Source organism: Caulobacter sp. CCH9-E1, from assembly GCF_001556515.1.
Classification (GTDB): Bacteria; Pseudomonadota; Alphaproteobacteria; order Caulobacterales; family Caulobacteraceae; genus Caulobacter.
Window position 1 is genome coordinate 1 of record NZ_LSJA01000052.1, and the last position, 51,526, is coordinate 51,526.

At 68.8% G+C, this 51,526-nt stretch carries 52 protein-coding genes, 1 tRNA gene and 1 pseudogene; 16 read left to right on the top strand and 38 right to left on the bottom strand.

Features of this window, described 5'->3' with window-relative positions:
* The 6 genes from AX690_RS02575 to AX690_RS02600 form a co-directional block, all read right to left on the bottom strand.
* Window positions 1-834, bottom strand: an 834-nt coding sequence (locus AX690_RS02575) for an MCP four helix bundle domain-containing protein (protein ID WP_156449539.1), incomplete at its 3' end; no start/stop codon positions are given.
* A 17-nt stretch (window positions 835-851) separates the two neighbouring features.
* On the bottom strand, window positions 852-1,340 hold the full coding sequence (locus AX690_RS02580; protein ID WP_066684963.1) for a chemotaxis protein CheW: 489 nt from the start codon (window positions 1,338-1,340) through the stop codon (window positions 852-854).
* 13 nt (window positions 1,341-1,353) lie between these two features.
* Complete coding sequence (locus tag AX690_RS02585; RefSeq protein ID WP_066684965.1) at window positions 1,354-3,312, bottom strand: chemotaxis protein CheA; 1,959 nt, start codon at window positions 3,310-3,312, stop codon at window positions 1,354-1,356.
* Window positions 3,309-3,674 carry a response regulator gene (locus AX690_RS02590; protein ID WP_066684967.1) on the bottom strand — a complete coding sequence of 122 codons (366 nt, stop codon included), beginning with the start codon at window positions 3,672-3,674 and terminating at the stop codon, window positions 3,309-3,311. Before AX690_RS02590 ends, AX690_RS02585 begins: the two co-directional genes overlap by 4 nt.
* Window positions 3,671-3,994 (bottom strand): STAS domain-containing protein, encoded by a 324-nt coding sequence (locus AX690_RS02595; RefSeq protein ID WP_255357047.1) that lies wholly within the window; start codon window positions 3,992-3,994, stop codon window positions 3,671-3,673. The genes AX690_RS02590 and AX690_RS02595 overlap by 4 nt, the downstream gene beginning before the upstream one ends.
* 494 nt (window positions 3,995-4,488) lie before the next feature.
* Window positions 4,489-10,779, bottom strand: coding sequence for an autotransporter domain-containing protein (locus AX690_RS02600; RefSeq protein ID WP_066684971.1), 6,291 nt, complete (start codon window positions 10,777-10,779; stop codon window positions 4,489-4,491).
* Between the two features lie 360 nt (window positions 10,780-11,139).
* Here AX690_RS02600 and AX690_RS02605 point away from each other — a divergent pair, with 360 nt between their 5' ends.
* Window positions 11,140-11,763, top strand: coding sequence for a phage tail protein (locus AX690_RS02605; RefSeq protein ID WP_066684974.1), 624 nt, complete (start codon window positions 11,140-11,142; stop codon window positions 11,761-11,763).
* 26 nt (window positions 11,764-11,789) lie between these two features.
* On the opposite strand, the gene AX690_RS02610 is transcribed toward AX690_RS02605, so the two are convergent.
* On the bottom strand, window positions 11,790-12,080 hold the full coding sequence (locus tag AX690_RS02610) for a hypothetical protein (protein WP_066684976.1): 291 nt from the start codon (window positions 12,078-12,080) through the stop codon (window positions 11,790-11,792).
* A 27-nt stretch (window positions 12,081-12,107) separates the two neighbouring features.
* Between AX690_RS02610 and AX690_RS02615 the strand changes: the two genes are divergently transcribed.
* Window positions 12,108-12,746: a GNAT family N-acetyltransferase gene (locus tag AX690_RS02615; protein ID WP_082769460.1), complete on the top strand. Its 639-nt coding sequence runs from the start codon at window positions 12,108-12,110 to the stop codon at window positions 12,744-12,746.
* Window positions 12,747-12,915: 169 nt separating this feature from the next.
* Here AX690_RS02615 and AX690_RS02620 read toward each other — a convergent pair.
* Window positions 12,916-12,992: transfer RNA gene (locus tag AX690_RS02620), tRNA-Arg, on the bottom strand.
* Window positions 12,993-13,244: 252 nt separating this feature from the next.
* Between AX690_RS02620 and ggt the strand changes: the two genes are divergently transcribed.
* Window positions 13,245-14,987, top strand: coding sequence for a gamma-glutamyltransferase (gene ggt, locus AX690_RS02625; protein WP_066684982.1), 1,743 nt, complete (start codon window positions 13,245-13,247; stop codon window positions 14,985-14,987).
* Window positions 14,988-15,001: 14 nt separating this feature from the next.
* Here ggt and AX690_RS02630 read toward each other — a convergent pair whose 3' ends face one another.
* From AX690_RS02630 to AX690_RS02655, 6 genes are all read right to left on the bottom strand, one after another.
* Window positions 15,002-15,232, bottom strand: a complete 231-nt coding sequence (locus tag AX690_RS02630; protein WP_066685000.1) for a hypothetical protein — start codon at window positions 15,230-15,232, stop codon at window positions 15,002-15,004.
* A 71-nt stretch (window positions 15,233-15,303) separates the two neighbouring features.
* The gene (locus tag AX690_RS02635) at window positions 15,304-16,797 is read right to left on the bottom strand and encodes a HAMP domain-containing sensor histidine kinase (RefSeq protein WP_066685004.1); all 1,494 of its coding nucleotides are present in this window, start codon (window positions 16,795-16,797) and stop codon (window positions 15,304-15,306) included.
* Window positions 16,798-16,806: 9 nt separating this feature from the next.
* Window positions 16,807-17,544, bottom strand: coding sequence for a TVP38/TMEM64 family protein (locus AX690_RS02640; protein WP_066685006.1), 738 nt, complete (start codon window positions 17,542-17,544; stop codon window positions 16,807-16,809).
* Window positions 17,541-18,599 carry a quinone-dependent dihydroorotate dehydrogenase gene (locus AX690_RS02645; protein ID WP_066685010.1) on the bottom strand — a complete coding sequence of 353 codons (1,059 nt, stop codon included), beginning with the start codon at window positions 18,597-18,599 and terminating at the stop codon, window positions 17,541-17,543. The genes AX690_RS02640 and AX690_RS02645 overlap by 4 nt, the downstream gene beginning before the upstream one ends.
* The gene (locus AX690_RS02650; RefSeq protein WP_066685013.1) at window positions 18,596-18,940 is read right to left on the bottom strand and encodes a DUF952 domain-containing protein; all 345 of its coding nucleotides are present in this window, start codon (window positions 18,938-18,940) and stop codon (window positions 18,596-18,598) included. The genes AX690_RS02645 and AX690_RS02650 overlap by 4 nt, the downstream gene beginning before the upstream one ends.
* Window positions 18,937-19,452 carry a histidine phosphatase family protein gene (locus AX690_RS02655; protein ID WP_066685067.1) on the bottom strand — a complete coding sequence of 172 codons (516 nt, stop codon included), beginning with the start codon at window positions 19,450-19,452 and terminating at the stop codon, window positions 18,937-18,939. Before AX690_RS02655 ends, AX690_RS02650 begins: the two co-directional genes overlap by 4 nt.
* A 79-nt stretch (window positions 19,453-19,531) precedes the next feature.
* Here AX690_RS02655 and AX690_RS02660 point away from each other — a divergent pair, with 79 nt between their 5' ends.
* The 3 genes from AX690_RS02660 to AX690_RS02670 are packed head-to-tail and all read left to right on the top strand — an operon-like array spanning window position 19,532 to window position 22,127.
* Complete coding sequence (locus AX690_RS02660; RefSeq protein WP_066685017.1) at window positions 19,532-20,692, top strand: homoserine O-acetyltransferase; 1,161 nt, start codon at window positions 19,532-19,534, stop codon at window positions 20,690-20,692.
* Complete coding sequence (gene metW, locus AX690_RS02665; RefSeq protein ID WP_082769461.1) at window positions 20,689-21,351, top strand: methionine biosynthesis protein MetW; 663 nt, start codon at window positions 20,689-20,691, stop codon at window positions 21,349-21,351. Before AX690_RS02660 ends, metW begins: the two co-directional genes overlap by 4 nt.
* Entirely contained in the window at window positions 21,348-22,127 is a 780-nt protein-coding gene (locus AX690_RS02670; protein ID WP_066685019.1) for an endonuclease/exonuclease/phosphatase family protein, read from the top strand. The genes metW and AX690_RS02670 overlap by 4 nt, the downstream gene beginning before the upstream one ends.
* Here AX690_RS02670 and AX690_RS02675 read toward each other — a convergent pair.
* The 3 genes from AX690_RS02675 to AX690_RS02685 form a co-directional block, all read right to left on the bottom strand.
* The gene (locus AX690_RS02675; RefSeq protein ID WP_066685021.1) at window positions 22,084-23,595 is read right to left on the bottom strand and encodes a phospholipase D-like domain-containing protein; all 1,512 of its coding nucleotides are present in this window, start codon (window positions 23,593-23,595) and stop codon (window positions 22,084-22,086) included. The genes AX690_RS02670 and AX690_RS02675 overlap by 44 nt on opposite strands.
* Window positions 23,596-23,685: 90 nt before the next feature.
* On the bottom strand, window positions 23,686-24,030 hold the full coding sequence (locus AX690_RS02680) for a P-II family nitrogen regulator (RefSeq protein WP_010918409.1): 345 nt from the start codon (window positions 24,028-24,030) through the stop codon (window positions 23,686-23,688).
* Between the two features lie 78 nt (window positions 24,031-24,108).
* Window positions 24,109-24,894, bottom strand: coding sequence for a class I SAM-dependent methyltransferase (locus AX690_RS02685; protein ID WP_066685023.1), 786 nt, complete (start codon window positions 24,892-24,894; stop codon window positions 24,109-24,111).
* Between the two features lie 66 nt (window positions 24,895-24,960).
* On the opposite strand from AX690_RS02685, the gene gloB reads away from it, so the two are divergent.
* The 3 genes from gloB (at window position 24,961) to AX690_RS02700 (ending at window position 26,776) form a co-directional block, all read left to right on the top strand.
* Window positions 24,961-25,710 (top strand): hydroxyacylglutathione hydrolase, encoded by a 750-nt coding sequence (gene gloB, locus AX690_RS02690; RefSeq protein ID WP_066685025.1) that lies wholly within the window; start codon window positions 24,961-24,963, stop codon window positions 25,708-25,710.
* Complete coding sequence (locus tag AX690_RS02695) at window positions 25,707-26,189, top strand: cupin domain-containing protein (protein WP_066685028.1); 483 nt, start codon at window positions 25,707-25,709, stop codon at window positions 26,187-26,189. The genes gloB and AX690_RS02695 overlap by 4 nt, the downstream gene beginning before the upstream one ends.
* Window positions 26,190-26,335: 146 nt before the next feature.
* Window positions 26,336-26,776: a hypothetical protein gene (locus tag AX690_RS02700; protein ID WP_066685031.1), complete on the top strand. Its 441-nt coding sequence runs from the start codon at window positions 26,336-26,338 to the stop codon at window positions 26,774-26,776.
* A gap of 74 nt (window positions 26,777-26,850) precedes the next feature.
* Here the strand turns inward: AX690_RS02700 and AX690_RS02705 are convergent, their stop codons facing one another.
* From AX690_RS02705 to AX690_RS02720, 5 genes and pseudogenes are all read right to left on the bottom strand, one after another.
* The gene (locus tag AX690_RS02705; RefSeq protein ID WP_255357048.1) at window positions 26,851-27,741 is read right to left on the bottom strand and encodes a LacI family DNA-binding transcriptional regulator; all 891 of its coding nucleotides are present in this window, start codon (window positions 27,739-27,741) and stop codon (window positions 26,851-26,853) included.
* Window positions 27,715-27,885 (bottom strand): annotated as a pseudogene (locus tag AX690_RS23535) (LacI family DNA-binding transcriptional regulator); the annotation flags it as partial. The gene AX690_RS02705 and the pseudogene AX690_RS23535, both read right to left, overlap by 27 nt.
* Window positions 27,886-28,041: 156 nt before the next feature.
* Window positions 28,042-28,824 carry a DUF4908 domain-containing protein gene (locus AX690_RS02710; protein WP_066685037.1) on the bottom strand — a complete coding sequence of 261 codons (783 nt, stop codon included), beginning with the start codon at window positions 28,822-28,824 and terminating at the stop codon, window positions 28,042-28,044.
* Between the two features lie 139 nt (window positions 28,825-28,963).
* Entirely contained in the window at window positions 28,964-29,686 is a 723-nt protein-coding gene (locus tag AX690_RS02715; protein WP_066685038.1) for a beta-ketoacyl-ACP reductase, read from the bottom strand.
* Window positions 29,687-29,774: 88 nt separating this feature from the next.
* On the bottom strand, window positions 29,775-30,950 hold the full coding sequence (locus AX690_RS02720) for an acetyl-CoA C-acetyltransferase (RefSeq protein WP_066685040.1): 1,176 nt from the start codon (window positions 30,948-30,950) through the stop codon (window positions 29,775-29,777).
* A 217-nt stretch (window positions 30,951-31,167) separates the two neighbouring features.
* Between AX690_RS02720 and phaR the strand changes: the two genes are divergently transcribed.
* Together phaR and AX690_RS02730 are read left to right on the top strand one after the other, a co-directional pair.
* A complete protein-coding gene (gene phaR / locus AX690_RS02725; protein WP_066685042.1) occupies window positions 31,168-31,818 on the top strand; it encodes a polyhydroxyalkanoate synthesis repressor PhaR in 651 nt (216 codons plus the stop codon).
* A 49-nt stretch (window positions 31,819-31,867) separates the two neighbouring features.
* Window positions 31,868-32,194, top strand: a complete 327-nt coding sequence (locus tag AX690_RS02730; protein WP_066685045.1) for a hypothetical protein — start codon at window positions 31,868-31,870, stop codon at window positions 32,192-32,194.
* On the opposite strand, the gene AX690_RS02735 is transcribed toward AX690_RS02730, so the two are convergent.
* Both AX690_RS02735 and AX690_RS02740 read right to left on the bottom strand, forming a co-directional pair.
* The gene (locus AX690_RS02735) at window positions 32,191-32,493 is read right to left on the bottom strand and encodes a helix-turn-helix domain-containing protein (protein ID WP_066685047.1); all 303 of its coding nucleotides are present in this window, start codon (window positions 32,491-32,493) and stop codon (window positions 32,191-32,193) included. The two genes, AX690_RS02730 and AX690_RS02735, sit on opposite strands and share 4 nt — an antisense overlap.
* A gap of 273 nt (window positions 32,494-32,766) precedes the next feature.
* Window positions 32,767-34,050, bottom strand: coding sequence for an acetyl-CoA C-acyltransferase (locus AX690_RS02740; protein ID WP_066685050.1), 1,284 nt, complete (start codon window positions 34,048-34,050; stop codon window positions 32,767-32,769).
* Between the two features lie 126 nt (window positions 34,051-34,176).
* Here AX690_RS02740 and hemF point away from each other — a divergent pair, with 126 nt between their 5' ends.
* The gene (gene hemF / locus AX690_RS02745; protein ID WP_066685052.1) at window positions 34,177-35,064 is read left to right on the top strand and encodes an oxygen-dependent coproporphyrinogen oxidase; all 888 of its coding nucleotides are present in this window, start codon (window positions 34,177-34,179) and stop codon (window positions 35,062-35,064) included.
* Here the strand turns inward: hemF and AX690_RS02750 are convergent, their stop codons facing one another.
* The 6 genes from AX690_RS02750 to AX690_RS23175 all read right to left on the bottom strand — a co-directional run bounded on the left by AX690_RS02750 (window position 35,065) and on the right by AX690_RS23175 (window position 38,969).
* A complete protein-coding gene (locus AX690_RS02750) occupies window positions 35,065-35,772 on the bottom strand; it encodes a type 1 glutamine amidotransferase (RefSeq protein WP_156449541.1) in 708 nt (235 codons plus the stop codon).
* 20 nt (window positions 35,773-35,792) lie between these two features.
* Window positions 35,793-37,010: a CCA tRNA nucleotidyltransferase gene (locus AX690_RS02755; protein ID WP_066730236.1), complete on the bottom strand. Its 1,218-nt coding sequence runs from the start codon at window positions 37,008-37,010 to the stop codon at window positions 35,793-35,795.
* A gap of 46 nt (window positions 37,011-37,056) precedes the next feature.
* On the bottom strand, window positions 37,057-37,707 hold the full coding sequence (locus tag AX690_RS02760) for a CoA pyrophosphatase (RefSeq protein WP_066680548.1): 651 nt from the start codon (window positions 37,705-37,707) through the stop codon (window positions 37,057-37,059).
* Window positions 37,704-38,276, bottom strand: a complete 573-nt coding sequence (locus tag AX690_RS02765; RefSeq protein ID WP_066680550.1) for a DUF1285 domain-containing protein — start codon at window positions 38,274-38,276, stop codon at window positions 37,704-37,706. Before AX690_RS02765 ends, AX690_RS02760 begins: the two co-directional genes overlap by 4 nt.
* Window positions 38,277-38,315: 39 nt before the next feature.
* Window positions 38,316-38,861 carry a GNAT family N-acetyltransferase gene (locus tag AX690_RS02770; protein ID WP_066680552.1) on the bottom strand — a complete coding sequence of 182 codons (546 nt, stop codon included), beginning with the start codon at window positions 38,859-38,861 and terminating at the stop codon, window positions 38,316-38,318.
* Between the two features lie 63 nt (window positions 38,862-38,924).
* Window positions 38,925-38,969, bottom strand: coding sequence for a hypothetical protein (locus tag AX690_RS23175; RefSeq protein ID WP_197056745.1), 45 nt, complete (start codon window positions 38,967-38,969; stop codon window positions 38,925-38,927).
* Between the two features lie 136 nt (window positions 38,970-39,105).
* Here AX690_RS23175 and AX690_RS02775 point away from each other — a divergent pair, with 136 nt between their 5' ends.
* Entirely contained in the window at window positions 39,106-40,365 is a 1,260-nt protein-coding gene (locus tag AX690_RS02775; RefSeq protein WP_066680554.1) for an MFS transporter, read from the top strand.
* A 3-nt stretch (window positions 40,366-40,368) separates the two neighbouring features.
* Here AX690_RS02775 and AX690_RS02780 read toward each other — a convergent pair whose 3' ends face one another.
* On the bottom strand, window positions 40,369-40,848 hold the full coding sequence (locus AX690_RS02780) for a GNAT family N-acetyltransferase (RefSeq protein WP_066680556.1): 480 nt from the start codon (window positions 40,846-40,848) through the stop codon (window positions 40,369-40,371).
* On the opposite strand from AX690_RS02780, the gene AX690_RS02785 reads away from it, so the two are divergent.
* Complete coding sequence (locus tag AX690_RS02785) at window positions 40,790-41,200, top strand: TfoX/Sxy family protein (protein WP_197426765.1); 411 nt, start codon at window positions 40,790-40,792, stop codon at window positions 41,198-41,200. The two genes, AX690_RS02780 and AX690_RS02785, sit on opposite strands and share 59 nt — an antisense overlap.
* Before the next feature lie 100 nt (window positions 41,201-41,300).
* On the opposite strand, the gene AX690_RS02790 is transcribed toward AX690_RS02785, so the two are convergent.
* The 5 genes from AX690_RS02790 to AX690_RS02810 are packed head-to-tail and all read right to left on the bottom strand — an operon-like array spanning window position 41,301 to window position 45,536.
* On the bottom strand, window positions 41,301-42,158 hold the full coding sequence (locus tag AX690_RS02790) for an NAD(P)-dependent oxidoreductase (protein WP_066680557.1): 858 nt from the start codon (window positions 42,156-42,158) through the stop codon (window positions 41,301-41,303).
* Window positions 42,159-42,172: 14 nt separating this feature from the next.
* The gene (locus tag AX690_RS02795) at window positions 42,173-43,144 is read right to left on the bottom strand and encodes an SDR family NAD(P)-dependent oxidoreductase (RefSeq protein ID WP_066680558.1); all 972 of its coding nucleotides are present in this window, start codon (window positions 43,142-43,144) and stop codon (window positions 42,173-42,175) included.
* 36 nt (window positions 43,145-43,180) lie between these two features.
* Window positions 43,181-43,951, bottom strand: coding sequence for an enoyl-CoA hydratase (locus tag AX690_RS02800; protein ID WP_066680560.1), 771 nt, complete (start codon window positions 43,949-43,951; stop codon window positions 43,181-43,183).
* A gap of 1 nt (window position 43,952) precedes the next feature.
* Window positions 43,953-44,393 (bottom strand): MarR family winged helix-turn-helix transcriptional regulator, encoded by a 441-nt coding sequence (locus tag AX690_RS02805; RefSeq protein ID WP_066680561.1) that lies wholly within the window; start codon window positions 44,391-44,393, stop codon window positions 43,953-43,955.
* Between the two features lie 45 nt (window positions 44,394-44,438).
* On the bottom strand, window positions 44,439-45,536 hold the full coding sequence (locus tag AX690_RS02810) for an MBL fold metallo-hydrolase (protein WP_066680563.1): 1,098 nt from the start codon (window positions 45,534-45,536) through the stop codon (window positions 44,439-44,441).
* A 119-nt stretch (window positions 45,537-45,655) separates the two neighbouring features.
* Here AX690_RS02810 and AX690_RS02815 point away from each other — a divergent pair, with 119 nt between their 5' ends.
* A complete protein-coding gene (locus AX690_RS02815; RefSeq protein WP_082769464.1) occupies window positions 45,656-47,008 on the top strand; it encodes a hypothetical protein in 1,353 nt (450 codons plus the stop codon).
* 62 nt (window positions 47,009-47,070) lie between these two features.
* Here AX690_RS02815 and AX690_RS02820 read toward each other — a convergent pair whose 3' ends face one another.
* On the bottom strand, window positions 47,071-48,612 hold the full coding sequence (locus AX690_RS02820; protein ID WP_066680571.1) for an acetolactate synthase large subunit: 1,542 nt from the start codon (window positions 48,610-48,612) through the stop codon (window positions 47,071-47,073).
* A gap of 141 nt (window positions 48,613-48,753) precedes the next feature.
* Here AX690_RS02820 and AX690_RS02825 point away from each other — a divergent pair, with 141 nt between their 5' ends.
* On the top strand, window positions 48,754-49,437 hold the full coding sequence (locus AX690_RS02825; protein ID WP_066680567.1) for a lysoplasmalogenase: 684 nt from the start codon (window positions 48,754-48,756) through the stop codon (window positions 49,435-49,437).
* A 91-nt stretch (window positions 49,438-49,528) separates the two neighbouring features.
* Here AX690_RS02825 and AX690_RS02830 read toward each other — a convergent pair whose 3' ends face one another.
* Window positions 49,529-51,319, bottom strand: coding sequence for a feruloyl-CoA synthase (locus AX690_RS02830; RefSeq protein ID WP_066680569.1), 1,791 nt, complete (start codon window positions 51,317-51,319; stop codon window positions 49,529-49,531).
* Window positions 51,320-51,526 lie beyond the last annotated feature (207 nt).

The window sequence follows — 51,526 nt, forward strand, 5'->3', positions numbered from 1 at the left end:
CGCCGACAGCTCCTGGCTGCCCGACGAGACGTTGTCCGAGGCGGCGATGGCGTCGCCCACGATGCCGCGCAGGCGCTCGATCATCACGTTCACGTGGCCCAGCAGATCGCCGATCTCGTCGCGCGAGGTGACCTCGGCGGTCTTGGTCAGGTCGCCTTCGGCCACGGTGCGGACCGCTTCCGAAGCGCGGGCGAGACCCTTGCTGACCACGGTCGAGATGTAGACGGCGGCGGCGACGGCGATCAGCAGCGAGATCACCGAAACGCTGATCAGCAGGTTGCGCGCGCTCTTTGACGCCTTCTCGGCTTCATCGGTAGCCTGGTTCAACTGGTCGTTGGACAGCGTCACCAGCTCGTCGACCTTGGCGACGGCTTCGGTGATGGCCTTGCGGCTCTCGCCCATGGTCAGGGCCGTGGCTTCCGCGTCCTTGTGCTCGAGGGCGAGGGCGAAGACCCGCGCGTGGACCTCGGCCATCGTGTTGTAGGCGGCCTCCAGCGCCAGCCAGCGCGGCTTGCCCTCGGCCGAGGCGAGGCTCTTGGCCTTTTCGAGAAGGCCTTCGACGGTCGCCTTCTCCTTCTGGATCGAGGCCTCGAACTTGCGGACGTCGACGACATCCTCCGACAGGACCATGTTCTTTTCGGCCCGGACGATGTTCAGCAGGCGAATGTTGATTTCCTGGGCCAGCTCCATGCGCTTGACCGGCGCGGCCAGCACGCCTTCCAGGCTGTCCTGGGCTCTGTTCAGTTCGCGCATGGCGAACAGGTTTCCGCCCACGAGGAGGAGGATGAGAAGCCCGAAGGCGGCGGCGAGTTGCAGCTTGATTGTGAGACGCATGGGAACACTCCAGCCGCTCAGCGGGCTTGGCTCGTATGGAGAGGGGTGACCGAGGCCGTTTGGCCCCTAGCGGCGAAAATCTGGTCAAGGTCGGGGATCACGATCAGGTCCCCGTCGCGCCGGGCCAGCCGGCGGATGAAGTCGGTCCGCCAGCGCAGGCCGATACGCGGAACCTCTTCGGTGGTCTCTTCGGTGATCGTGGTGACCTCGTGCACCTTGTCGGCGCGCAGGCCGATCAGGGCGGGTTCGCCGTCCAGCGGGTGCTCGATCACGACGATCCGAGTGTCGATGGTGGGATCGTTGCGCTCCATGTCGAACGCGATGCGCAGATCGACCAGCGGAATAATCCGTCCACGGAAATTTATCACAGCCCCGACGAACGACGGCGCGCCCGGCACTTCGGTCTCGGGCAGCAGGTCCAGGACTTCACGGACAAGTCCGGCCTCCAGGGCGAAGGTCTCGCCTTGCAGATCAAAGGTCAGGGCCTCGATGGCGTGTTGGCTCATGTCGCGCTCCCCCCTAGCCCGCCACGCGCATCTGGGCGTCGTGGCGCTGGCCCAAATTGACCAAGACCGGAATGTCGAGGATCAGGGCCACCCCGCCGTCGCCCAGGATCGTCGCGCCCGAGAAGGCCCCGATGTCGGCGTGGAAGCTGGACAGCGGCTTGATGACCGTCTGGTGGTCGCCCAGGATCTGGTCGACGACGAGGCCGATGCGGTCCTGGCCCGTCGAGACGACGACGATCTTCTGGTGCGGATCGGGCGCGCTGCCCGTCTTGAATTGCTCACGCAGGCGGATGAACGGCACCAGCTCGTCGCGCAGGGTGATCAGGGTGCGGCCGGTCGAGCGCAGGTCCTGAGCCGGCGACAGCTCGACGCATTCCTCGACATTGGCCAGCGGGATCACGAAGCGGCTGGCGCCGACGCGGACCAGCAGCCCGTCGATGATCGCCAGGGTCAGCGGGATGCGCAGCGAGACCACCGAGCCCTCGCCCGGGTTGCTGGTGATGTCCAGCGAGCCGCGCAGGCCTTCGATGGTCTTCTTGACCACGTCCATGCCGACCCCGCGGCCGGACAGGTTGGTGATCGTCGCCGCCGTCGAGAAGCCGGGCGCGAAGATCAGGTTCAGCAGCTCGTTGTCGGTCAGGGCCTGACCTGGGGCGATCAGGCCGTTTTCCTCGGCCTTGGCCCGCACCCGGTCGCGGTCGACCCCGCGGCCGTCGTCGGTAATGGTGATCAGGACCTCGGCTCCGGACTGTCGAGCCGAGAGGCGGATCAGGCCCGCCTCGGGCTTGCCGGCGGCCAAGCGCTGCTCGGGCGTCTCCAGGCCATGGTCGGCGGCGTTGCGGACCAGGTGGACCAGCGGGTCGGCCAGGCGCTCGATCACCGTCTTGTCGAGTTCGGTGGTCTCGCCCTCGATCTGCAGCTCGATCTTCTTGCCGGTGTCGTTCTGCAGGTCGTGGATCAGGCGACGGAAACGGCCGAACAGCTGGATCACCGGCACCATGCGCACGACCATCATCGTGTCGCGCATCTCGGCGGCCAGGCGCTCGATCTCCTCGGCGACGGCGCGCAGGGCGGTGTCGAGGCTGGAGGACGCCAGCTGCTTCAGGCGGGACTGGGCGATGACCAGCTCGCCCACACGGTCCATCATCTCGTCCAGCCGCTCGGCGGGGACGCGGACGGTCTCGCCGCCCGTCTTCGCGGCGCGCGTGTCCTGGGCGGCGGCGGTCTCGGCGGGCTTCTCGGCCTGGACCGTAACAGCCGGCTCGTTCTCGCTCGTAACCGTCTCCGCGTCGGCCGGCGCGGTCAGTTCCTCGACCTCGAGGGTCATCTCGTCGATGACGAAGATGAAGACGTCGTCGATAGCGTCACGGCCATGCGGGGTGGTCAGCAACACTTCCCAGGCCAGATGGCACTCGGTGGGGACCAAGTCCTCCAGAAGCGGCACGTCGTCCGTGATCGCCCGGACCCGGCACTCGCCCAGTTCGCGCAGTTCGTCGAGCAGCGGCAGGGGACGGGCGCCGTTGACCAGGGCGTCGGCGGGCAGGCTGAAGCGGATCTTCCAGACGCGCGCGGCCGGCGCGGCCGAGGCGTCGGGCGCCTCTCCGCCCTCGACGGCGGCGTGCAGGTCGGCCAGCAGCGCCTCGCCGGCGCTGGGCTCCACGGCGCGTCCCTCGGCCAGGGCGCGCATGTGGTCCTGGGCGGCCAGGACGCAGGCGACCAAACGCGGCGTGGCCGGAACCTCGCCCTTGCGCACGCGGTCGAAGGCCGTCTCGCAGTGATGGGTGAAGGCGGCCAGGGCGTCGAAGCCGAACATGGCCCCCGAGCCCTTCAGAGTGTGTAGTCCGCGGAAGACCGCGTCGATCAGATCCCGATCCCCGGGACGATGCGCCAAGTCGAGCAGGCCCTGCTCGACCTGCTCAAGAAGCTCCTGGGCCTCCTGCCGGAACGTCTCGATGGGATCGAGGCCGCTCATTTGGCGAGGACCTTCTTGACGACCCGGACCAGCTGGTCGGGTTCGAACGGCTTGGTCAGCCAGCCGGTGGCGCCGGCCGCCTTGGCCTGGGCCTTCACGTCGGCGTCGGACTCGGTGGTGAGGAAGACGATCGGCACCCCGGCGCCCGCCGGTCGCCCGCGCAGTTCGCGGATCATGGTCAGGCCGTCCATCACCGGCATGTTGAGATCGGTGATGATCAAGTCGAAGCCGCCGGCGGAGGCCTTCTCAAGGCCCTCGGCGCCGTTGCCGGCTTCGCTCACGGCGTAGCCTTCGCTGCTGAGGGCGATCTTGATCGCCGCGCGGATGCTGATCGAGTCGTCGACGGTGAGAATAGCGCTCATGATTGTGTCTTTCCCCCAGACCAAAAGTTCAAGCGGTCGGAGTCGTCCGGCTCCAGGAAACCGCCGCGTTGCAGGACCTGGAGCAGGGCGCCCTCGGCGGGCTTCTCCAGACGGATCTCCTGGCCCCTGGCCGCCGCCGTGAGGCGCGCCGCTTCCAGAAGTTGAGCCAGGGTCAAGTCCGCGTCCTCGACCCCGTCGAGGTTCACGACAACCGGGTCGCCTTGCTCCATCCCCGCGACCAGGATCGCGTAGGCGTCAGAGATACTAGAAACCGTCACACTTCCCGAGAAGCTGACCAAATATTCAGAAATTCTGGACACAACACCCCCGCGCCCAAGAAAATATACCCGCGTTATGTACGGGCCCTAATTCTGGATATGAACTTGAGGGCTCCGACCTTAAATTGAGGTAAATTTATCAACCTAGGCGGCGGTGACATTCCGCCACGCGCGACGCGATGTCACAGCCCCCTGCGGCGATGGCTCCAGTCACCGAACGCCAAGCTGGTTTCGCCCCTGGCCTAGAAATCATAAAATCTCTAATTAATACAGGTGTTTACGTCCTTATCAAGCATCACCCTGAACGGGCGGAGCGGTTGGGGCGTTACGCGCCCGCTCGATACTCAAAATCGGTAACACGACGTCTTCCGCGTGCGCGGTCGCATGGCCGGCGCGACCTTGAGCCGTCGGAAGGCCTAAAGGAGAATGGCGCGCCAGAGAGCCGGGCGCGACTTGCTCCGTCGCGCCTGCAATCACCCGAGAGATCGCGACGGGCCGCGAAAACCGTCCGCTCCCGGACTAAATCCAATTCGCCCTTACAGCGGCTTGACGACGCGCAGGCGCAACTGGCCGACGCCCTCGCCCGCTGAGCCGCGATACCCGACCTCCATGTCCACCATCCAACGCGATGGCGTCACCAGGCGTCCGCCGAGCGACAGGTGGTACTGCTCGCGACGCCAGTCGATCGTCGAAATCCGATAGCTCGAGGCGCCTTCGATGTCGGCGTAGTCCAGCCCCTGGGCGCCGACGCCGCGGAACTCGTGCAGCCATTCAATCCCGAGACGCGGGGTGACGACGCCAAAGCGCAGATCGCGCTTGAACTCGAGCTTGGCCCCCAATGTCCCCGTCATGGACTGAACGTCGCGCGCGTCGAAGCGGAGCGCGTAACGATCGGCGCCGGTTTCGGCGTAGGCGTTCAGGTCGCCCTTCAGCCATTCGAAACGGCCGTAGCTCGACCAATGGATTCCCGCGTCGTTTCGATCGACGCCGAACGACAAGGCCCCGAAGGTCATGTCGCCCTTGCGCCGACCCAGCGCGGTCATGCCGTTGGCCTCGACGGCGCGGCGGGTGCGGTAGTCGAGCTTGCCGTGGCCGATGACGGCGTCGATGAAGGCGGTCTGAAGCGGCTGGAAGCTGCCATAGGCGGCCGCCACCTGAGTTTCGCTCCGCACCCGGGCGGCGCCCGAGTCGATGCGGCTGACATCTTCGCCGTATCCGCCGCCGACGCCGACGGTCGCCCATTCCGCGAGCTTGACGTCCGCGCCGACCGACAGGCCCGAGCTGGACAGGGTGATCTTGGCCCGTCCCTTGCGGCGATCCATGGTCCCGACCTCGATCGCGCCGCCGGTCCACAGCGCGACCTTGCCGACCGCGCGCGGACCGCCCTGCCCGTCGCCGTCCTCGGAGTCGTCGGACGTGGGGGCGGCTTGGTCGCCTCGTCCTAGCGGGGCGCCCCCACGGGGCGAGGCGAGACGCCCCGTCGCCACATCGCGCTCTTCGTCCTGGCCCGCCGCCCGATCGCTCGCGCCCGGTCCGCGCCGCCAATCCGCAAGTCCGAACTGATCGTCGCGGGCCGCCAGCAGGCCGTCGTGATGCGGGTCGGAAAGGTCGCGAGGGTTCAGCCGGATCGCCATGGCGTCGCCGCCTCCGCCGCCATGCAGCTGCTGGGCGCGGTCCATGAAGTTGGCGGTCTGGGAGCGCGCGAAGCGGCGAGCGGCCTCGACCTGCGTGTCGGACAGCGCGCGCACCGCGGGATCGAGCGACGGATCGGGTCGCGCGATGACGGTGACGGTCACCGTCGCCGGCGCCGACTCGCCGAAGGCGTTCAGCAAGCGATAGCCGACGACAACCTCGCCTGAGAAACGCGTCCGCGGCGTCACGTCCAGCCTGTAGGTTGGCGCATCGGCCGTTCCGCCCTTGACGATCTTCGCGCTGGCCGCGTTGGCCGGCGTGATCGCCACGATTTCCGCGCCCGTGAACGGACCGCCCGTCGCGCCGGCTAGAAGGTCGACGGAGACGGTCTGGCCGTCGGCGGCCTTGGCGGTCTTGGACTGGGCAACCGGCAGGCTCACCCCGACCAGAATCGTCACGGTCGCCGGTTCGGAACGGCCTCCAGGGCCGATGGCCACGAACTGGAAGCTGTCCTTGCCGATGAAGCCGGGCTTGGGAGAATAGACGGCGGTCCACCCGCCGCTGCTCTCGGTCGGCGCTGCGCGGCCGGCCCGCGGAGAGGCGATCGAGCCCCCCCCGGGACCGATCAGCGTCACCGTGCCGTTGCTCGGCGGCGTCGCGATTTCGAGCGTGTCGTAGACGCCCACGACCAGCGTGGAGAGATTGACGTCGACCGAGGAGCCGCCTTCGACAGAGGCGCCCGCCGCATTGACGTTGGTGGGCAGCGGTGTCGGCGGCGGAGGCGGAGCCAGGACCGTGATGCTGACGCCGGCGGCCGCCGACGTTCCGCCCGGACCGACCGCCGCGAAGCTGAAGCTGTCGGCGCCGACATAGCCGCTGGCGGGCGTGTAGATCGCCGTCGCGCCGCTGATCGTCACCGAGCCGTGGCTCGGCGCCGAGACCAGCACCACGCTCGTATAGACCCCCGAGACCGCCAGACCGATCGATTGGCCGGTATCGTTGGAGAACACTTCCGCGCTGCCGTTGCTGACGGTGGGCGCGCTGGGCGGCGCGATGGTCAACGACACGGTGGCCGGGGCGGAGACGCCGCCCGGACCGGTCGCCGTATAGGTAAAGCTGTCCGCGCCAAAATAGCCGGCCTCGGGGACATAGGTCGCGGTGTTCCCGCTGAGCGTGACGGCGCCATGGGCCGGCGCGGACTCAATCCCCACTGCCGTAAAGACGCCCGTCGCCTGCAGGCCGATCGCTTGGCCCGTCGAGTTGAAGACGACATCCACGCTGATGTTGGCGACGCTGGGCGCGGCGGGGTTTCCCACCGTCAGGCTCACGGTGGCCGGAGCGGACGCGCCGCCCGGACCGGTCGCGGTATAGGCGAAGCTGTCGGCGCCAAAATATCCGTTTGTCGGAACATAGGTGACGACGTCGCCCGCGATCGTCGTCGTCCCATGAGCGGGCGCGGTCGTGACGGCGATCGACGTATGCGCGCCGCCGGTGATGCTGGCGCTCAGATCGATGGCCAGACCTGTGCTGTTGAAGGGAACCACGACGCCAGACTTGGCGGCCGCGATCGGCGCGGCGGCCACGGCGATGGTCTGGGTCACGGTCGCGGCCGGATCATAATTGGCGTTCCCGGCCTGATCGGCGGCCACCACGCAGCTGCCCGCCGCGACAAAGCTGACCGTCGCGCCGCTGATCGTGCAGACGCTGCCGCCGCCCACGGTGATCGAATAGGCGGGCGTCAGGCTGGCGCTGGATGTCGCGGCGACCGTATAGGTCGCGCCGCCAACGCTGGCGTTCGTCGGCGCCGTCGAGGTGAAGCTCAGGGTCTGCGTCCCCTTGGCGATCGTTCCGGACACCGTCGTCCCGGCGACCGTTCCCGTCGGGCTGTTGGAGTCCGTCACCGAAACCGCATAGCTGAACGCCCCCGCGGTCGTCGGCGTGCCGCTGACGGCTCCGGTGCTCGCGTCAAGACTGACCCCCGCCGGCAGGGCGCCGGCGCTGACTGTAAAATGGTAAGGCGAGACGCCGCCGGTCGCCGTGTTCGCCTGGCTGAAGGCGACGCCGACCTTGGTCGTCCCGGCCGCCCCGGTCGACAGCGCCAGGGTGGCCGGCATCACCGTGAAACTGCGGCTGACAGTCGGCGCGGCGTTCCAGTTCGTGTCGCCGGCCTGGTTGGCGTCGATCGTGCAGGCTCCCTGCGCCACCAAGGTCACGGTGACCCCGGAAACGGTGCAGACGCTGGTCGTGGTGCTGGTGAAGGCCACGGCCAGGCTGGAGCCGGCGGTGGCGCTCAGGGTCACGGGCGAGGCCGAGATGGCGACATTGGACAAGGCGCCGAAGGTGATCGTCTGATCGCCCTTGGCGACGCTGAAGGATTGCTGAACCTGGGTCGCGGCGCCGTAGCTGCCGTTGCCGCCCTGGTTGGCGTTCACCACGCAGGTCCCGGCGCCCGTGAAGCTGACCACGCCGCCGGAGATCGCGCAGACCGCGCTGCTGCCGCCGTCGATGCTGAAGGTCACCGACAATCCCGACGTCGCCGTCGCGGCGGGCGTGTAGGTCGCCCCCGCCACCTTGGCGCCCGCGGGGGCCGTCGAGGTGAAGCTGATGGTCTGGGTTCCCGCGCCGACGGAGAACGATTGTTGCGCCTGCGGCGCGGCGCTATAGGCGCCACTGCCCGCCTGGTCGGCGTTGACCCGGCAGGTCCCCACGCCGGTGAAGCTGACGACGCCGCCGGAGATCGTACAGACCGCGCTGCTGCTGGCGTCGATCGTGAACGTGACGCTGAGCCCCGACGTCGCGGTCGCCGAGGGGGTATAGGTCGTTCCGCCCACGACCGCCGACGCTGGCGCCGAGGACTGGAAGCTGATGGTCTGGGCCGCGCTGGCGACCGTCAGGCTGAAGGTCTGGGAGGCCGTCTGCGACAGGGCGTCCGTGGCGGTGACCGTAAAGATCGTCGCCGACAGCGTCGTGGTGGGCGTGCCGGACAGTTGCCCGGTGGCGGCGCTGAACGACAGGCCGGTGGGCAGGGATCCGCCGCTCAACGCATAGGTGATCGGGGCCTGGCCGCCGCTGGTGGTCACCGGCTGGACCGTCGTCAGGGCGGCGTTGACCGTCGTCGATATCGAGGACACCGCCTGGGTCGCGGCCAGCGCCGCCACCGCCGTGAAGGTGTTCGTGGCGGAGTCGGACGACGTATTGCCGGCGGCGTCGGTCGCCCGCGCCTTCACCGTGTGAGAGGCGGCCGTCAGGGCCGTGAGCGTGTAGCTCCACGCGCCCGAGCCATCGGCCGTGGTCGTGCCGTCGGCGGAGCCGTCGAGATAGACCGTCACCGTGCTGTTGGCCTCGGCGGTCCCCGAGACGCCCTTCTGCGAAACCCCGCGCGTGGAGGCGTTGGCCGGCGATGTGACCGCGGGCGCGGCCGGCGCGGTCGTGTCCACGGTCCAGCTGTAGCTGGCGGCGCTGCTATAGACCCCCGAATTGACGGCCTTGACCTGGAAGGTGTGGCTGCCGTCCGCCAGGCCCGTATAGGACCTCGGGCTCGTGCAGGCCGAGAAGGCGCCGCCGTCGATCGCGCATTCCGCCGTCCCCGAGGCGAGACTGAACTGGAAGGTCGCGTTGCTGCTGTTGCTCAGCGACGCCGGCGAACTGGCGATCGTGGGCGTCGCCGGAGCGGCGACGTAGGTGAACTGGTCGGCGACGCTGGTCGCGCTGGTTCCGGAAGGCGTTTGCACCGTGACGTCCACGGCCCCCGCCGCGCCCGCCGGGGAGGTCGCGGTGATCTGGGTCGCGCTGTCGACCGTGAAGCCCGATGCGTCGGTAGCGCCGAAACGCACCACCGTCGCGCCGGTGAAATTGGTCCCGGTGATCACCACCGAGGTCCCGCCCGCCGTCGATCCGGAGGTCGGCGAGATCCCCGTCACCGTCGGCGGGGTGACCGCGGCGCTGTTGGTCAGGCTGAAGCTGGTCGACGCCGAACCGGCCGTCGCCGTCACCGAATAGCTGCCCGTCGTCGCGTTGGCGGTGAACGTCCCCGCCGATGCGACGCCCGAAGCGTCGGTGGTCACGGTGATGGTGTTGCTGGAATTGGAGAACGTCCCGCTGGCGCCGGAGCCCGGCGCCGCGAACGTGACGGAGGTGTTTGGGATCACCGCGTTCGAGCCGTCCCGCACCGTCACGCTGAGCGGCGTGGTGAAAGCCGTGCTCGCCGAGGCGGTCTGGTTGTTGCCGCCCGCGACCGTGACCGAGGCGGGGGTCTGGACCACGGATATTGTTGTCGGGTCGTTGGTGGTCGCGGAACTGCCCGAGTTGCCACCGGAGAGCGTCACGCTGGGCGTCAGGCTCGTCGCCGCGTTGGCGGCGACGTTCGCTCGCAAGGTCAGCGGATTGCCGCTGGCGCCGTTGGCGATCGTGTTCGAATAGATGCAGCGCGTGGACGTGCAGCTCCAGCCCGAACCGGAGCCGGAGTTGTAGCTCAGGCCCGAGGGCAGGCTGAACGTCAGGGTCAGGTTCGAACCGGTGGCGGCGCCGCTTGCGCTGGGCGTGATGGTGTAGTCGACCGTGCCGCCCTGTTGCGGCGTGCCGCTGTGCGACATCGAGACGCCGAGCGTGAGACCGGAATCCACATAGGGGGTGCAAGTCGCGGTGATGCTGGTGGTCGAGCTCTGGGTCGGGTGGTCAATCGACAGGCCGATGCCCGTCAGCCCCGAGGCGATGGTATAATAGCCAGTGTACGTGCCGACGCCGGGCGCGTCCGGGGTCACCCGCGCCCCGGCGGGAAGTCCGATAACGCTGTTATTGATGCGGAAGCGGATACGCACGCCGCCGGAGGAGCTGGAATACTGCGTGACGTTCGCCGTGAAATCGATTCGATCGCCGGTCGTGAACGGCAACACCCCGGGAACGAACGTGGTCGCGACGTTGTCGGTGTAACCCGCCGTCGCCTTGATCATCGAAAGGGCATACGCGGAGGACGTGGCGACAGAGGTCGTTTCCGGCTGTCGCGGGTCTCCACTGACGATTTTCGCCGTGAAATCGATCGCCCCGTCGTTGACGGCCATGCAACCTGCGCTTTGTGCAAGCGCTGCGGCCGGCGTCAGGCCGGCCGCCACCAGCATGACGGCGGCGGCCACGCCATGAACACGACGGATCGACTTCGCGCACGCCGCGCTAAGCCCGCGACCGATCTTCGCGAACATCACTTCCCCCAGCGGCGCGACACCGAGTAAAATCGTCGGCTGTCGCAAGAATTTTTGACTGGATACTGTCGGCGCGCACGCGCCTAACGCCGAGAACTAACGCGGAAACTCTCGCGGAGGCAATCGTGTCTGCCTAGGCGCGATTAGCTTACTTATTATGGCCGCGCCCTGGCCGTGATGTGCTTTTTATCACATACCGAAGCTGAAATTCGCCCCACGGTTGTAGCGAGGCTCGCACACAGGAGACCCCTGGACAAGTGCTGCGTAGCGTTTCGGCCCCCTCCAGACCTCCAGAGAGACGCCGTCAGGCGCGTCCCCATTTTGGGGATGCCCCTTTAGACAAACCACAGGGAGGTTTTGATGTCGGATCCATTCATCGGCCAGATCATGCAGGTCGGCTTCGCCTATGCGCCGGTCAACTGGCTGACCTGCAAGGGGCAGCAGTTGCAAGTCGGCCAGAACCAGGCGCTGTTCGCCCTTCTGGGCAACCGCTTTGGCGGAAACGGCACGTCAAATTTCTGCCTGCCTGACGCGCAGGGGCGGGCCTTCATCGGCACGGGAAACGGCGCGGGACTGACCCCTCGGCAGCCAGGCGACAAAGGTGGCGTTGAGCAGCAATCCCTGACCCAGGCGAACCTGCCGATCCACACGCATACGCCGACTGTGTTAGGCGGCGCCGTAACCGTGAACGGAGCCATGATGGCGATGACCGGCGTGAGCGCGGCGGACGAAACGCCCCAGCCCACGCCCGGGGCGCACCTGGGGACCGTCCTAGAACAAGACACCGCGCCGGTGCTTTATATTCCGGCCAATACCTCAGGCACGCCGGTTCCCCTTGGCGGCCTTCAGGTTAACGCCAGCTACACGCCGCCCACTATCGCGATCGGGACTGCGGGGGCCAACCAAGCCTTCTCGATCATGCAGCCCTATCTGGCCGTGACGACGATCATTGCGTCGGTCGGCATTTGGCCCGAGCAACCGTGATCTAATCCGCAGTCAAGCGCGCCGGGTCAGGTGAAGATCGCCTGATACCGGCGCGCATTGGGGGTTGGCGTGATCTGGCTGATGTGGATCGGGTGAGGACCGCCACGACCACAGTCGAACTCGTAGGTGGTGTCCAAGAGCAGGACGCTCGGATGGGCCTCGAAGGTCAGCCGGAAACGCTCGCGGACATCGAAGCCGATCAATCGCGGCATCCGCTCCACGCGGGCCAGCAGCACCTCGACCGGCTGTGGCAAGGTATTGATGCGCACCTGGCGTCCAAGCCAAGGCTCGAAATCATCAGGCGTCAGCAGTCGCAAGAAGCTTCCCCTTAAGCGAGAAAAGTGATGAAATCGTACTCTAACGTGCAAAATCATCACGTTGCGCCGGCTGGCGCAAGCCACGCCCCGTTCGCACGCTCCCCCCTTCCCGGCCTCCCTCCTTTTCCGAACGCCAAGTCGCGCGCGCTGAGTGTTGCGCCGGACATCGCGCTGCGTCCGGCGCGAGACCAGGACCTGCCGTTTCTGTTGAGGCTATACGGCGAGACGCGCATCGCGAACCTGAGCGCTTCGCCATGGTCGCAGGCGCAGAAGCAAGCTTTCATCGCGGACCAGTTCAGCCTGCAGCACCTGCACTACCTGCAGCGCAATCCCAACGCGGACTTCTGGCTGATCGAGCGGATCGGCGCCGACGGCGGCAAGGAGGCGATCGGTCGGCTTTACCTCGATCGCAGCCAGCCCGAATGGAGAGCGATAGACCTGAGCCTCCTGGTCAGGGCGCGGGGCGCGGGCGTCGGCGGCGCTCTGATCCGGTCGATCCAGGATGCGGCCATCCAGGCCGGCGCCGACGCCGTGACTCTCTATGTCGAGAAGACCAATCACGGCGCACGGGCTCTTTATGCGCGATCTGGGTTCGAGGAGGAGACCTCCGCCTTCCCCAGCCACAGCCTGATGCGCTGGAGAGCTTCGAAATCAGCCCCGTCGTGATCAGGGCCGCCGCCCCCGTGGCGGCGGCGTCGCGGATCGAATGGCGCGCCGGCGTAGGAACGGGCGCTGCAGCGTGGGCGCTGAAAGACCACTCCGTCCGGAGCGCCAGTCGCCGGAACGCGGTCCCGAGATATCGGACCGCAACGCCTTCAACGATGCCTGGAGAAAATGGCGCGCCCGGAACGATTCGAACGTCCGACCCTCAGATTCGTAGTCTGATGCTCTATCCAGCTGAGCTACGGGCGCGCACTGCCTTGCGGCGAGGCGGGGGAGATAGCCCAGCCCTTCCGGGGACGCAAGCCCGGTTTTCAGGATAATTTCGAAAAGTTGGCGCAACGGCGTTCGGTGTCTCGCACGGGCTGCCCCCGCGACGCTCAAAGCATGATCGATAAAGCCCCTCACAGCTTATCTGGGCGTGACAGAGCCGCATCCTTGGTGTCCATGGAGTCCTCCGGGACGGCGGGCAGGTCGTCCCTCGTCGTCTGCCTGAGGATCCGTATGCGTCGCTTCGCTTCCCTGCTCGCCCTTTCCGCCGCCCTACAGCTGACCTTCGCGCCGCTGGCCGCCAATGCGGAGTCCATCGCGCTGGGCATGCCCACGCCAAGGCCCGCGGTCACATCGCCCGTCTCGAAGGGCATGGTCGCCGCGGCCAATCCCCTGGCGGTCGAGGCGGGCCTCCGGGTCCTGCGCGACGGCGGGAGCGCGGTGGACGCGGCCGTGGCGATCCAGGCGGTCCTGGGTCTGGTCGAGCCGCAGAGCTCGGGCCTGGGGGGCGGCGCGTTCCTGGTCTTCTACGACGCCAAGACCGGCAAGGTGACCGCCTATGACGGCCGCGAAAAGGCCCCCGGCGGCGCCGGCCCCGAAATGTTCCTGGATACGGACGGCAAGCCGCTGCCGTTCGTGAAGGCCCTTCTGTCCGGCCGCTCGACCGGCGTGCCCGGCGCGGTGGCCATGCTGTCCATGGCCCAGAAGGAACACGGCAAGGTCGCCTGGAACACCCTGTTCAAGGACGCCGAGAAGCTGGCCGACGAGGGCTTCGTGGTCAGCCCGCGCCTGGCCGGCATGATCAGTAGCACCCGCGCCCCGCAGCCCTCGCAACCCGACGCGGTCAAGTACTTCACCAAGCCGGATGGGACCCGTTACCAGGCCGGCGACGTGCTGAAGAATCCGGCCTATGCCGCGACGGTCCGCAAGATCGCCGCCGAGGGCCCGGCCGCCCTGCTGGAAGGCCCGATCGCCCAGGCGATCGTCGACCGTCTGCGCGAGGGCGACCTGCCCAGCAGCATCACCCTGCAAGACCTCAAGACTTACAAGCCGCGCTCGGGACCGGCCCTTTGCCGCCCCTGGAAGGTCTACACCGTGTGCGTCCCCAACCCGCAATCCAGCGGCCTGGCCGTGATCCAGGCGCTGCGGATGCTGGAGCACACCGACATCGGCAAGCGCGGCCCGACCGATCCCGTCGCCTGGACCCTGCTGGCCCAGGCCGAGCGCGTGATGTACGCCGACCGCGACCGCTATGTCGGCGATCCGGACTTCGTGACGGTGCCGGTCGAGGGGTTGCTCGATCCCCAATACGTGGCCGAACGCGCCAAGCTGATCACCGACAAGGCCGGCGCCGCGCCGCCGTTCGGCAAGCCCAAGGGCGCGCCCAAGGTCGGGATCGACATGACCCACGAGCCGGGCGGCACCACTCACTTCGTCGTCGTGGATCCGCAGGGCAATGTCGTGTCGATGACCACCACGGTCGAGAGCCTGTTCGGCAACGGCCGGATGGTGGGCGGCTTCTTCCTCAACAACCAACTGACCGACTTCTCGTTCTCGCCGAAGGAGAAGGACGGCGCCCCGGCGGCCAACGCGATCGCGGGCGGCAAGCGGCCGCGCTCGTCGATGGCTCCGATCATCGTGCTGGACAAGAAGGGCAAGTTCCTGGCCGCCGTCGGCTCGCCGGGCGGCAACGCCATCCTGTCCTACAATCTGAAGGCCATGGTCGGCGTGTTCTACTGGGGCCTGAACATGCAGCAGGCCGTGTCGCTGCCTAACGTCGTGGCGCGGGGCGAGACCTATTCCGGCGACGCCGACCTGTTCGGGCCCGAGATGCTGGCGGCGCTGAACGCGCGGGGCGTCAACGTCAAGGTCGGCCAGATCGAGGGCTCGGGCCTGCAGGGCGTGATCGTCCGCACGGGCAATATGCTGGAAGGCGGCGCGGATCCGCGCCGTGAGGGGATCGCGAAAGGCCTCTAGGCCTCTCGCCCATCTCAGGTGCGGGCCTGGTGCTCCTCCAGGCCCGCCTCGACCTCGGCGCGCGAGAAGACCTCCTCTTGGCCGTCGATCAGCAGCTCGGCGTCGGCGGCTTCCTGCACAGCGACCATGGCCGCCACGCGGCGCAGGGCGGTCGGGGCGTCCGGCGCCTCGACGGTGATCTCGTGGATGGGCGCCAGCTCGGGCGAGGCGCCCAGCTTCACCGCGATGGTCCAGGTGGTCGTCATCGCATCCTCCCAGAGCGTCTCCCGACGACGTGAACGCCCGCTCGTCGTCAGAAACGCGTTAAGACAAGAACTCACTCCGCCGAGGCGTCGGCGCGGTCGTCGGGTTCTGGCAGCGGCTCGGGAACGCCGGCCAGAGTAAGATCGAACACCGAACCGCCGGGTCCGGTTTCCACCAGCACCAAATCGCCGCCGTGCCCCTGGGCCAGCTCGCGCGCGATGGCCAGGCCCAGGCCCGTGCCGCCGCGCCGGGCCGAACCCACGAACGGCTGGAAAAGGTTGGCGCGGGCGCGCTCCGGCACGCCAGGGCCGTCATCCGACAGACGCAGCACGCTGGCGCCGTCGGCGCGGCGCAGCTCGACGAACACCTTGCCCTTGCCGCCCCGGTCCGGCGCGCCCTCGATCGCCTCGCGGGCGTTGCGCAGCAGGTTGGTCAGGATGCGGTGGAGTTGGTCGGGGTCGGCCAGCACCTGCTCGCGCGGATCGATCACCGTCTCCAGCTTCACGCCCTTGGCCGTCAGCCCGGCGTCCTCCGCCGCCATGTCCAGCGCCGGGCGCAGCGGCGTCGGCCGCACCACCGGCGCCGGCTCCTTGGACTTGCCGTAGGCCATGACGTCGGAGGCCAGGGTGATGGCGCGGTCCAGGGCCCGCTCCAGGCGCGGCAGGGCTTGGGCCACCTTCGGATCGCCGAGCGCGGCCAGGCGGTCCGAGGCCATCTGGGCGCTGGTCAACATGTTGCGCAGGTCGTGATTGATCTTGGCCACCGCCTCGCCCAGCGCCGCGAGGCGCGCCTTGGAGGCCAGGGCCGCCAGCAGGTCGGCCTGCATCCGGTCCAGCTCCAGCTCGGCGCGGCCGATCTCGTCGCGGCGATTGGAGGGGACGAGTCGCGCCGCCGGATCGTCCGGATCGCTCCGGAAGGACTCCATCGCCCGGGTGATGCGTTGCATGGGCCGCACGAGGAAGATGTTCAGGAAGGCGTAGACGAGCAGGCCCGCCAGGCCCGCCACGAACACCGTCACGCCCGCGAGCTGCCAGAGATAACCCACCAGCTTGGCCTTCAGCGGGGCGTCGGGCAGCACGACCTCGACGAACTCGGCCTTGCGGTAACGCGGCTCGGCCATCACCCGCACCATGCTGCCCTTGGGGCTGGTCAGGGTGAAGAACGGCGCGGCCAGCCAGGAGCCAGGGTTCTGGCGGCGCAGGTCGACGAGATAGGGCGTCGTCTCGAACGGCTGCTTGGGCGGCAGCACCAGGCGCCGAGCGCCGTCGACCTGCACGGCGACGGTCACCGCGCCGGCCTGGTCGAACATCTGGTTGGCGACGGCGTCGCTGACCCGCAGTTCGGGATCGGACTCGGCGATGGTCGAGGCCAGTTCGCCAGCGCGCACGCGGTCCAGCAGCCACTGCTCTTCATAGGCCGCCAGGGCCGGCGGCAGGATCAGCAGGCCGCCAAACGCGACGACCACCGCCGTGAACAGCAGCAGGCGCGCCGACAGGCCGCCGGGCCACGGAAAACGTTTCCGGGGCGGGGCGGTCTCAGTCTCCGACGGCGAAACCGTTTCGACCATCCGGGGCGGCTACTTCTCGTCCAACAGCGCGATCCCGCGCCCTTTGCGCCAATGGCGCCACAACGGCGGCAGAAAGGCCAGCACGCCCATGCCGATGATCGGCAGATAGATGCGCGGCGAGAACAGGGTCTCCACCGTCGCCGCCCCGCCCTTGGCGAATATATGGCCCAACCCCGCGCCGATGCCGGCATAGACGAAAGAGCTCGGGATCATGCCGAGGATAGAGGCCAGGATGAAGATTCGCGCCCGGATGTTCATGACGCCCGCCGCCACATTGACCACCAGCAGGGGGAACGCGGGGATCAGGCGAAGGGTCAGCAGATAGTTGAAGGCGTCGCCCTTGAAGCCCGCCTCGACCTTGGCCAGGAACGCGGTCGGCCTCTTGCGCAGCATGTCGCCGAAGGCGGTGCGGAAGACGAGATAGGTGATGGTCGAGCCGCCCGTGGCGCCGGTCACGGCCGCGAAGCCGCCGCCAATGGGGCCGAACAGGAAGCCGCCGGTCAGCGACAGGACCAGCGCTCCAGGCAACGAGATCGCCACCGAGCTGATGTAGATCGCCAGATAGATCGCCGCGCAAAGCAGCGGCCTTTCATGGGCGAAGGCCTGCAGCGCCGAGCCGCGGGCGCGCAGCTCCTCCAGCGAAATGTGGTCGGCCAGACCGCTGGCGAAGGCCGCGACGAACAGGATGACGATCAGCGCCAAGGGCCCGAAACGGCGCAGCAGCGTCAGGGCCCGATCGCGCGTCATGCGGCGCCGACCGCGTCTTGCACGGCCGCGAAGCCGTCGGCCCGCAGGCGCGCGGCCAGCTCGCGCTTGATCCGCACGACCAGGCCCGGCCCGCCATAGACCAGCGCCGAATAGAGCTGCACGGCCTGCGCGCCGGCGCGGATCTTGGCGTAGGCGTCCGCGCCGCTGGCGACGCCGCCGGCGCCGATCAGGGCCACACGGCCGGCCGAGGCGGCGTGAAAGCGCTTCAGCACCGCCGTCGAGGGCTCAAGCAGGGCCGCGCCCGACAGGCCGCCGCTCTCGCCGGCCAGAGGCGATTTCAGGCTGTCGGGGCGCGCAATGGTGGTGTTGCTGACGATGATCGCATCGAGCTTCGCCCCCACGACAGTCTCGACGATCGCCTCGACCTCGCCGTCATCGAGATCCGGCGCGACCTTCAGGAAGATCGGATAGTCCCGGCCGGACCGAGCCTTCAGGCCCGCCCGCGCCTCGGCCAGGCGCCCCAGCAGTTCCTCCAGCGCCGCCTTGGTCTGCAGCGCGCGCAGGCCCGGCGTGTTGGGCGAGGAGATGTTGGCGGTGAAATAGTCCGACAGCCCCCACAGGCGCGTGAGGCCGGTGACATAGTCCTGGATGCGATCGGTCGCGTCCTTGTTGGCGCCGATGTTCGCGCCGACCACGCCGCCACGACTCTTGCGCGCGGACAGGCGCGCGGCGAACGGCTCAAGTCCGCCATTGTTGAAGCCCATGCGGTTGATCACCGCCTGATCCTCGGTCAGGCGGAACAAGCGCGGACGCGGATTGCCGGCTTGGGCCAGCGGCGTGACCGTGCCCGCCTCGACGAAGCCGAAGCCGGCGGCCAGCATGGCGTCGGGAACCTCGGCGTTCTTGTCGAAGCCGGCGGCCAGGCCGATGCAGTTAGGCAGCGACAGGCCCGCCAGTTGCACCGCCAGGATTGGATCGTCGGGGCCGGCGTCGCGCGGTCCAAGCCCCAGCTTCAGCCCCTTGATGGCCAGGCCGTGCGCGTCCTCGGGGTCAAGAGCGTGCAGGGCGCGGGCGACGACGTCGTGAAGGCTCATGCGGAAAGAACGCCCAGTTGCGGCACGCCGTCGGCGTCCAGAACAAGATCGCGCTGGCTGATCACCTCGCTGATCAGCAGCGGGCGGTAGAGGTGTGGGAACAGCGCCCCGCCGCGCGAGGCTTCCCACTTCAGGGCGTCGCCCAGCCCTTCGGTCTCGACGCCCAGCAGGACGAGGTCGGCCTGGCCGTGGAACCACTTGGCGGCGGTGTCCTGGGCCTGGTCGGCGGCCGACAAATGGATGAAGCCGTCGGCGAGGTCGACGGCCGAGCCGTCGAAACGGCCAGCAGCCTGGGCGGCCGCCCACTCGGCGCGCGACAGGATCTTGTAGACCAGGGTCATTCGCCGCCGGCTCCGCCGTGTTCATGGGCGTAGAAGAGATGCTCCAGCGTCGGCGCGTTCTGGCCATTCCAGGCGAAGACGACGACCGTGGCGGTCGGGAAGCGGCCGCGCAGCTTGTTGGTCTGGATCGGCGAGGCGCCGCCCTGCACGGCCATCCGCAGCGCCAGTTCGTGCAGGCCGGGATTGTGGCCGACCACCATCACCGTCCCAGCGCCTTCGCCGTGATCTTCCAGCGCCTGCAGGATGTCTTCCGGCTCAGCGTGATAGAGGTCGCGCAGATGCTCGACCCGCGCCTTCTGGCCGTGGGCCGTCAGCACCTGCTCGGCGGTTTCGCGCGTGCGCCGCGCCGAGGAGACCAGCAGCAGGGCGGGCGCGACTCCCGCATCGGCCAGGATACGGCCCATGACGGCGGCGTCGGCGCGGCCGCTGTCGACCAGCGCGCGCTCGAAGTCGCCCCCGCTTTGGGCGTGCCGCTCGGCCTTGCCGTGGCGCATCAGGATCAGTCGGTCCATGGCGTCCTCCATAGCCGCACCTTGGCCTGGCAGGAAGCGGGCGGTTGACACCTTCTTCGCCAAGCGCTCCAAGGCGGGCATGGCTGCGCTCGATCCGATCACGCCCGCCGCCCCGCCTGCTGGTGGGGGAACCTGGCGGTTTCCCGCCAACGAGCCCCTGTGGCTCGACTCCGGCGCCGTGCTGGAAGGGCTGGAGATCGGCTACCAGACCTATGGTCAGCTGAATGCGGACAAGTCCAACGCCATCCTGATCTGCCACGCCCTGACCGGCGACCAGTTCGTGGCCTCGCCGCACCCGACGACGGGCAAGCCCGGCTGGTGGCTGCGGATGATCGGGCCCGGCAAGCCGCTGGACCCGAACAAGCACTTCATCATCTGCTCGAACGTGATCGGCGGCTGCATGGGCTCGACCGGCCCCGCCTCGATCAATCCGGCCACCGGCAAGGCCTACGGCCTGACGTTCCCCGTCATCACCATCGCCGACATGGTGCGCGCCCAGGCCATGCTGGTGAAGGCGCTGGGCGTCGAGACCCTGTTCGCCGTGATCGGCGGATCGATGGGCGGCATGCAGGCCCAGCAGTGGGCGGTCGACTATCCCGAGCGGGTGTTCAGCGTCGTGGTCCTGGCCTCGGCCTCGCGCCACTCGGCCCAGAACATCGCCTTCCACGAGGTGGGACGCCAGGCGATCATGGCCGACCCGGACTGGCGCGGCGGCGCCTATGCCGAGCACGGCGTCCAGCCCAGCAAGGGCCTGGCCGTCGCGCGGATGGCCGCGCACATCACCTATCTGTCGGAACCGGCCCTGCAGCGGAAGTTCGGCCGCGAGCTGAAGCGCGACGGCCTGTCCTGGGGCTTCGACGCCGACTTCCAGGTCGAGAGCTACCTGCGCCACCAGGGCGCCAGCTTCGTCGATCGCTTCGACGCCAACAGCTATCTCTACATCACGCGGGCCACCGACTATTTCGACATCGCCGCCGCCCATGGCGGGGTGCTGGCCAAGGCTTTCACGGCTGCGCGGAACGTGCGATTCTGCGTGCTGAGCTTCACCAGCGACTGGCTGTACCCCACGGCCGAGAGCCGCCACCTGGTGCGCGCCCTGACCGCCGCCGGCGCCAAGGCCGCCTTCGTCGAGATCGAGAGCGACAAGGGCCACGACGCCTTCCTGCTGGACGAGCCGGTGATGGACGCGGCCCTGGCCGGCTTCATCAGTTCGGCCGAACGCGATCGGGGGCTGGCGTGACGATCATCCGCGAGGACTTCCGCGAGATCCTGCGCCTGGTGCGCCCCGGCTCGCGCGTGCTGGACGTCGGCTGCGGCGAAGGCGCGCTGCTGGACCTCCTGGCGCATGAAAAGCAGATCGACGGCCGTGGCCTGGAGCTCAGCGCCAGCGGCGTCGCCGCCTGCATGGCGCGCGGCCTGGCGGTGGTGCAGGGCGACGCCGATCAGGACCTCGACCACTTCCCCGACCGCTCGTTCGACTACGCGGTTCTGTCCCAGACGCTTCAGGCGACGCGCAATCCGCGCCATGTCCTCAACGAGCTGCTGCGCATCGCCGAGCGGGCCATCGTCTCGTTCCCCAACTTCGGCCACTGGCGCGTGCGCTGGTCGCTGCTGAGCCGCGGGCGGATGCCCGAGACCAAGGCCCTGCCCCTGCCCTGGTGGTCGACGCCGAACATCCACCTCTGCACCCTCGCCGACTTCATGGTCCTGACCGAGGACCTGAACCTGCGGGTCGACGCCTGCGCCGCCTTCGCCGGCAAGGGCGCGGCGCGGCCGATCGACCCGACCAAGGCGATCGAGAATTGGCGCTCGGAAAGCTGCCTCTTCATGCTCAGCCGCAATGGCGGACCCGCGATCCGGGAACCTTCGCCGGGTTCGGGCGATCTTTTCGGCGGATGAAGACGCTCCGTCTGATGACCTACAACGTCCACCGCTGCGTGGGCGCCGACCGCAAGCTCGACGTGGAGCGTGTGGCCGAGGTGATCGCCGCCGAGAAACCCGACGTCGTGGCCCTGCAGGAGCTGGATGTGCGGCGCGCTCGCACGCGCGGCGTCGACCAGGCCCATCGCCTGGCTGAACTGCTGAAGATGAGCTTCCACTTCCACCCGGCCATGGCCGTGGAGGAGGAGCTCTATGGCGACGCCATCCTGACCGCCCTGCCCGAGCGCCGCATCAAGGCCAAGGGCCTGCCGCTCTATCGCCGCGTGCCGGGGCTGGAGCCGCGCGGCGCGCTGTGGGTCGAGGTCGAGGTCGGCGGAACCAAGGTGCAAATCATCAACACCCACCTGGGCCTGGTGCCCCAGGAGCAGAAGCGCCAGGCCGCCGCCCTGCTGGGTCCCGACTGGATGGGCGACGACGCCTGGGTCGCGCCGGGGGTGGTGCTGGGCGACTTCAACGCCACGCCCTATTCGGCGACCTATCGGATGCTGCGCACGGCCCTGCGCGACGCCCAGGCGCCGTCGCCCGCCTGGCCGCGCCCGGCGACCGCGACCTTCCCGTCCAGCTTCCCGTTCATGCGCATCGACCACGTCTTCCTGACGAAAGGCTTGGAGACGCGCGGCGTGCGCTCGCCCTATGACGCCCGCGCGCGGATGGCCTCGGACCACCTGCCGCTGGTGGTCGAGCTTGAGATCACGGCTGCAGACGCTCCGGCGGCGCCGGCGGCGGAGCGGTAAGCCGCGCCAGATCCCGCTTCAGGCGCGCGCGACGTCCCCACGGCCGCCAGGCGTCGTCGGGCGCCACGGCGTCGCCCAGGCTCCAGTCGGCGATGAACTTCTGGATGCGCCCCAGCTTACGGACCGGCGCCGGCCTTAAGCGACGCGGCGGGCCGCCGTGGACGTCCAGCGCGTTGATCGCCGCCGCCAGACCGCCTTCCCGCTCCATCGCCTTCAGCACGTCGTTCGCCGAGCGGTCGATGAAGTGGCCGACCAGCCGTCCCAGAAACGCCCTAACGGTCTGGCGCTCGAGATCGGTGCGCGCCTCGAAGGCCAGGTCGCACTCGCTGTCGAGGCCGATGGAGCGGTTGTTGAGATTGGCCGAGCCGATCCGCAGCAGCCGGTCGTCGATGATCGTCACCTTGGAGTGGACGATGATCGGCCCGCCATTGGGCGTATGGGCCGAGAAGGCCGAGAAGCGCTTGTGGATGTCGACCTCGCGCAGGCGGTTGATCGCCGCGATCCGGGCGCTGTCCATGGTCATCTGGTCGAAATAGCTGGGGCTGCGCGCCGGGCCGACCGTGACGACCTCTGGACCGTCCGACTCGAACAGGCGCTCGGCCAGCGCTTCGACGATGATCGGCGAGGTCAGGTACTGGTTCTCCAGATAGATCAGCCGTCGCGCGCTTCGGATCGCCGCCAGGTGCAGCAGCAGGCACTCGGTGATCTCCGGACGGCCCCGCCATTCGGCCGAGGTGCGGGCCACCGCGACGGGCAAGCGCCTCAGATCGGGCCTCAAGTAGTCGGGCCAGGGGGTGACCTCGGGCCGCGCCGGGCGCTCGATCGCGTCCCCGCCCGAAGCGCGCCAGCGATCGATGAACAGGTCGGCCACCGCCTCGGCGGCGCGGCCGTCGACCAGCATCGAGACTTCGTGGCGCGGCGGATAGTGGCGGCCGGTCGGCAGCCGACGCAGCGGATTGTTGTCCAGGTGGCGACAGTCGTCCCAGCGATCCACGCCGATGTCGCCGCCGCTGACCAGGGCGGTGACGCCGTCGATGATCACCGCCTTCTGGTGGTGGCAGGCGCTGGCCGGTAGGGTGGCGTCCAGCCGATACTTCACCCGCGAGCCGGCGAAGAAGGCCGCCCCGCGATGCGGCCCGAACAGCTGCGAGGCCGCGATCGGAAACGGCATGTCCCAGGTCAGCACCCGCACGTCCAGCGCCGGGTTCAGCGCCGCCTGCCGGCGCAGGATCAAGCCGATGCGGTCGGCCTGGATCGGGTCGCGGCTCTTGCGCACGCGGTCGGGATCAAGGCGCGTCAGCGGATCGAACACCCAGGCCAGGATCCAGATCGACTTCCTGGCCGACAATAGAAGCGGCTTGAGCGCGTCGAACGTCTCGTCGTTGTCGATCATCAAGGCCACCCGGTCGGCGGCCTCGACGCGCCAGCAGGTCTGGCCCGGCTCAAAAACGGAAGAAACAGAATCCATGTCGCCCTGAACGCCGTGAACCTGGACAACGCGCGGAGCCTAGCTATGGCTCCGCTTCAAGGCGAGGTCGTGTCGAAAGACGCTCGGACGTTATCCCGCGATGGCGGCCGCGTCACGTTCGCCGGTGCGGATGCGCAGGGCCTGCTCCAGGTCCATCACGAAGACCTTGCCGTCACCGATCTTGCCGGTGTTGGCGGTGCGCTGCAGGGCCTCGATCACGGGCTCGAGCACGTCGGTCGGCACGGCGATCTCCAGCTTCACCTTGGGCAGCAGCTTCACTTCGTATTCTGCGCCGCGATAGACCTCGGTCTTGCCCTTCTGCCGGCCATAGCCGCGCACCTCGGTCACCGTCAGGCCGGACGCCCCCGCCTCGGTGACCGCTTCGAGCACCGCGTCCAGGCGGCTCGGCTTAATCACGGCGACGATCATCTTCATGGCGGGCTCCAACGAGCGAACAGGGGATTGCGACTCCAAGCTAGGCGTCCGAAGGCCCGGCTCCAAGCCCGTTCGCGCTCAAGGCTTGCTCGGCGCCTTATGAACGGGCGCCGGGCGCCCCTTGCCGTGACGCACCGGGGCCGGGCCGGCGGGACTGGGCAGCAGCACGCCCGGGGCGAACACGCGCGCCGGCGCCTTTCGCCCCTGGGGCTTCACGGCGAAGGTCTGCTTGATCGCCTCCATCAGGATCACGCCGGCGAAGCGCGGCCACAGGCGCGCCCCCACCTGCTCGAAGCCCTCGGCCCAGCCCGACATGGCGGCGAACGGCGGCACATAGAGCGCCCGCGTCCAGCCGGCGGGCTCGAGCCCCGCCTCGCGGATCAGGCTCTCCAGCTGGCTGCGGCTGTAGGGACGCCCGTGGCCGAAGGGCGTGCCCTCGGCCCCAGCCCAAACGCCGTCGCGCGACGAGACCGCGACGATCAGGCGGCCGGTCGGCGCCATGACCCGGCCGATCTCGGCCAGCAGGGCGGCGGGGTCGTCGGCCTCTTCCAGCGCATGGACGGCCAGCACGCGGTCGAACAGGGCGTTCGGCAAGGGCAGCGCCGTCTCTTCGACGAGACAGGCCTGGTTGCGGCCGCCGTGGGGCCAGACCTCGACCCCCTGCTGAGCCGGCATGACGGCGACGACGCGGCGGGCGTTGGCGCGGGCGGCGTCGAGGAACGGCGTGGCGTAGCCGAGGCCCAGCACGTCCAGGCCCCGGGTGTCGCCCCAGGCTTCCTCGACCTTTCGCGTCAGCATGGTCCGGGCGGCACGCCCCAGCGGGGCGGCGTAGAAGGCCCTGAGATCGAGCACGTCGCGGCGCATTGAGTCTCCCGAGCTTGGAGGTCACCCTTGTATTCGCGCCCGCGTCGTGGCGATAGAGCTAGCGCCATGCCGATCACCGTCCATCAGTTCCCCTGCCTGTCCGACAACTACGGCTTTCTCGTTCGCGACGAGGCCAGCGGCCAGGTCGCGACGATCGACACGCCCGACGCCGAGGCGATCCTGGCGAAGCTGGGCGCGCTGGGCTGGACGCTGGACCTGATCCTCAACACCCACTGGCACCCGGACCACGCCGGCGGCAACGCGACGCTGAAGGCGGCGACGGGCGCGACGATCGCGGGTCCCGAGGAGGTGACGCGGATCGCGCCGCTGGATCGCGCGCTCCGGGACGGCGATACGATCATGCTGGGCGAGACCCGCTTCGACGTGCTGGACACCGGCGGCCACACCCTGGGCCATATCAGCTATCACGACGCGGCCGACGGGATCGCCTTCGTCGGCGACACCCTGTTCGCCCTGGGCTGCGGCCGCCTGTTCGAGGGCACGGCCGAGCAGATGTGGGCCTCGCTGTCGCGGCTGGCCGCCCTGCCCGGCCAGACCACCGTTTATTGCGCGCACGAATACACCGCTTCGAACGCACGCTTCGCGCTGTCGGTCGACGACGGCCCGGCCTTGAGGGCGCGGGTCGACGCCGTGTTCGCCGCTCGCGAGCGCGGCGAGCCGACCGTGCCCACCACCATCGCCGCCGAGAAGGCGACCAATCCATTCCTGCGCGCGCCATTGCTGCGTCCCGACGCGGCCACGGCCGCCGAGGCCTTCGCCGAGATCCGCGCCGCCAAGGATAGCTTCAAGGGATGAGCAGCAGCGTGATCGAGTCAAATCGCACCATAGGGGCCCTCGCCGGCGACCTGGGCGCCAAGGAAATCATCCGGATGCTGGACCTCCAGCCGCATCCGGAGGGCGGCTGGTACCGCCAGACCTTCCAGGACGAGCCGGGCCCGGACGGCCGGGCGAAGTCGACCTGCATCTACTTCCTGCTCGAGGCCGACCAAGTCTCAGTCTGGCACCGGGTCGATGCGGTCGAGACCTGGCACTGGTACGCGGGCGCGCCGATCTCGATCAGCCTGTCGCCGCCCGACGGCAAGGGCGCCACCGCCTATGTGCTGGGGCCGGACCTGCGCGCGGGCTGCCGCCCCCAGGTGGTCGTGCCGACGTCGTGGTGGCAGACCGCCGTCAGCCTGGGCGCCTGGACCCTGGTCGGCTGCACCGTCGCGCCGGGCTTCCGGTTTGAAGGCTTCGAAATGGCCGCGCCGGACTGGACGCCTTCCCGCGCCTAGTCCTGGGCGACCACCGCGACCTTTCGCCGCAGCACTTCTGCCTAATACTCAAACTGGGCAACTTGGTCGCATGGCTTTGACATTGTAGGCATGCAATCCTTTTCAATTCAGCCCAAAGGCTGATTGCAGGGGGAGCTTCTCTACAAATGTCCGAAGAGTTCGCGAACGTTCGCGCCGTCCATCGCTATGCGACCGATTACATGTTGCGGTGGGTTGAGATCGCGAATGAAGTCCACCACGCGGACATTCTGTATAGCCTTGTCTTCACGACACTTTGGGCTGGGAACACCTCGCACTTGCGCGGCTCGGTCTATTCCGAACTCGAGGACGTGCCGCCAGATCATGAGCGTCGCCCGCTGACGGTGCGTCAGGTCGCGGATTCGCTCGGCCTCCCCTACGAGACCGTCCGCCGCCGGTTCGTCGAGATGCTGGACCGCGGCGTCGCCAAGCGCGTCGGGCGAGAAGGCTTCATCGTTCCGCAGGAAGTGTTCGCCAAGCCCGAGTTCATGCACAGCCTGCGCCGTTCGCACCAGAGCCTGATGCGCTTTCTGAAAGAGCTGAAGTCGGTCGGCGTGGACGCCAGCTAGCTCTACTCCAAAAGTTCAGAGCATTTTTCGATCCGATAACCGTTTCACACTTATCGGAAAATGCTCTAGCCGCCTCAGGCGCTCTCGCGGACCACCAGCTCCACCGGCGAGATCGTCGAGGGAGAGGCGACCCCCTCCATGCGGCGGAACAGCAGATCGACCATGATCCGCGCGCCCGCCTCCAGGTCCTGACGGATCGTGGTGAGCGGCGGCGCGCTGTGCTGAGCCAGCAGAATATCGTCGAACCCGACCACCGCCACGTCCCTGGGCACGCTCTTGCCCGCCCGCTGCAGCGTCGTCAGCGCGGCCAGGGCCAGGACGTCGGAGAATGCGAACACGGCGTCGAATTCGACACCCGAGGCCAGCAGGCTCTCCATGGCGTTTTGAGCGTCGCCGCGGGTGTAGTGCGACCGGATCACCAGGGCCGGATCGAAGGCGACGCCCGCTTCCTCAAGACCCTTCCGGTACCCCTCGAACCTCTGCGCCGCCTCGGGCGCGTCGATCTCGCCCAGGAAAGCGATCCGGCGCCGCCCTCGCGCGATCAGATGCGACACGGCCAGGCGCCCGCCTTCATGATTGTCGCTGCCCACCAGGCAATAGCGGTGATCTGGAATGGGCACGCCCCAGACGACCATCGGACGATAGGTGTCGGCGACGCTATTGAGCGCTTCATGCTGGGTGCTCTGGCCGATGATCAGAAGGCCGTCGGCGCGGTGGGACTGGATGATCCTATCCAGCCAGCCCGGCTCGGTGGTGATCACCTTGTTCAAGAGCACCAGGTAGTCGCGGCGCGTGATCTCATCGGCGAGGCGGCCGACCATCTCCAGAAAGAACGGATCGGAGATCATCTGCCCGGCTTCGTGGGCCAGGGGGATGATGACGCCGATGGTGTCGGTCTTGCGCAGGCGCAGGCTGCGGGCCGACTGGTTGACGACATAGCCGTGGGTCTGGGCGATCTCGACGATCTGATCCCGCAGGGTTTTCGGGATCAGCGGATTGCCGGCCAAGGCCCGCGACACCGTCGAGATCGATACGCCCGCCATGCGTGCGATATCGGCCATCTTCAGGCGGCCACGCTCGGGAGCCAGAACGAGATCGGGGCTATCCATGACGACCAGGCAGACCTTGCAGACGAGAAACGCCCGCGCGAACGCCGCCGCCGGCCAGGCGGGACGCGCACACGGACATGCATTTCAGAACGCTGGTATCGGCCGAGAGTAAACACGACCTAAGGCTTTATGGTTACGCCGTCACGATCTTAGGTCCTAGCGGTCCATCACCTTGATGATGCGCTTGGACGAGGGGCGGCCCGCCAGGCCTTGGCCGGGGGCGTAGGTGACGATCAGCGAGCCGTCCTTCAGCTGCGCGCCAGGCTTTCGGCCTTCGGTCAGCAGCACGCGCCCGATCTTCGAGAGCAGCGATCTGTCGCCCTTGCGCGCCGCCTGTTCGAACGCTTCGGCCGTCACGATGGCGGAGTCGGCGATCAGGACGGAGGTCTCGGGCCGGGCGTCTTCCAGCGTGGCGAACTCGACCTGGCGCTGGGCGGCCCGGCTGGCGCGATTGGCCGCGATCACCAGGCGCTGGAACAGGGCGGCGATCGACAGGACCGCCGGCGGCTGGATCGAGGTCGCGCGTCCCGACAACGCCACCGCGGCGCCCATGGGCGCGTCGTCGGTAAACAGGATCACGCCGCCCAACTTGGTGACCCGAAGGACCGGCTCGCCCAAGTCGTTGCGATAGATGACGTCGCCGCGCGAGGCGGGCTGGGGCGACAGCACCCAGACCTCGGTGCTGTTGTCGAACTTGATCAGGGGCTGCCGGGCGGCCTTGTCGAAGACGAAGGTCCCGCCCGTTTCGGAGACATAGCGCGCGACCGGCGGGGCCGCCACGCGCCGGGCCTCGGCCGCGCCCTTGTGGCCCAGCAGGGCGTCCCGCAGCGAATGCGGCAACTGCTGAGCGTCGGCCGCCCCCGCCATGAGCATCAGAGCGAGGATCGCCAGGGCCGCTTTCGCCCCGCTCACGCCCAACTCCGCCTTACAGAATTTCATGCGATCCGTACTGCCCGCCGACTGGGGCGAATCTTGGACGGCAAAGCGTCGTTCCCCCGAAGACGGGCGCATGAGGCCAAAACGCCACAGCAGCCGTCAAGCCCGAGTTCGGGGGATGCGGTCCATACGGAGCGGCCGATCAGGCCATGTACTGACCGCCGTTGAGGGTGAGCGTGGCGCCGGTCACGAAACCGGCCCGCTCGCCGGCCAGGAACGAGACCATGTCCGCGATCTCCTCACCCCGGCCCAGGCGGCCGACGGGGATGCCGGCGATGATGCCGGCCAGCACGTTCTCGGGCACCGCAGCCACCATCTCGGTGTCGATATAGCCGGGGCAGATCACGTTGACCGTGACGCCCTTCTTGGCGTTCTCGAGCGCCAGGGCCTTGGTGAAGCCGATCAGGCCGGCCTTGGCCGCCGAATAGTTGGTCTGGCCCATCTGGCCCTTCTGGCCGTTGATCGAGCTGATGTTGATGATCCGGCCCCAGCTGCGGTCGCGCATGCCCTCGATCACCGGGCGGGTCATGTTGAAGGCCGAGTCCATGTTGACCCGGATCACTTCCGACCACTGGTCGTAGGTCATCTTGTGCAGCATGCCGTCGCGGGTGATGCCGGCGTTGTTGACCAGGATGTCGATCGGCCCAAGCTCGGCCTCGACCTTCTTCACGGCGGCCTGGCAGTCGTCGAACGAGCCGACATTGCCCTTCACCACCATCACGCCCAGGTCCTTGGCGCAGGCCTCGGCCGCGGCCTCGTTGCCGGAATAGCCGGCCGCCACCTTGTGGCCGTCGGCGATCAACCGCTCGCAGATCGCCCGGCCGATACCGCGGGTCCCCCCCGTCACGAACGCAACTCTCGTCATTTCTCTCTCCCGATTATTGTTCTTGGTTCTTCGTCACCACGCGCCCGGCTCCAACGCCGAGCGCGCGTCCCCGGTGACTTTTAGGCGGTCAGACCGCCTCGACGCACATGGCCACGCCCATGCCGCCGCCGATGCACAGCGTGGCGAGGCCCTTCTGGGCGCCCGAACGCTTCATTTCGTGCAGCAGGGTGGTCAGCACCCGCGCGCCCGACGCGCCGATCGGGTGGCCGATGGCGATGGCGCCGCCATTGACATTGACCTTGGCCGGGTCGAGGCCCAGCTCGCGGACCACGCACAGCGACTGGGCGGCGAAGGCTTCATTGCTTTCGACCAGATCCAGGTCGGCCACCGTCCAGCCAGCCTTTTCCAGAGCCTTCTTGCTGGCGGGGATCGGCCCCGTGCCCATGATCTCGGGCTCGACGCCGGCGTTGGCCCAGGACGCGATGCGCGCCAGGGGCTTCAGGCCGCGCGCCTTGGCTTCATCGGCGCTCATCAGAACCAGGGCCGCGGCGCCGTCATTGAGGCCCGAGGCGTTGGCGGCGGTGACCGAGCCGTCCTTGGTGAAGGCCGGCTTGAGGCCCGAGATGCTCTCCAGCGTCACGCCGTGGCGGATGTATTCGTCCTTGTCGACGACCGTATCGCCCTTGCGGCCCTTGATCGTGACCGGCGCGATCTCGTCATCGAACTTGCCGGCCTTCTGGGCGGCCTCGGCCTTGTTCTGGCTCGCGACCGCGAAGGCGTCCTGGTCGGCGCGGGTGATCTGCCAGCGCGAGGCGATGTTCTCGGCCGTTTGGCCCATGTGGTAGCCGTGGAAGGCGTCCCACAGACCGTCCTTGATCATCGTGTCGACGAACGACAGGTCGCCCATCTTCTGGCCGCCGCGCAGGTTCTGGGCGTGCGGCGCCTGGCTCATGCTTTCCTGGCCGCCGGCCACGACGACCTTGGCGTCGCCCGCGGCGATCTGCTGGGCCGCCAGCGCCACGGCGCGCAGGCCCGAACCGCACAGCTGGTTCAGGCTCCAGGCGGGGCTCTCGACCGGGACGCCGGCCTTCACCGACGCCTGGCGCGCCGGCCCTTGGCCCGCGCCCGCCTGCAGCACCTGGCCCAGGATCACCTCGTCGACGTCATTCGGCTGCAAGCCGGCGCGCGAGATGGCGGCCTCGATGGCGACCTTCCCCAGTTCCGACGCGGGCAGGCTGGACAGCGCCCCGTTGAATGAGCCGACCGGCGTGCGGGCGGCGGAAACGATGACGACGTCGCTCATGCGATAGCTCCCGTAACGATCCGAAGCGGCGCCTTCGCGATCGCGGCGCCGTTGTTTTTGCAGTGCAGCACCACCTTGCACATCCCTGACGCCTTCGTCATCAGCACATTTTCATGGCTTGATGACGGCTCCAAGTCATCAGACCACTGGCGCCATGCCTTTGCATTCGCGATAGTGCGATGCGAAAAGCGGACGTAACCGCTGTCTAGGGAACGAAATGTCCGAGAACCCTGAAAAAGGCGAAACGGCCGCCGGGACCGAAAAAACGGCCGGCCAGCGCGTGATCATCAAGAAATACGCCAACCGTCGCCTCTACAACACAGCGTCTTCCTCTTACGTCACCCTCGAGCACCTGGCCGAGATGGTGAAGGAAGGCGTCGACTTCGTGGTCTATGACGCCAAGACGAACGACGACATCACCCGCTCGGTGCTGACCCAGATCATCTTCGAGGAAGAGAACCGCGGCGGCGGCCAGAACCTGCTGCCCATCCAGTTCCTCCGTCAGCTGATCGGCTTCTACGGCAACTCCATGCAGGCCTTCCTGCCCTCGTACCTGGAGATGTCGCTGGAGAGCTTCACCAAGCAGCAGGAGCGCCTGCGCGGCCAGCTGGCCAACATGGCGCCGGGCAAGATGCCGGGCATGGGCGTCTATGAAGAGCAGATCCGCCAGAACATGGCGCTGTTCGACCGCGCCATGAAGATGTTCTCGCCGTTCGCCTATGTCCGTCCCGAGGACGCGCCCGCCCCGACGCCCGAGCCGGCGCCGGCCGCGCAGCCCGCCGCGCCGACCGACGACTCGCTGGCCGACCTCAAGCGTCAGCTGGCGGCGATGCAGGAACAGATCGCCAAGCTGGCCACCAAGTCTTAACCACGCCTGGCGAGACCTTCTTAACCGTCCTCTCTCTACCGTCCCTTGCATGAACGGCCCGATCGACCCCATTCGACGCCTTGGCCTCACGCGACGCGCCCTGCCCGCGCCGCGCGACGCCAGCCGTCATGAGGACGCCGAAGAGACCGTTCTTTCGGCCGAGGACGAGGACGAACAGCCCGCCGCCCCTCCGCCGCGCCGCGAAGGCTTCGCCGCCTTCGCCGCCCACCTGATGGGCCAAGTCGGTCAGAAGCGCGGCCTGCGCGGTGGGCAGGAAGTGCTCAACGCGGCCAGATCGACCTATCTCGGCACGGAATATTCCGGTCCCGCCGATCGCCGTCCCAAGGCCGGCCTGATCAAGAAGACCAACATCTAGCGCTTCAACGCGGCCAGTTCGGCTTCCAGGGCGGCGACCCGCGCTTCCAGCGCCGCGATCCGCTGCGCGTCGCTGACCGGCGGCGGCCGCACGCCCGCGCGGGACGCCGCCTCGGCCGCCGGAACGCCTAGAAGCTCCGCGAAAACAGAGACTTCTCGCATCGACAGCTCGCGCTGATCCTTGAACGCCAGGGCCAGCTCGGCCTCGCTCATGCCCGCCGCGGCGGCCAGGACGGCGCGATCCAAGCCCCGCTCGGCCAGGCGCGCGTCATACCAGGCCTGGTCGAAGAACAGGGCCATCAGCGACTGCCTTGGCGTGAAACTTGCTTAACCGCTGGGGAATTCAACGTCGCGAGCCCGTCATGCTGTCCCTCGCCATCCGCATCTTCGACGTCACGATCGTGGCCCTGATCTTCACGGCCCTGACCTAATCTATCCCGACCTCCCCAGCGAATGCCGGGGCCCAGATTCATCCTGAGCGGTTTGGAATGACCCGCCAACACGCCATGAGAGCCGGTTAGGCTCTTGTCTCGATCTTGACCCCGGCATTCGCCGGGGAGATCGGATATGGGGTTAAGCGCTCTCCAGCAGCATCATCGTGCCTTGGCCGCCGTCGGCGCAGATGCTGACGATGGCCCGCTCGCCCTTCGGACGCGAGGCCAACTCCTTCACCGCCTGACTGATGATCCGCGCGCCCGTGGCCCCGAATGGGTGGCCCAGGGCGAGGCTGCCGCCATTGGGGTTCATCCGCTCACGCGGGAAGGCGCCCATCGGCGCGGTCACCCCGGCCTTTTCGCTCAGGAACTTGGCGCTCTCCCAGGCGGCGATGTGCGACAGCACCTGGGCGGCGAAGGCCTCGTGAATTTCCCACAGACCGATGTCGGCATAGGTCAGGCCGTTGCGCGCCAGCATGCGCGGCACGCCGTAGGCCGGCGCCATCAAGAGTCCCTCGTGACGCAGGTCGATCGAGGTGACCTCGTAGTCGATCAGCCGCACCTTGGGCGTCTCTCCGGGCAGGCGCGCCATGCCCGCCGCCGAGCCCACCCAGACCGCGGCCGCCCCGTCGGTCAGGGGCGAGGAGTTGCCGGCCGTCAGCGTGCCCTTGCCGCTGGTCCTGTCGAAGGCGGGGCCAAGCTTGGCCAGCTTCTCCAGCGAGGTGTCCTTGCGCGGGATGCTGTCGCGCCGGGCCTCGCCCACGGGGATGACCAGATCGTCGAAGAAGCCGTTCTCCCAGCCGCGCACGGCGCCCTGATGGCTGGCCAGGGCGATGGCGTCCTGATCGGCGCGGGACAGGTTCCATTCCTTGGCGGTGATCTCGGTGTGCTCGCCCATGGAGAGGCCGGTGACGCGGTTGACCACCTTGGGGATGAAGAGGCGCACGTCCTTCAGGTTCAGCGCGCCCAGCGCCGCCAGCCGCTGCTGGCCGGTCTTGGCGTTCTGGAACTTGCGGATCCAGTCGGAGAGGGCGACGGACAAGCCGAGCTGCACCCGGCTCATGCTCTCGACGCCGCCGACCAGGGCGAGATCGCGGCCGCGTCCGTCGACCATGCCGGCGGCCTCGATCGCGGCGATCATGCTGGTCGAGCACGCCATGACCGTCGAGAAGACCGGGATGGTCGGGTCGCCGCCGGCGTCCAGCAGCACCTCGCGCGCCAGGTTGCTCCAGGTCAGGTTCGGGATGACCGTACCCCAGACCGCGAAGTCGGGCTTGGCCTTGGCCAGCATCGCCTTGACCACCGGGACCGACAGACTGATCGCGTCATGACCGGCCAGGGCGCCGTCGACCTTGGCGAAGGGGCTGCGAACGCCCGAGGCGAGCCAGACGCCAGCGGCGGAAGAGGAGGAGACGGCGGCCATGGCGAAAGCTCCGAAGCGACGGAATGTCCTCGCCTATATGGGATCGCTGCCCGCCGCTTGTCGAATTTCGTCGTCCCGACGACTTCAACCTTTGCACGCGCGCGCTGGGCGGCTTAATCGGCGATCATGAGCACCGAACAAGACCTCGACGCCCAAAGCCTGGACGCCAAGAAGGCCCGCGCCCGGGCATGGTTCGAAAGCCTGCGCGACCAGATCTGCGCCGAGTTCGAGCGCCTGGAGGACGAGGCCCCGGCGGACCTCTATCCCGGCGCGCCCGGCCGCTTCGAGAAGAAACCTTGGACCCGCGAAGCCGGCGGCGGCGGCGTCATGGGCATGATGCATGGCCGCCTGTTCGAGAAGGTCGGCGTCCACGTCTCGACCGTGCACGGGACCTTCACGCCCGAGATGGCCAAGAACATGCCGGGCGCCGACCAGGATCCGCGCTTCTTCGCCACCGGCATCAGCCTGATCGCGCACATGACCAACCCGCGCGTGCCGGCCGTGCACATGAACACCCGCTTCATCGCCACGACCAAGAGCTGGTTCGGCGGCGGCGGCGACCTGACGCCGCTGCTGGGCTACCAGCGCCAACAGGACTTCCCGGACGCCATCGACTTCCACGCCGCCTACCAGCGCGCCTGCGACAAGTACGATCCGGCCTGGCATGCGAAGTACAAGGCCTGGTGCGACGAGTACTTCTTCCTGCCGCACCGGAACGAGCCGCGCGGCGTCGGCGGCATCTTCTACGACCACCACGACAGCGGCGACTGGGAGCGCGACTTCGCCTTCACCCAGGACGTCGGCCGCGCCTTCCTCGAGATCTATCCGACGCTGGTGCGTCGCCGGATGGGAGAGAGCTGGACGCCGGAAGAACGCGAACAGCAGCTGGTCCAGCGCGGCCGCTATGTCGAGTTCAACCTGCTCTATGACCGCGGCACGACGTTCGGCCTCAAGACCGGCGGCAATGTCGAGTCGATCCTCAGCTCCATGCCGCCGGCGGTGAAATGGCCCTGATCAGGGCCTGGAAGCCGCCTGCGCCAGGAAGCGGTTGATCCACTCGGCCATCCGGGCGCGGTCGTTCGCCTGGCTCAGGCTGGCGATCGCCGCGTCGGCCTGTTCCTCGGAAAAGCGCGTCCCGCGGCGAGCCTCGATCAGGGCCTTGGCGTAGGCCGGATCGAACTCCGGGTGGAACTGCATCGAGATCGCCCTGGCCTCGTCGTAGGACAGGATGCCGTAGGGCGTGAAGGCGCTGCCGCCCAGAACGCGGGCGCCCATCGGAAGCTCGACGACCTGGTCCTGATGCGAGGCGGGCACGGCCACCGCATTGGCGCCGTCCATCCACGGGGCGGGATCGACCACGTCATAGGCGTGCAGGCCGACGCCCCAACCCTTGTCGGACTTCACGACCTTGCCGCCGAAAGCCTCGGCCATGATCTGGTGGCCAAAGCAGACGCCGACCAGCGGCGTCCCGCCCTTGGCCTGGCGCAGAAACGTCTTGAGGGGCTCGATCCACGGCAGCGGGTCATAGACGCCGGCCGCCGAGCCGGTGATCACATAGGCGTCGTTCTCGGCCGGGTCCGTGGGCAGCTCGCCGCGCTGGACGTCGTAGGCGCGGTAGATGTGGCTAGACCCCAGCAGCGCCTGGAACATCGCGCCATAGCCGCCATAGGCTTGCAGCAGATCGCCCGGCGGTTCGCCGGTCTCGAGCAGCCCGATCTTCAAGCGCGTCTCCGTCATCTGGCTCAATAGACCATGCCCTGGGCGACGGCCTTCAGGCGTTCGATGACGCTGAACTTGTCCTCGATGAAGTCCTGGTCGATCCACCAGAGCTCGACCTCGCGCATCACCTTGCCGACCATCGGCCCCTTGGGCACGCCGGCCTTCAGGATTTCCTCGCCGGACAGCGGCAGGGCGGGCGGCGTCCAGGTCTCGGCCAGGGCCAGCAGCGCGCGCCACTGCGGCGCGGTCGAGGCGCGCTCCGAGGCGGCCCAGGCGAGCTTGACCTGGTCGCGGAAGGCGCGCGGGCCGATCGCGTAGATCGCCCGGCGAGCCTCGCGCGGGCTCATCCACGAGACGATCCTCGGACCGTCGGTCTTGGCCTCGACGATGCGATCGCGGTCGGCGTTGGACAGGCGCAGGCGCTCGGCCAACGCCTTGGCCTCCCCGTCGTCGGGCGTCATGGCGGCGAAGCGCAGCAGGGCGTCGGTCTCGAACAACTGCTCGGTCTCGATGGCGACCAGGGCGTCGAAGCGGGCTAGCGACTGCACCGTCGGCAGGATCGCGGCCAGGATACCGGTGGCGGCCATCAGGCGGAAGGCGGGGCGCGGATCATCGGCGGCCAGCGTCTTCAGCAGCTCCTTCTGAATGCGCTCGGCCGTGCCGCCCAGCAGCATGTCCTTCAGCGCCGCGCAGGCGGCCAGGGCCTCGGCGTCCGGCTCGCCCCGGCCGTACCAGGCCTGGAAGCGGAAGAAGCGCAGGATGCGCAGATAGTCCTCGCGGATGCGGGTCATCGGATCGCCGACGAAGACCACCCGTCCCGCCCGCGCATCTTCGATACCCTGACCGACCGGATCGTAGACCCTCCCCTCGGCGTCCGCGTAGAGGGCGTTGAACCGGAAGTCGCGGCGCTCGGCGTCCTCGGCCCAGTCCAGGGTGAAGGCGACCACCGCCCGGCGGCCGTCGGTGGCGACGTCGCGGCGCAGGGTCGTGACCTCATAGGGCCGACCGCCGGACAGCGCCGTGACCGTGCCGTGCTCGACGCCGGTTGGTACGGCGCGCAGCCCGGCCTGCTCGATCGCCTCGATGATCTGGTCCGGCGTCAGGGTGGTGGCGATGTCGACGTCGTCGACCGGCTTGCCCATCAGGGCGTTGCGAACGCAACCGCCGACGAAGCGCGCGCAGCCAGCGCCGCCCTTGGCCTCGAGGGCGGCGATCACCGCCTGAGTCTGGGGCAGCGCCATCCAGGGGGGCACGCCGATCGATACGCCGCTCAAGCCTTGTTCTCCCTCAGCCCGTCAGCGCCTCGGGCGCGTCGTCATACAGCCGCTCATACAGCGACCGCAGCATGCCCGCCGTCGCGCCCCAGATGAAGCGGTCGTTCCACGGCATGGCGTAGAAGTGCCGCCGCTCGCCGCCGGGCGCCTCGCGGTGCTGGCGCTGGTGGTTGGCCGGATCCATCAGGAAGTCGAACGGCGTCTCGAAGACGTCCGCCACCTCTTCCGGACTAGGGACGAAGGTCGCGCGCGGGTCGATGAAGCCGACCACCGGCGTCACGTGGAAGCCGGTCACGGTCTGGTAGCCATGCAGCAGGCCCGCAAGGGTCACGCAGGCCGGGTCGAGGCCCACCTCTTCGTTGGCCTCGCGCAGGGCCGTGGTCCAGGGCGTCTCGCCAGGGTCGCAGCGGCCGCCCGGAAAGGCGATCTGGCCGGTGTGGCTGCGCAGGGTGTCCGAGCGCCGGGTCAGCAGGACGGTCAGGCCCTCCTCATGCTCGACCAGCCCGACCAGCACGGCGGCGGGACGCAGGGCGTGGGGATTATCGACCTTCAGGCCCGGATTGAGATCGAAGTCCGACCGCAGCGGATTGGCGAGGCTGGGATCGTATTGGTCGATCGGGTCGAGGCGGCTGGCGATCCAGGCGCGGCGTTCGTCTCGCGTCATGCCGGCGCTGACCCCGGAGGCGCGATCGGGAAGAAGGCGCCGTTCGACGTCACGCCCCAGACGCCGTCCTTCGGCGTCGCCAGTTCGGCCAGCTCGTAGAACACCGGCCGGGCGATCAGGGCTTCAAGGCCGCGACGCACGTGCACATAGGGCCGCGGCTCGCCGGTCGCCGGGTCGATCTCGACGCGGATGGCGTTGTCGGGACCGGCGACGACGGTATCGCCGACATTGGTCTGGAAGACGAGCGTGTCGCCCTCCTGGTCGACGCGCGTGGCGATGAACGGCGCGTCCTCGACCGTGATCTTCATCTTCTCGACGGGCGTGACCAGGTGATAGCCGTCCGGGTCGAGCCGCAGGACCGTCGAGAACAGCCGCACCAGCGCCTCGCGGCCGATGGGCGTGCCCTCGTGGAACCAGGTCCCGTCCTTGGCGATGCGGATGTCGATCTCGCCGCAATGAGGGGGATTCCACAGCCATACCGGCGGCAGGCCGCGTTCGCCGGAGGCCCCCGCGTCCTTGGCGGCCTGGGCGACGCCTTCCAGGCCAGTCTTGGCGGGCGCGTCGGTCATACCGATCAGTTAGGCCGTCCCGCCGTCCGGCTCAAGCGATCATGACGTCGCGCGTTGGCCCGGCGCGATGGCGACGGGACCCGAGAGCCCCTCGTCGCCGCCCTCGCGCAGCGGCAGCAGCAGCACCCGGCGCTGATCCACCGGCCCCGGCATGGTCACATCGGCCGTGTGGGCGTTGGTGAAGCCGATGCGGCCGAAATAGGGGCCATCGCCGACCAGCAGCACCGCGCGCCAGCCGGCCGCGCGGGCGGCCTCGCAGGCGCTCTCGACCAGGGCCTGGCCCAGGCCCGCGCTGCGCTCATCCGGATCGACGGCCAACGGGCCGAGGAAGGCCACGGCCTCGCCGCCGATCGTCACCGGCCACATCCGGCAGCAGCCCACCGGCCGCCCGTCCCGCAAGGCGACGAACGAGCAGTCGGCCAGCAGGGTGTTGCCCTCGCGCAGGCGCTCGGACGACTTGGCGAAACGGCCAGGGCCGAACACCCGGTCGATCAGGGCGGTGACGGAGGCCTCCATCGCCGGGGTCTCAAGGACCAGCGGCGGATAGGCGGGCGAAGTGTCGAGGGTCTTTGGAACGGAGGTCATCGGCCTTCGGGAAATGCGAAAGAACGTCGGGGGCTCCCGACGCGAAGGCGCGAGGGGAGAGGTTCAGATCGTGGCGCGTTCGCGCGGCATTCGTCGCAGGCGTCGCATGCCTGGCTTCCCTCGTGGTTAGGATCGCGGCTTCGCCACGCTCCAAAGGCTCCAATTGGTGCGCGCGCTGTAGGGCCAAGACTTTTCCAGGTCAACAACGTTGCGGCCTCGGAGCTTCGCCCTATGTTGCGACCCAATGTCCGATCCCGCCTCAGCCGACGCCGCCGACACGTCTACCCGCGCCTTGTTGCGGGAGCGTGACTTCCTCCTGTTCTGGGTGGCGCGGTTCAGCTCGACCCTGGGCGTGCAGATCCAGTCGGTGGCCCTGGGATGGCAGGTCTACGCGATCGCCCGCATGACCAAGTCGGTTGGCGAGTCGGCCTTCATGGTCAGCATGATCGGCCTGGCGCAGTTCCTGCCGCTGTTCCTGCTGACCTTGGTCGCCGGCGAGACGGCGGACCGCCGGACCCGCAAGCTGATCGTCGCCGCGACCCTGGCCCTGGACGCCGTCAGCGCCGGCGTCCTTCTGGTCCTGGCCCTGATGGGCTCGCACCAGCTGTGGCCGATCTTCGCGATCTCGGTGATGTTCGGGGCCAGCCGCGCGTTCCTGTCGCCGGCCAGCAGCGCCATGGGCCCGATGCTGGTGCCGCGCCCCCTGCTGCCGCGCGCCATCGCCTGGAACTCGCTGTCCTGGCAGGCCGGCTCGATCGTCGGCCCCGCCCTGGGCGGCCTGCTGCTGATCCACTCCCCGGCCCTGGCGTTCGGCGCGTCGTTCGGCCTGTACCTGACGGCCGCCTCTCTGGCCCTGCTGATCCGCAAGACCACCAAGCCCGAGCAGCAGCCTGGCTCGCGCATGGAGCTGATCAAGGAGGGCCTGTCCTACGTCTGGAACAACAAGATCGTGTTCGGCTCGATCTCGCTGGACCTGTTCGCGGTGATCCTGGGCGGGGCCACCGCCCTGCTGCCGGTGTTCGCCAAGGACGTCCTGCACATCGGTCCCGGCGGCTTTGGCCTGCTGCGCGCCTCGCCCGCGATCGGAGCCACCCTGGTCGGCCTCTATCTCGCCGCCAACCCGATCCGCCGCAACGCCGGCCTGATCATGTTCTCGGGCGTCGCCGTCTTCGGCCTGGCGACCGTGATCTTCGGCCTGTCCAAGGTGGAGTGGCTGTCGGTGGCGGCGCTCGCGGTGCTGGGCGGCGCCGACATGCTGTCGGTCTATGTCCGCCAGACCCTGGTCCAGATCGTGACGCCCGACGCCATGCGCGGCCGCGTCGCCGCCGTCTCGGGCGTGTTCATCAGCGCCTCCAACGAGCTCGGCGAGGTCGAGAGCGGCGCGGCGGCCTGGCTGCTGGGCCCGGTGGGCGCGGCGGTGTTCGGCGGCGTGGGGGCCATGGCCGTCACCGGGCTTTGGGCCTTCCTGTTCCCCGACCTGCGCAAGGCCGACCAGCTGGAATAGGCGTCACCCGCCAGCCAGCTTACGCAGCGCCTCGCCGGTGAGCCGGCGGATGATCCACTCGTCCATCGAGGCCGCGCCGAGGCTGTCGTAGAAGGCGATCGACGGCGCGTTCCAGTCGAGCACCGACCACTCCAGGCGGCCGAGGCCCTCGTCGACGCAGCGCCTGGCGAGGTTGGCCAGCAGCGCCTTGCCCGCCCCCGCGCCTCGCGCGGCGGGCCGGACGAACAGGTCCTCCAGATAGATCCCGTGGCGGCCGACGAAGGTCGAGTAGTTGTAGAACCACAGGGCGAAGCCGACCGGCTCGCCGTCCAGCTCGGCGATGTCGGCGAAGGCGCGCGGCTGGGCGCCGAACAGCGCCGCCTCGGTGTCGGCTTGCGTCGCCTCGACCGTGTCGAGCAGCTTTTCATACTCGGCCAGATCGAGGATGAATTGGTGGATCAGCGCCGCGTCGGCGGGCGTGGCGGGGCGGACACTAACGGGCATGGCGGTCTCTGCGGACTATCGGGACTTCGTTCTGGAGCAATTGGCGCCACTGGGCCAGGTCACCGCCCGCCGGATGTTCGGCGGCGTCGGGATCTACGCCAACGGCCTGTTCTTCGCCCTGATCGACGACGATGTCCTCTACCTGAAAGGCGACGATTCGCTGAAGCCGGAGTTCGAGGCCGCCGGCTGCCACGCCTTCGCCCCGTTCGGCGCCGACAAGCCGATGAGCTACTGGACCGCCCCGACGGAGGCGTTGGACGACCAAGACATCCTGCTGGACTGGGCGCGGAAGTCGCTCAAGGTGGCCGCTAAAAAACCCTCTCCCAAGGGGAGAGGGCGGGGCCCGCGCTGAAAGCGTGGGAGGGAGAGGGGTCAGACGTCGACCGGCGAAACCCCTCACCTCCCACCGCTTCGCGGCGGGTCCCTCCTCTCCCTCTGGGAGAGGGTTCAAATCAACCGATCTTGACCCCCGGCGGCGGGACGCTGTCCTCGGGCACGAAGAAGTCCGGCATCAGGGCGGCGGTCGGATCGACCTTGTAGTGATCGAAGTCGCGGACCCCCTCGCCGTACAGGAAGGTGTCGTCGATCAGGAACTGGCCCGAGAAGTCGCGCGAAGGCTTGTTGAAGATCGCATAGGCCGCGTCGGCCATGATCTCGGGCGTACGGCAATGGCGCAGCCCTTCCTCGCCGGCCAGGGCGAACTGGATGGCGGCGGTGGCGATGCCGGTGCGGGGCCAGAGAGCATTGAAGGCGATGCCGTCGCTCTTGAACTCCTCGGCCATGCCCAGCACGCACATCGACATGCCGAACTTGGCCATGGTGTAGGCCACGTGCGGCCCGAACCAGCGCGGCGACATGTCCAGCGGCGGCGACAGCATCAGGACGTGCGGGTTCTCGGCCTTCTTCAGGTACGGGATGCAGGCCTTGGTGGTCAGGAACGTGCCGCGCGTATTGATCTGGTGCATCAGGTCGTAGCGCTTCATGTCGGTCGACAGCGTGCCGGTCAGCGAGATGGCCGACGCGTTGTTCACGCAGATGTCGATCCCGCCGAACGTGGCGACGGCCTTCTCGACCGCTTCCTGGACATTGGCCTCGTCACGGACGTCGACGACCAGCGGCAAGGCCTTGCCGCCGGCGGCCTCGATCTCGGCGGCGGCGGTGTAGACGGTGCCCGGCAGCTTGGGATGCGCCTCGGCGGTCTTGGCCGCGACCACGACATTGGCGCCGTCGCGCGCGGCGCGCAGGGCGATGGCCAGGCCGATGCCGCGCGAGGCGCCGGTGACGAACAGGGTCTTGCCCTTGAGGCTCATGGCTTGTCTCCGCTTCAGGCGTCGGCGCCGGTGGTCTCGACCGAAAGCGCCCACAGCCGCTCGGCCGCCTCGGGATCGAGGGCGTGGGGCATGACGCCGACCCACGGCTGTTCCTTGCTCCACGGGACCGCCTGATTGCAATCCTCGAGATAGAGACCGCCAACGCCTTCCAGTTCGTCGCCAACCGCGGCCCAGACGCTGGTGGCCGCGCCCTGCTCGGTCGTCTTGAAGCCCTCGCGCGGTTGGTCGTTCTCGTCCAGCCAGCCGAGCGCGCGCTGTTCCTCGATCGGCAGGTGGCGTTGCAGCGGGGTCATGATGCCGCCGGGCATGACGGCGTTGGCGTTGACGCCCTTGTCCCTGAACCGCTTGTCGAAGCCGACCGCGAACAGGCTGTTGGCCGTCTTGGCCTGGCCGTAGGCCTCCCACTTGTCGTAGGGCCGGGTCAGGTAGTTCGGGTCCTCGAAGTTCACGGGCGAGCGGCGATGGCCAATCGAGGACAGCGACACCAGCCGCGAGCGATGGCCGGAGTGCTCGGCCCCGTCGACCAGGTTCGGGGCCAGCAGCACCGACAGCAGGAAGTGGCCGAAGTGGTTCGTGCCGATCTGCATCTCCAACCCGTCGACCGTGCGCGACAGCGGGCAGGCCATGACGCCGGCGTTGTTGATCAGCAGGTTCAGGCGGCGGTCGCCCCAGCGATGGGCGAAGTGGCGGACGGCTTCCAGGCTGGAGAGGTCCAGCATGCCGAAGCTGACCCGCTTCATGCCGACCTCTTCGTTGATCTGGTTGGCGACCTCCTCGCCCAGCTCCGGCTTGCGGGCGGCGATGATGACTTCCGCGCCGGCGTCTGCCAGGGCCCGCGCCGTCTCGACCCCGATGCCGGTGGCCGCGCCCGTGACGATCGCCACCTTGCCGGAAAGGTCATGGCCCGCAGCCACCTCGCGCGCCGTCGACTTGGCCCCGAAGGGCGAGGTGATCCGATCCGCCATGGCGATCCTCCCAGATCGTGCTGTTGCGGGGAGAGCTTAGCCCACCTTCGTGAAGTCCGCAGGCCTGCGTTCCATGAAGGCCATGAACGCCTCGCGCGCCTCGGCGGTCTGCAGGCGGGCGGCGAACTCGGCGCCTTCGACGTCCATCAGGGCGGCGATCTTCTCGGCGTCGCGCATGAGGCGCTTGGTGGTGGTCAGGGCGCCCAGCGGACGCTTGGCCAGCTGGTCGGCGGCGGCGCGCGCCCTGGTCCGCAGCTCGCTGGCCTCGACTGCGGCGTTGGCGAGGCCCCAGGCCACGGCCGTGGCCCCATCCACCGCCTCGCCCAGGGCGAACATGGCGTAGGCGCGGGCGTGGCCGATCCGGGCGGGCAGCAGCCAGCTGGAGGCGGCTTCCGGCACTAGGGCCAGGTTGACGAACGGCACGGTCAGCCGCGCGTCCGGCGTCACATAGACGAGGTCGCAATGCAGCAGCATGGTCGTGCCGACGCCGACCGCCTGTCCCTGCACGGCGGCGACCAGCGGCCGTGTGGCGTGGGCCAGGGCCTTCAGGAACCGCCACACGTGGCGCTCGCCCGTGAAGCTGCCGGTGGCCTGGGCCGCGAAGTCCTGCAGGTCGTTGCCCGCGGTGAAGCTGTCGCCGTCGGCCTGAAAGACCACGACGCGGATCGCCGGGTCCTTCTCCGCGCGCTCCAGGCCGTCGGCCAGCGCGCCGTACATGGCGTTCGAGAGGGCGTTCTTCTTCTCCGATCGCGCCAGGGTGAGGGTCATCACCCCCGCGTCGATCTCAACCTTTACGAGGTCCGTCATGTCAGGCGTCTCCCTTGGGGAACTTGGTCTGCAGGCTGGCCAGCCAGCGCGCGACCACGTCGATTTCGTCTTCCGTGAAGCCTTCGACCAGCTGGGCCTTGATCCCCTGAAGGCCAGCCTTGGCCTCTTCCCGCGCCGCGTGGCCCCTGTCGGTCAGGTGCAGGCGCATGGCTCGGCCATCCTTGGAGTCCGCGCGGCGCTCGACCAGCCCGGCCTTGGTCATGCGGTCGATCAGGCCGGTCATGGCCGAGGGCGCCAAGTCAAGAGCGTCCGCCGCCTCGCCGATCAAGGCCCCGTCGCGCTCGCCGAGATAGAACAGCACGCCCGACTGCGCCGCGGTCAGACCGCCCTTCGCCGCCATCCTGGCTTCCAGCCAGCGCTGCACGCGCCGATGGCCGGCGTTGAGCAGGAAGATCAGGCGGCGGTCTTGCGCGACAGGCATGGGCCAAGCGTCATGCTTCGCACGCGAAATGTCAAACGTGCGTTTTTAGTCTTCGCTAGAAATCGCCGCGTACCACGCGACGCCCTCGCCGTCGGTCGTGCGCTCGATCCGGCCGCGGCGGATCAGGCAGTTGAGGTGCGCCAGCGCCTCGCCCGTCGCCATGCCCAAGAGGTCCGGACCGATCGGCCGGGCGAACAGCGCGCCGAAGGTGTCGACCACCCGCTTGGGCTCGGCCAGCTTCTTCTCCAGCCGCGCCAGTCCGCGCTCGTGCCCCGAGATCAGGCCGTCGATCCGCGTGTGCAGCCCTTCGAACGGATCGTTGTGGGCCGGCAGGACGATCACATCGTCTGGAACCGTCGCCTTGACCTTGGCCAGGGAGCGCAGCCAGTCGCTCAGCGGGTCGGCGTCCGGCTCGGTCGGGAACACCGAGACGTTCGACGAGATGCGCGGCAGCACCTGGTCGCCCGAGATCAGGATGTTCAATTCAGGGCACCAGAGGCAGGCGTGGTCGGGCGAGTGCCCCTGCCCCGTGACGACCGTCCAGGTCCGGCCGCCGATCTCGAAATGCTCGCCGTCGGTCAGGCGACGATAGCTGTCGGGCAGGGCGTAGATCGCCTTGCCGAAGCCGCCGAAGCGGGCCTTGTAGTTCTCGATCGCGTCCTCGTCCCAGCCGGCGGCGCGGAAGAACTTCACGCCGTCCTCGGGCGCCTCGCGGCCGGTGTCGGCCACCAGCATCCGGCACTGGAAGTACTCCAGCCGCGTCATCCAGAGGCGGCAGTCAAACTTGCGCGTGATCCAGCCCGCCAGGCCGATATGGTCAGGATGCAGATGGGTGACGATGACCCGAGTGATCGGCCGACCGCCCATGGCCCCCGCGAAGGCCGCGCGCCAGGCCTGGCTGGTCTCGCGCGTCTGCACGCCGGTGTCGACGATCGCCCAGCCCTCGCCATCCTCGATCGCCCAGACATTGATGAACTGCAGCGACCCGCCCAGCGGCATGCGCAGCCAAAGCACGCCCGGAGCGACCTCGACCGCTTCGCCCGAGCCCTGCTCCGGCGCCGTCTCGAACGGATAGACCAGGCGCCCAGCCTTCTTGGGCGCTTCGGCCTCGCCGCCCGCCTCGTCCTCGAACCCGTCGCGCATTCCGTCCCCTAACCCATTTTTTGCCCGCGAGGGCCGTCAAGATCGCGCCTATGTCGGACGGTATCTTGACCCCCGATGCAAGCACGCGCTTATGTCCGCGCGAGGAATCCACCCAGGAGATGTTTCCCATGAGGCCTTTCGCGATCGGCCTGTCGGCCGCCCTCGCGGTCGCCATTCTCGTGCCGGCCGCCGTCATTTCGGCGCCGAAGGAAGAGAAGGGCAAGCCCGCCGCCATCGACGCCAAGGCGCGCGAGATCGGCATGAAAGAAGCCCCGGCCGTCATCCAGGCCAGCGGCGCGGGCTGCACGGTTTCGGACGCCCGCTTCATCGGCGAGGACAAGAAGGCCGGCGCCAAGTACTACGAAGTCGCCTGTAGCGAAGGCATGGGCTTCGCGGCGATCGCCAAGAAGGACGCCGCGCCGCAGGTCTACACCTGCCTCGAATCGAGCCAGCCGGGTCCGGACGGCAAGGTCGGCGGCCTGGCCTGTATCCTGCCCGGCAACGCCAACCAGGGCGCGGCCCTGGCGCCCTACGTCAAGAAGGGCGGCGTGAGCTGCGATATCGAGAACACCCGCGCCATCGGCTCGGGCGCCAAGAACTCGTACTTCGAAGTCGCCTGTAAGGGCGGCTCGGGCTACATCGTCCAGACCGTCGCGCCGCTGAACATCAACGGCGACGTCTCGGTCAACAGCTGCCTGCTCTACGAAGAAGGCGGCAACGTCAGCTGCAAGCTGACCACCCGTCAGACCCAGCTGAACGTGGTCGACACCCTGAACAGCGCGGCGAACACCAACTGCGCGATCAAGGATCGCCGCTACGTGCTCAGCACCAAGAGCGACAACTACTTCGAAGTCGCCTGCCAGGACGGCAAGGGCTACGTCTATCAGCAGACGGCGGCCACCGGCGCCTTCGCCCGCTCGATCCCCTGCGCCCAGGCCGGCTTCGTCGGCGGCGGCTGCACCATGACCGACGCCGTCGCGGCCCAGACCGAGCAGGCGGGCTTCTACACCAAGCTCGCGACCAAGGCCGGCTTCCCCTGCGACGTCGAGAAGTACGGCATGCTGCCGACCAACGACCCGAAGAAGGAAGTCGTCGAGCTGAAGTGCAAGGGCAGCGACGTCGGCGGCATCGCCGTCTTCACCGCCGCCGACGGCAAGGTCTTTGACTGCGTCACCGCCGAGCTGAACGGCTACCGCTGCTCGTTCACCAAGAAGGACACGCAGTTCGCTCGCCTGACCAAGGACCTGGTCGGCTTCAACAAGTCCTCGTGCACCGTTTCGGACGCCCGCATCATCGGCGCGACCGAGACCGAAGGCTTCGTCGAAGTGGCGTGCTCGGACGGCCTGCCGGGCTGGGTGCTGGGCTATCCGATCGGCGTCGCCAAGCCGGCCGCCAAGGAGTTCCTGTCCTGCGTGCAGGCCAAGGGCATCGGCGGCGGCTGCAAGCTGCCGACCAACAAGGTCAAGGGCTGATCCCAGCCCTCCAGCCTGAATGAGGAAGGCCCGCCGGGAGCGATCCCGGCGGGCCTTTTCTTTTAGCCCATCGCCGCTTCGATCAGCCGGGGCCCCGGCGTCGCCATCGCCCGGGCGAACGCCTCGTCGAAGGCCTCCGCCGTCTCGGCGCGCTCGGCGGCCATGCCCATGCCCTGGGCCATCTGGACCCAGTCGATGCGCGGATCGCCGAGATCCAGAAGCTTCGAGGCCGCCGGTCCGGGATTGCCCGCCCCCGTCCGCCCCAGCTCGATGCCGAGGATCCGGTAGGCGTGGTTGGCGAAGACGACGACCGTGACGTCGAGCTTCTCGCGCACGATCGTCCAGAGTCCCTGCACCGTGTACATGCCCGCGCCGTCGCCGGTCAGGGTCAGGACCTTGCGGTCCGGACAGGCCACCGCCGCGCCGATCGCCAGCGGGATGCCCTGGCCGATCGCGCCGCCGGTCAGGGACAGCCAGTCATGGGCTCGCGCGCCGCGGGTCTGGGTGAAGATCGGCAGGCCCGCCGTCACCGCGTCGTCCGAGATCACGGCGTCCGTCGGCATGTGGCGCGCCACCGAAGCGCCGATCGCCCAGGCGTCCAGTCGCCCCGAGGGAGCGTCGGGCGCCGCGTAGGTCTCGACCGTCGCCTGCGCCGGCGCGCCGACCGCATCCGCCAGCGCCGTCAGCGCCGCCGTCGCGTCGACCTCGCGGCCGCACAGGGTTTCGACCGAGCAGCCCTCGGGCGTCAGCACGCTGGGGCGGTCGGGATAGGCGAAGAAGGCGACCGGTCGCTGGGTCGAGACCAGGATCATCAGGTCGACGCCGTCGAGGTCCTTCAGGGCCTGCTCGGCGAAATAGGGCAGCTTGTCGGGACGGAACCGCCCCTCGCCCCGCGCCTGGCGGGCGGTGAAGGTGTCGGTCAGCACCCGGACGCCGTGGGCGGCGAGGCGCCCGGCGGCGGCCAGCGCGGCCTCGCCGCAAGCGCCCGAGCCCAGCAGCAGGACCGGCTTCTTGGCGAACCCCAGAGCCTTGGTCGCGGCTTCGACGGCGGCGGGGTCCGGCGCGGCGAAGGCGGGCGGCGTCACGATCGGCCCCTTCACGGTCGCCTCGTTCCAGGCCGCGTCGGCCGGCAGGATCAGGCAGGCGCCGCCGCCGGGCGTTCCATAGCTGGCGACGATCGCCTCGGCGGCCAGGGGCCCGACGCTGTCGGCGCTTTCGGCCGACTTGACCCAGATCGAATTCGGCGCGGCCAGGGCGGCGATGTCGCTGTTCAGCGGCGCGTCAAAGCCGCGATGATAGGTGGCGTGGTCGCCGATCACGTTGACCACCGGCGTGAACGCCCGCCGGGCGTTGTGCAGGTTGGCCGCGCCGTTGGCGTAGCCGGGTCCCAGGTGCAGCAGGGTGCAGGCGGGCTTGCCGGCCATGCGGCCATAGCCGTCGGCGGCGCCGGTCGCGACACCCTCGAACAGGCAGAGCACGCTGCGCATGCGCGGCTCGCGATCCAGGGCCGAGACGAACTGCATCTCGCTGGTGCCGGGGTTGGCGAAACAGGCGGTGACGCCGTTGTCGGCCAGGGTGGTGATCAGGGCGTCCGCGCCGTTCATGGTCTTCTCCGTACCGTCGCCCATCCTTCCGACATTTCCGCCAAGTCACGCAACACCATTGCGCGACCAAGCCGCGGCGAGGCATCGTGGCGGCCGCGAGCATCGCCGACAGGGCGAGCCGTGCTGAGGGGGAAACGGATCATGTCGCAGGGCAGCCTGGCGCGTTGGGCGCTGATCGCCTCGATCATTGGAGGCGTCAGTTATGTCGCCAGTTGGGGCCTGTCGTTGTCGACGCCGGCCGAGGTGCTTTGGAAAGGCGCGGGCGTCGGCCTGCTGGCGGTCTATGCGGGCCTGAAGGCGCGCTCGACCGACGGCTGGCTGCTGACGGCGGTGATGGCCCTGGGCGCGCTGGGCGACGTGCTGCTGGTGACCTCGGGCCTGACCATCGGGGCCCTGGCCTTCCTGGCCGGCCATCTCACGGCGATCGTCCTCTATGCCCGTAACCGGCGAGGGGCCTCGATCCCGGCCTTGCTGGCGGCCGCCGCCTTCATCCCCGTGGTCGTCGGCGTCGCCTTCCACCTGCCCGCCGACCGGGCCGGCGCGCCGGGCGTGGCGCTGTACGCCACCGGTCTTTCCGCGATGGCCGCCTCCGCCTGGCTGAGCCGCTTTCCGCGCGGTCAGGTCGCCCTGGGCGCCCTGATGTTCGTGATCTCCGACCTGTTGATCTTCGCCCGCGGCGGCCTGCTGCCGGAAACCTTCGCCACCGGCTTGGCGGTGTGGGGGCTGTACTACGCCGGCCAGCTGCTGATCTGCCTGGGCGTGACTCGCGCGCTCACTTCTCCTTCCGACCTCCCCGGCGAATGCCGGGGCCCAGATCCAGCCTGAGCGGCTGGAGTGTTCGCGCTCTCCGATCCGAACGATCTCTCCCAAGTTGGCGGGTTCGATCTGGGCCCCGGCATTCGCCGGGGAAGTCGGCTTAGAAAACGAGAATTCCCTCATCCGGCGCCGCCGCGAACAGCCGCTCCAGCTCGGTCGGCCGGCGCTCGCGGGCCAGGGCCTGGTTGATGTAGCCCTTGTCGGTCAGCTCGCCGCTGGCCGCGTCGGGCGCCCCGTCGAGGACCAGGGCCCGGGCGATCCGACCTGTCCCGCCCTTGGCCTGCTGGTTGTAGGCCGTCAGCCGTTCGGCGATCGCCGCCCGTACGGCCGCATCATCCCCCAGCCGCCCACAGGCCTTGGCGTCGAGGAACAGCATCAGGCCGATTCCCTCGCGCCCCTCGCCGCAGACGATGGCGTCGGAGACGAGACCCCCCAGCGCCGAGACCACCGCCACACGCAGCGCCCCGGCCGCGACGAAGGCGCCGCTGGCCAGCTTGAAGTTCTCGACCAGACGCCCGTCGAAGACGAGACCCGCCGAGGGGGCCTCCGGATCGGCCAGCCGCGCCGCGTCGCCGAGCCGATAGAAGCCGTCCTCGTCGAAGGCCTGGGCCGTGGCTTCCGGCTGGTCCAGATAGCCCGGCGAGACCTGCGGCCCCTTCACGCGGATCTCGAACTTGCCGCCCTCGCCCGCGGGGACCAGCTTCACCGCCGTGCCCGGCGTCGGCAGGCCGATCATGCCCGACCGGGCGTTCAGCCAGTGGATGTTGCAGGCCGTCGGCCCCGTCTCGGTCGCGCCATAGCCGGCGGCGAAGGTGATCCGCTCGCCGATCGTCTTCACCGCCACGGCCTGGACGCGGTCGAGGATCGACTGGGCCATCGACGCGCCGCCGTACTGCAGCACCCGGACCTTCTCGAAGAACTTCGCCGCCAGGGCCTCGTCGCGCTCCAGCTCGCCGATCAGCATGCCCCAGCCGGCGGGAACCATGTTGTGATAGGTGGTGGCCACCTCGCGCAGGTTCCGCACCGTCTCGTCGAAGCGGCCGGGGACCGGCTGGCCGGCGTCGATATGGAGCGTGCCGCCCCGGTGCAGCACCATGTGCAGGATGGCGTTGGCGCCCAGGCTGTGGCTCCAGGGGGCGGAGTTGACCAGCACCGGCGGCTCTGGATCGGCGTAGCACGCCTCGATCTGGGCGGCGTTCAAGGCGATGTTGGCGTGGGTGCACAGCACCGCCTTCGGTTTGCCGGTCGAGCCCGAGGTCAGCAGCAGCTTGGCGATGTCGTCCGGCCGGGCGGCCGGGGCGCGGGGCGCGCTCTTCAGAAGGTCGGCGAAGGCGGTGTCGCCCGGGCGGGCGTTGCGGCTGACGATCACGGGCAGGCCGGCCAGGAACGGCGCGGCCAGGGCCTCGCCGAACGCCTCGGCGTCGTCGGCATAGACGGCGGCGGGCTTCAAGCGTTCGACGGCGTGCTGGAGCCGCGTCAGATCCGCGCCCTTCAGGCCATACTGCGGCGAGACCGGCGCGGCCGGCGCGCCCAGGCTCATGGCGGCGTAGGCGATCAGGGCGTGGTCGATCCCGTTGCGGGCCAGGATCAGCAGCGGCTGGCCGCGTTGCAGGCCCAGGTCCGCCAGGCCGCCGGTCAGGGCCTCGATCTGGTCCTTGGCCTCGCCATAGGTGACCGTCCGCCAGCCTTCCGCGCCGGGAATCCGCTCGGCCAACCAAATCCGCTCCGGCGTCTCGGCCGCCCAGCGGGCCAGGGGCTCAGTCGTGGTCCGCACGGCGTCCGAATAGGGGTTGGGATTGCGCAGGATCAGCGTCTCGCCCGCCTGCTCGACCTCCAGCGCGCGAGGGGCGTAGCGGGCGTCGCGGAAGGGAGCGGTGTGGGGCGCGTTCATAGGCCTAGTTATGTCGCGGGTCATACGGGCGTTCAATTGCCGCGAACACACGACTTCGCCGCTTCACGCGATCGCTCGCTGAAGGGATGGAAGGGGCTGCGGAGCGCCCGGACGTTCGTCCGGAGTGTGAGTAGTGATTACCGTTTCGACGAAAGCCTAGACGCTCCGCGCAGCCGTTATCCGGTGAGCCTTCGACGCGCGGGGTTT

Excerpts from the sequence above, each read along its gene's own strand:
- AX690_RS02580 (WP_066684963.1), bottom strand. The coding sequence starts at position 1,340 with ATGAGCCAACACGCCATCGAGGCCCTGACCTTTGATCTGCAAGGCGAG.
- AX690_RS02585 (WP_066684965.1), bottom strand. The coding sequence starts at position 3,312 with ATGAGCGGCCTCGATCCCATCGAGACGTTCCGGCAGGAGGCCCAGGAG.
- AX690_RS02590 (WP_066684967.1), bottom strand. The coding sequence starts at position 3,674 with ATGAGCGCTATTCTCACCGTCGACGACTCGATCAGCATCCGCGCGGCG.
- AX690_RS02600 (WP_066684971.1), bottom strand. The coding sequence starts at position 10,779 with ATGTTCGCGAAGATCGGTCGCGGGCTTAGCGCGGCGTGCGCGAAGTCG.
- AX690_RS02605 (WP_066684974.1), top strand. The coding sequence starts at position 11,140 with ATGTCGGATCCATTCATCGGCCAGATCATGCAGGTCGGCTTCGCCTAT.
- AX690_RS02615 (WP_082769460.1), top strand. The coding sequence starts at position 12,108 with ATGAAATCGTACTCTAACGTGCAAAATCATCACGTTGCGCCGGCTGGC.
- ggt (WP_066684982.1), top strand. The coding sequence starts at position 13,245 with ATGCGTCGCTTCGCTTCCCTGCTCGCCCTTTCCGCCGCCCTACAGCTG.
- AX690_RS02630 (WP_066685000.1), bottom strand. The coding sequence starts at position 15,232 with ATGACGACCACCTGGACCATCGCGGTGAAGCTGGGCGCCTCGCCCGAG.
- AX690_RS02635 (WP_066685004.1), bottom strand. The coding sequence starts at position 16,797 with ATGGTCGAAACGGTTTCGCCGTCGGAGACTGAGACCGCCCCGCCCCGG.
- AX690_RS02640 (WP_066685006.1), bottom strand. The coding sequence starts at position 17,544 with ATGACGCGCGATCGGGCCCTGACGCTGCTGCGCCGTTTCGGGCCCTTG.
- AX690_RS02645 (WP_066685010.1), bottom strand. The coding sequence starts at position 18,599 with ATGAGCCTTCACGACGTCGTCGCCCGCGCCCTGCACGCTCTTGACCCC.
- AX690_RS02650 (WP_066685013.1), bottom strand. The coding sequence starts at position 18,940 with ATGACCCTGGTCTACAAGATCCTGTCGCGCGCCGAGTGGGCGGCCGCC.
- AX690_RS02655 (WP_066685067.1), bottom strand. The coding sequence starts at position 19,452 with ATGGACCGACTGATCCTGATGCGCCACGGCAAGGCCGAGCGGCACGCC.
- AX690_RS02660 (WP_066685017.1), top strand. The coding sequence starts at position 19,532 with ATGGCTGCGCTCGATCCGATCACGCCCGCCGCCCCGCCTGCTGGTGGG.
- AX690_RS02670 (WP_066685019.1), top strand. The coding sequence starts at position 21,348 with ATGAAGACGCTCCGTCTGATGACCTACAACGTCCACCGCTGCGTGGGC.
- AX690_RS02675 (WP_066685021.1), bottom strand. The coding sequence starts at position 23,595 with ATGGATTCTGTTTCTTCCGTTTTTGAGCCGGGCCAGACCTGCTGGCGC.
- AX690_RS02680 (WP_010918409.1), bottom strand. The coding sequence starts at position 24,030 with ATGAAGATGATCGTCGCCGTGATTAAGCCGAGCCGCCTGGACGCGGTG.
- AX690_RS02685 (WP_066685023.1), bottom strand. The coding sequence starts at position 24,894 with ATGCGCCGCGACGTGCTCGATCTCAGGGCCTTCTACGCCGCCCCGCTG.
- gloB (WP_066685025.1), top strand. The coding sequence starts at position 24,961 with ATGCCGATCACCGTCCATCAGTTCCCCTGCCTGTCCGACAACTACGGC.
- AX690_RS02695 (WP_066685028.1), top strand. The coding sequence starts at position 25,707 with ATGAGCAGCAGCGTGATCGAGTCAAATCGCACCATAGGGGCCCTCGCC.
- AX690_RS02700 (WP_066685031.1), top strand. The coding sequence starts at position 26,336 with ATGTCCGAAGAGTTCGCGAACGTTCGCGCCGTCCATCGCTATGCGACC.
- AX690_RS02710 (WP_066685037.1), bottom strand. The coding sequence starts at position 28,824 with ATGAAATTCTGTAAGGCGGAGTTGGGCGTGAGCGGGGCGAAAGCGGCC.
- AX690_RS02715 (WP_066685038.1), bottom strand. The coding sequence starts at position 29,686 with ATGACGAGAGTTGCGTTCGTGACGGGGGGGACCCGCGGTATCGGCCGG.
- AX690_RS02720 (WP_066685040.1), bottom strand. The coding sequence starts at position 30,950 with ATGAGCGACGTCGTCATCGTTTCCGCCGCCCGCACGCCGGTCGGCTCA.
- phaR (WP_066685042.1), top strand. The coding sequence starts at position 31,168 with ATGTCCGAGAACCCTGAAAAAGGCGAAACGGCCGCCGGGACCGAAAAA.
- AX690_RS02730 (WP_066685045.1), top strand. The coding sequence starts at position 31,868 with ATGAACGGCCCGATCGACCCCATTCGACGCCTTGGCCTCACGCGACGC.
- AX690_RS02735 (WP_066685047.1), bottom strand. The coding sequence starts at position 32,493 with ATGGCCCTGTTCTTCGACCAGGCCTGGTATGACGCGCGCCTGGCCGAG.
- AX690_RS02740 (WP_066685050.1), bottom strand. The coding sequence starts at position 34,050 with ATGGCCGCCGTCTCCTCCTCTTCCGCCGCTGGCGTCTGGCTCGCCTCG.
- hemF (WP_066685052.1), top strand. The coding sequence starts at position 34,177 with ATGAGCACCGAACAAGACCTCGACGCCCAAAGCCTGGACGCCAAGAAG.
- AX690_RS02755 (WP_066730236.1), bottom strand. The coding sequence starts at position 37,010 with ATGGCGCTGCCCCAGACTCAGGCGGTGATCGCCGCCCTCGAGGCCAAG.
- AX690_RS02760 (WP_066680548.1), bottom strand. The coding sequence starts at position 37,707 with ATGACGCGAGACGAACGCCGCGCCTGGATCGCCAGCCGCCTCGACCCG.
- AX690_RS02765 (WP_066680550.1), bottom strand. The coding sequence starts at position 38,276 with ATGACCGACGCGCCCGCCAAGACTGGCCTGGAAGGCGTCGCCCAGGCC.
- AX690_RS02770 (WP_066680552.1), bottom strand. The coding sequence starts at position 38,861 with ATGACCTCCGTTCCAAAGACCCTCGACACTTCGCCCGCCTATCCGCCG.
- AX690_RS02775 (WP_066680554.1), top strand. The coding sequence starts at position 39,106 with ATGTCCGATCCCGCCTCAGCCGACGCCGCCGACACGTCTACCCGCGCC.
- AX690_RS02785 (WP_197426765.1), top strand. The coding sequence starts at position 40,790 with ATGAATTGGTGGATCAGCGCCGCGTCGGCGGGCGTGGCGGGGCGGACA.
- AX690_RS02780 (WP_066680556.1), bottom strand. The coding sequence starts at position 40,848 with ATGCCCGTTAGTGTCCGCCCCGCCACGCCCGCCGACGCGGCGCTGATC.
- AX690_RS02790 (WP_066680557.1), bottom strand. The coding sequence starts at position 42,158 with ATGAGCCTCAAGGGCAAGACCCTGTTCGTCACCGGCGCCTCGCGCGGC.
- AX690_RS02795 (WP_066680558.1), bottom strand. The coding sequence starts at position 43,144 with ATGGCGGATCGGATCACCTCGCCCTTCGGGGCCAAGTCGACGGCGCGC.
- AX690_RS02800 (WP_066680560.1), bottom strand. The coding sequence starts at position 43,951 with ATGACGGACCTCGTAAAGGTTGAGATCGACGCGGGGGTGATGACCCTC.
- AX690_RS02805 (WP_066680561.1), bottom strand. The coding sequence starts at position 44,393 with ATGCCTGTCGCGCAAGACCGCCGCCTGATCTTCCTGCTCAACGCCGGC.
- AX690_RS02810 (WP_066680563.1), bottom strand. The coding sequence starts at position 45,536 with ATGCGCGACGGGTTCGAGGACGAGGCGGGCGGCGAGGCCGAAGCGCCC.
- AX690_RS02815 (WP_082769464.1), top strand. The coding sequence starts at position 45,656 with ATGTTTCCCATGAGGCCTTTCGCGATCGGCCTGTCGGCCGCCCTCGCG.
- AX690_RS02820 (WP_066680571.1), bottom strand. The coding sequence starts at position 48,612 with ATGAACGGCGCGGACGCCCTGATCACCACCCTGGCCGACAACGGCGTC.
- AX690_RS02825 (WP_066680567.1), top strand. The coding sequence starts at position 48,754 with ATGTCGCAGGGCAGCCTGGCGCGTTGGGCGCTGATCGCCTCGATCATT.
- AX690_RS02830 (WP_066680569.1), bottom strand. The coding sequence starts at position 51,319 with ATGAACGCGCCCCACACCGCTCCCTTCCGCGACGCCCGCTACGCCCCT.